The following is a 57,671-nucleotide window of genomic DNA, read 5'->3' on the forward strand; positions in this document are numbered from 1 at the left end:
CCGTGCACGAGCACGCTCGTGTCGCAGTCGGCGAAGGTGTCGACTTCGTGCAGCAGCGCCTGCATGCACTCCGAGTTGGCGATCATCGCGTCCGACTCGTGGGTCTTGGCGCTATGCGCGCGCAATTGCAGCACGAGCTTCATGACCATCCCGCGCAATTCGGCGCAGGTGAAGTCGAGCGGCAGGATGTGCGAATACTCGGACGGATACATCGCCGGATCGTGGTCGCGCGGCGCCGACCCAGACCACCGGGATGCCGTGCGCGGCCTGCCAGTCGCGCAGGATCAGCGCGCCGCTGTCGATCACCGAAACGCTGATGATGGCGAGCGACGGCCGCAGCGCGGTCCGTTCAGGCGAGATCGCGATATCGTCCGCGCGGATCACTTCGACGTCGAAGCTCGCCATGCAGCGCGCAACCCGGTCGACGATATCGGCCTTGCCTTCCCAGACGTAGATATCGAGTTCCTCGATTTTGGTGGTGGTTCTCATCTTGTCCTGGTTACGCTAGTTGACCAGTTGCGAGACGCCGCATGTCAGCGACATGTTGTGGACTGTGGCGGTGCTGACTTGTACGCCCAACAGCGAGAGTGTCGGGACGAGGACTGTATCGAGCAGGGAGAAGACGGGTTGAAGCAAGGGCGTCAAGGCGTTCGCTCCGCCGGAAAGAATGGGTGAAAGGAGCGCGGACAGATCGACTAAATGGTTACGAAGCGAGACGTCCAATGCGCCGGGCAATGCCGCAAGCAATTGCGTGGTCAGAACGGGGGCGTCGCTGCCGATCGCGTTGGAATTGGCGCTCCCGGTCGCGTCGAAGCTGCCGGACGAGCCATCGAATACCAGCGGCGTGGTTGTGCCAGGGGCGAGTTGCAATGGACCGATGCCGTTCAGTACGACATTGGCCACCTGCACGTTTGCGCCGAGTATCGCCGTCGAAACCGATGCTTCATTGATCGATCCGCCACAGGACGAGTTTGCGCCGAGGCAGACCGATGCAATACCCGGCGCAACCTGAGTCGTGGCCGTGGTAGCTGCTTTGGTGCTTTCACAATCGACTGAACTGTTATGCCGAGCAAGCCCTGGACTGTCGAAGCGCCCAGCGCCACCATCAAATCCTCAATCTTGATATGCGCGGTCGCAAGACTTTGAATATCGCCCACGCTGAGCGACACGCTGGTGTTCAACAATCCGCCGAGGATCGCGTTGAGCAGCGCCGACTGCTGCGTGTTGATCGTCGCAATGCCGGTACCGAGGGAGAACGAATCTTTGTTGGATGCCTGCGCCGTCGCAGTCGCCGTTACGTTGCGTTTGCCCACGAGGAAGAAATAAGGCACGAAAGCGCGTCACGCAATCCGCGCATCAATGCGACGTTTTCCTACCAGCTGAACTGACGACGAAAAATGCCGCGTTCTGATTAGAGGTTCCACTATCAAACGGCGCGCGCACTTTCACGTATTCTGCGCTGACGTTGTTCGCCCCGCGCGTTTCAACCGATGCAGCCGAAGTGAAACCTGAGAGGCAGCACGAGGCATCGAGGCCGCCTATCGTCGGCGATGGCCCGAGATGCCAATAACGCCGCGCGACCATGATCGCGCCGATTTTCATCAAGGAGGAAGACATGACGCAATTCACTCAACGCGCCCGCGCAATTGTGGTCCGCACCGCCAAACATGCCGCCGTCGCCGGAGTGCTGCTCGCCAGCGCCGTCACCGCGATGGCGCAGGCCGACAGCGCGGTCGGCACCTGGCAAACCATCGACGATCATAGCGGCCAGCCCAAGGCGCTCGTTCAGATCAGCCAGGACGGCGCCGGCTCGCTCAACGGCAAGGTGATCAAGGGATTGGGCGCGAACGACCAGCCGGATCGCCGCTGCACGGCATGTACCGACGAGCGCAAGGATCAATTGATTCTCGGCATGACGATCATCAACGATATGAAAAAGGACGGCGACGGCTGGGATCACGGGCAGATTCTCGACCCGGAAAACGGCAAGGTCTACAAGTGCAAGATGCACCTGGAAGATGGCGGGAGCAAGCTGGTGGTGCGCGGCTATATCGGCGTATCGCTGCTTGGCCGCTCGCAGACGTGGGTACGTCAGCAATAGTCCGCGCGTAGATCAGGCATGAATGCCTGACGTGCCGGGATGGGTCACCAGCGGGCCGCCACTGCTGTCAGGAGAGAGTCAGAAGAACCGGCCGACGATCACTATCGTTCGGCCGTTTTTTTCGCTTGATGTGGTTCGATTCGTTCGCGTCGTCATGCAGCGTGCTTGAAGGGCGACACATACGCGAACGGCGAAGGCGGTACGGGTTTGGCCGATGCGCGGCTGTACGCCGCGGGTGCTGTGACCGGAGCCAAGCCTGCCTGTGCGCTCTTCTCTTCCAGGCTGACATGCGTACGCATGCGCGCTTCCATCAGGCTGCACAGTTCTTCGCTTGCGGCGCCGAACAACTGATCCGCCACACGCTTGAGCACGCCGGACTCGTACCATGCCTTGAAGCGGCGATGGCAGGTTTGATACGACGGGTATTTGCGCGGCATGGCCGACCAGGTCGCGCCGCTATACATCACCCACAGCACGCCGTTGAGCACCGAGCGCGTATTGGCCAACGGCCGGCCACGCAGTTCGGAGCGCGGACGCAATTCAGGGAGCAACGGTGAGACGCGTTGCCATTCTTCATCATTGATATCACGGTATGGATTCATGGTTTCTCCTTTGTCAGAACCATGACAAAGAAGATACCCAGTCGTCTTCGGACGGAATATAAGATCAGTCTGAATCTTGAAAATACGCCTTTAGACGCCGCCTCTTTGGCAAGCGGACCGTGATCCATCGCAAAAGCGCCGCCGCGAGGATGAGACGAACCCTCAGGTCAGCGACGTGTCGACGATCCGCCGCGGCGCGTCGAGATATTCCTTCGATTGCATTTCGACGATGCGCGACACCGTGCGCGTGAACTCGTTGGCCATCGGACCGTCGACGTACAGTTGTTCGGGTGGCACCGCCGCGGACACCAGCAGCTTGACCTTGTGGTCATAGAACACGTCGATCAGCCATGTGAAGCGGCGCGCTTCCGAAGCCATGCGCGCCGACATCTGCGGCACGCCGGACAGGATCACCGCGTGAAAACGGCTCGCCAGTTCCAGGTAGTCGTTCTGCGAGCGCGGACCGCCGCACAGGGTCGCGAAATCGAACCACACGACGCCGTCCGCCTTGCGCAGCGCCTTCAACTCGCGCTTCTCGATGTGCAGAATCGGGCTTTCGTCGGGCACCGCGGCCAGACGCGAGTACGCGCCGCGCAGGGCCTTATCCGCCGCCGCGCCGAGCGGCGAGTGATACACCTCGACCTGGGCCAGCGTACGCTGCCGGTAGTCGATGCCCGCATCGACGTTGACCACGTCAAGCTTCGCCTTGATGAGTTCGATGGCCGGCAGCATGCGGTCGCGATGCAGGCCGTCCGGATACAGCGTGTCCGGATCGTAATTGGACGTCATCACGAATTGCACGCCGTTCTCGAACAGCTTGTCGAGCAGACGGTACAGGATCATCGCGTCAGCGATATCCGACACGTGGAATTCGTCGAAACAGATCAGCCGGTAGCGCTTTGCGATACGGCGCGCGAGTTCGTCGAGCGGGTCGGCCTGGCCTTTCAGTTCTTCCAGTTCGCGATGCACTTCGCGCATGAATTCGTGGAAATGCAGCCGCGTTTTGCGCTGCACCGGCACGATCATGTAGAAGCTGTCCATCAGGAAGCTCTTGCCCCGCCCTACGCCGCCCCACATGTACACGCCGCGCGGCAGATCCGGGCGGATGATCAGTTTCTTGAACGCGTTCGAGCGGCGCGATTTGTACTCGACCCACTCTTCATAGCACCGCTGCAGACGGTCGACCGCCGCGCGTTGCGCCGGGTCCGATTGATAACCCCGCGTCTGCAGTTCTTTTTCGTAGTATTCGGTGACGTTCATCGTGTTGCTGCAAAAAGAAAGGCGGGAGGGAGTGAACCCGCCCGCCTTCGTGGTGATGCTGGAGTGCTGCGATCCGTCAGGCGTGCGCTGGTTACATGTTCAGCGCGCGCTTGTCGACGGCCAAGGCCGCTTCGCGCATGACTTCGGACAGCGACGGGTGCGGATGGCAAATACGGCCGATGTCTTCCGACGCAGCCTTGAATTCCATCGCCACCACGGCTTCCGCGATCAGGTCCGATGCGTTCGCCGAGATGATGTGCACGCCGAGCAGTTCGTCGGTCTTCGCGTCGGCGATCATCTTGACGAAACCATCCGCCTTGTTGATGCCCAGCGCGCGGCCGTTCGCCATGAACGGGAACTGGCCCGTCTTGACTTCGCGGCCTTCAGCCTTCAGTTGCTGCTCGGTCTTGCCGACCCACGCGATTTCCGGTTCGGTGTAGATCACCCACGGAATGCAGTTGTAGTCGATATGCGGCTTCTGACCGTCGATGATTTCGGCAACCAGCACGCCTTCATCTTCGGCCTTGTGCGCGAGCATCGGGCCGCGCACCACGTCGCCGATCGCGTACACGTTCGGCACCGCCGTCGCGCAGTGGCCGTCGACGTCGATGAAACCGCGGTCGTTGGCCTTCAGGCCGATCGCTTCGAGGCCGAGGTTGTCGGTGTTCGGCACGCGGCCGATCGACACGATCAGGCGGTCGGCTTCGAGCTTCTGCGCATTGCCGTCCTTGTCCGTGTAGTTCAGCGTGACGCTGTTGCCGGTCGTCGTCACTTCGCCGACCGTCACGCCCACGTGGATGTCCAGACCTTGCTTCCTGAACTGCTTGGCGGCTTCCTTCGCCAGCGCCTGATCGGCTGAGCCGAGGAATTCCGGCAGCGCTTCGAGCACGGTCACTTCCGCGCCCAGACGGCGCCACACCGAGCCCAGTTCCAGACCGATCACGCCTGCGCCGATCACGGCGAGTTTCTTCGGCACGGTGTCGAAGCTCAGTGCGCCTTCGTTGTCGGACACGATCTTGTTGTCGACCGGCACGTTCGGCAGGTGACGCGCCTTCGAGCCCGTCGCGATGATCACGTTCTTCGCCGTGACGACTTCGGTTTCACCTTCGCCGCTCACTTCGATCTGCACGCCGGCGCCCGTCTTGCCGGTGAACTTGCCGTGACCCTTGAGCCACGTGATCTTGTTCTTGCGGAACAGGAACTCGATGCCCTTGGTCATCTTTTCGACGATACCTTCCTTGCGGGCCACCATCTTCGAGATGTCGAGCTTCACGTCCGACACGTTGATACCGTGATCGGCGAGGTGGTGTTGCGCGTTTTCAAATTCTTCCGACGACGCGAGCAGCGCCTTCGACGGAATACAACCCACGTTCAGGCACGTGCCGCCGAGCTTCAGCGCGCCGGCCGGGTTCTTCCATTTTTCGATACATGCGACGGTCTTGCCGAGCTGCGCTGCGCGGATTGCGGCGATGTAGCCGCCAGGGCCGGCGCCGATCACGACGACGTCAAATTCTTTGGACATGACAATCCTTTTTTTATGACGGAACGGCGCGCAGCCACGCTTCGTGGCACGCGTCGTTCCTGTACTGCGGAATGCTGGAGACGTACTACCTGAATCGCGACAGACGCCGTGATTACAAGTCGAGCAGCAGGCGAGCCGGGTCTTCCAGCGCGTCCTTCATCGCGACCAGCGACAGCACCGCCTCGCGACCGTCGATGATCCGATGGTCGTACGACAGCGCCAGGTAGTTCATCGGGCGGATCACGATCTGGCCGTTTTCGACCACAGCGCGTTCCTTGGTGGCGTGCACGCCCAGAATGGCGGATTGCGGCGGGTTGATGATCGGGGTCGACAGCATCGAGCCGAACACACCACCGTTCGAGATGGAGAACGTGCCGCCGGTCATTTCTTCGATCGACAGCTTGCCGTCCTTCGCCTTCTGGCCGAATTCGGCGATCTTCTTCTCGATTTCGGCGAGGCTCAGTTGATCCGCATTGCGCAGGATCGGCACCACCAGACCGCGCGGCGAACCGACAGCGATACCGATGTCGAAGTAGCCGTGATAGACGATGTCATTACCGTCGATCGACGCGTTCACGAGCGGGAACTTCTTCAGCGCGTGCACAGCCGCCTTGACGAAGAACGACATGAAGCCGAGCTTCACGCCGTGTTCCTTCTCGAACTTGTCCTTGTACTTGTTGCGCAGGTCCATCACCGGCGCCATGTTCACTTCGTTGAACGTGGTGAGGATGGCGTTGGTTTGTTGTGACTCGAGCAGACGCTCGGCGATACGCGCACGCAGACGCGACATCGGCACGCGTTGTTCCGGGCGGTCCTTCAGCCACTGCTCGGCCGATGCCGGCGCCTTGACGTCCGGCAGCGACGGCCTGGCAGCCTTCGGTGCGGCAGCCGGTGCCGGTGCAGCAGGTTTCGCAGCAGGAGCGCCGGCGGTCAGCACGTCGCCCTTAGTGATGCGGCCGTCGCGGCCCGAGCCGGCGACGTCGCCAGCGGACAGGCCCTTTTCGGCCATCAGCTTGCCGGCAGCCGGCGAAGCAGCAGTGTTCGCGCCCGTTGCGGATGCGGCTTGAGCGGCAGGAGCCGGCGCTGCAGCCGGTGCCGGTGCGGCAACAGGTGCCGGCTTCACTTCGGCTTCGACAGCAGCAGCGCCTGCCTTGCCTTCGGTGTCGATCTTCGCGATCACTTGATCGGCGACGACGGTGTCGCCGTCGTTCGCGATAACTTGCGCGAGCACGCCAGCGGCCGGTGCCGGCACTTCGAGCACGACCTTGTCGGTCTCGATTTCGATGAGAATTTCGTCTTGAGCAACAGCCTCGCCGGGCTTCTTCTTCCACTGCAGCATCGTGGCTTCCGAGACCGACTCGGAGAGCTGGGGAACCTTGACTTCAACAATAGCCATTATGAATATCCTGAATACGTATCGGGTGACGGCGCGGTTATCAACGACCGGACGACCGTCTGCGAACCTCGAATGCCGCTAATGAACCATCAAATTGCTCACTAGACGCGGCACGGGAAAGCGCAACGCGCTTTCCCGGTTCGGCTCTTGTGTTTATTTAGCGATCGACGAGCTCTTGAGACGGCCGAAAGCGCCTTCGACCAGCGCCTTTTGCTGCTCGTAGTGTTTCGCGTAGTAGCCGACTGCCGGCGAGGCCGAAGCCGGACGGCCGCTGTATGCCAGCTTCTGCCCGTCCTTCATGCCTTCCTTCAGGTGGTGCTCGATGTAGAACCACGGGCCCTGATTCTGCGGCTCGTCCTGCACCCAGACCACTTCGGTCGTGTTGTCGTACTTCTTCATTTCCGCTTCGAACTGCTTATGCGCGAACGGATAGAGCTGTTCGATACGGATGATCGCGACGTCGTTTGCCTTCGCTTCGCGGCGATGCGCGACGAGGTCGTAGTACACGCGGCCCGAGCAGGCCAGCACGCGCTTGACCTTCTTCGCGTCGATGGCTTCGTCCACTTCGCCGATGACCGGCTGGAACGAACCCTTCGCCAGCTCCGACAGATCCGACACGGCTTCCTTGTGACGCAGCAGCGACTTCGGCGTAGCGACGATCAGCGGCTTGCGGAACAGACGGATCATCTGACGGCGCAGCAGGTGGAAAATCTGCGCCGGCGTGGTCGGCTGAACGACCTGCATGTTGTGATCTGCGCACAGTTGCAGGAAACGCTCGATACGTGCCGACGAGTGCTCCGGACCCTGACCTTCGTAACCGTGCGGCAGCAGCATCGTGAGACCCGAGACGCGGCCCCACTTCACTTCGCCCGACGAGATGAACTGGTCGATCACGACTTGCGCGCCGTTCACGAAGTCGCCGAACTGCGCTTCCCACGCGACGAACGTATTCGGTTCAGCGGTCGAGTAACCGTATTCGAAGCCCAGCACCGCTTCTTCCGACAGCACCGAGTCGATCACCGTGAACTTCGCCTGACCTTCGGCGATGTTCTGCAGCGGCACGTAGGTGCCGTCGTTCCAGCGTTCGCGGTTCTGATCGTGCAGCACTGCGTGACGGTGCGTGAACGTGCCGCGGCCCGAATCCTGGCCGGTCAGGCGCACGGCATAGCCCGATGCGACCAGCGACGCGAATGCGAGGTGTTCGCCCATGCCCCAGTCGAGCTTCGCTTCGCCACGGCCCATCGCGCGACGGTCGTTGATGACGCGCTCGACCAGCGGGTGAACCTTGAAGTTTTCCGGGATCGTGGTGACGCGCTCTGCGAGGCGCTTCAGTTCCGCGAGCGGCACAGCCGTGTCGGCTGCGTCGGTCCACTTGCGGTTCAGGAACGGGACCCAGTCGACCGCGTACTTGCTCTTGTAGTTCGAGAGCACCGGATCGATCGTGTGATGGCCTTCGTCCATCGCCTTGCGGTACGCCTTGACGTACTCTTCCCCGTCTTGCGCCGTGATCACGCCTTGTTGCGCCAGCTTTTCAGCGTACAGCGCGCGCGTGCCCGGATGCTTCGCAATCGTCTTGTACATCAGCGGCTGCGTGACCGCCGGCGTGTCCTGCTCGTTGTGACCCAGCTTACGGAAGCAGACGATGTCGACGACGACGTCCTTATGGAACTGCATCCGGAAGTCGATCGCCAGCTGCGTAGCCAGCACGACCGCTTCGGGATCGTCGCCGTTCACGTGCAGCACCGGCGCTTCGATCATCTTGACGACGTCCGAGCAGTACAACGTGGAGCGCGAGTCGCGCGGGTCCGACGTCGTGAAACCGATCTGGTTGTTGATGACGATGTGCAGCGTGCCGTGCGTGCCGTAACCGCGCGTTTGCGCGAGGTTCAGCGTTTCCATCACGACGCCCTGGCCGGCGAAAGCCGCGTCGCCGTGGATCTGCACCGGCAGCACTTGCAGGCCGCTGTCGTCGCCGCGACGGTCCATCCGGGCCTTGGCCGAGCCTTCGACCACCGGGTTGACGATTTCGAGGTGCGACGGATTGAACGCGAGCGACAGGTGAACCGGGCCGCCTTCGGTCGAGACGTCCGACGAGAAACCCTTGTGGTACTTCACGTCGCCAGCCGGCAGGTCGTCGACGTGCTTGCCTTCGAATTCGGCGAACAGGTCCGCCGGCATCTTGCCGAGCGTATTGACCAGCACGTTCAGACGGCCACGGTGAGCCATACCGATGACGATTTCCTGCACGCCGTTGGCGCCGCCATGACGCACGACTTCGTCCATCGACGCGATGAAGCTTTCGCCGCCTTCGAGCGAGAAGCGTTTCTGGCCGACGTACTTGGTGTGCAGGAAGCGCTCGAGGCCTTCAGCGGCCGTCAGGCGATTCAGGATGTGCTTTTTCTTTTCATTGGAGAAATTCGGCGTCGAACGGATCGACTCGAGCTTCTCTTTCCACCAGCGCTTCTGTTCCGGATCGCTCAGGTACATGTACTCGGCGCCGATCGTGCCGCAGTACGTGTCACGCAACGCCTTGACGATCTCGCGCAGCGACGCGCGCTCGAACCCGAAATACAGATTCGTGGCGCTGAATTCCTGGTCCATGTCGGCTTCAGTGAAGTCGTAGAACGCAGGTTCAAGTTCGGGGATAGCGGGACGTTCGCGGCGCTTCAGAGGATCGAGATTGGCCCATTGCGAGCCGAGGAAGCGATATGCGCCGATGAGGGACTGCACATAAACCTGCTTGCGTGCGGTAGCGAGATCTTCGCCGCCGGCCGCCGTGCGCGGGATGAAGGCGTTGGCCTTGGCCCGTTGAGCAAACGATTCGACGATCGGGCCGTGGGCCACGTCGTTGACATTGCTGCCATCCGATGCAGGGACGTTCTGCAACGCATCGAAATAGCTGCGCCAGTTCTCGGGCACTGACGCCGGATTATCGAGATACGCTTCGTACATTTCTTCTACGTACGGAGCATTGCCGCCGAACAGATAAGAGTTCGACTGGAATTGCTTCATCATTTTTACGCTCACCTTTCTTCGAGTTTCTCGAGAAATAGCGGGTTACAGAACCTTCCGCGACACGGCCTGACCGTTTAGCGGATTGCGCGAATCAAGTCTTGCTTGGAAGGACCTAAAACTTTGCACCCGGGGAGCATATCACATAACGGATAGTCCAGATAGCAGACGGATTGTCGCTCGAGCCTTGCCAGGACGGGCTTTCTGGCTAGTTTCCAGTTCTTGCAACGGTCTTCTGCGGCAAATGGGGACAAACAGCCACAAACGGAAGATAAGCCGCGACCAACGGCGCATCAGTCATGTTGGGACGCAGAAACGGCAAAAGCCACCCGAAGGTGGTTTTTGCCGACATCGACCGCAAATCGCGGCGCGCTGCTACTTATCAGTCCACTGCGCCCTTACGGCTCGCGCTGCGGCGCTCGTGTTCCTTCAGGTGGCGCTTGCGCAGACGAATCGATTGCGGCGTGACTTCGACCAGCTCATCGTCGTCGATGAACTCGACCGCGTATTCCAGCGACATCTGGATCGGCGGCACGAGGCGCACCGCTTCGTCCGTACCCGACGAACGCACGTTGGTCAGCTGCTTGCCCTTGATCGGATTCACGACCAGGTCGTTGTCGCGGCTGTGAATGCCGATGATCATGCCTTCATACAGCGGCTCACCCGGCGACACGAACATACGGCCGCGATCCTGCAGCTTCCACAGCGCGTAGGCGACTGCCGCACCGTCGTCCTGCGAAATCAGCACGCCGTTGCGACGCTCGCCGACCGCGCCTTCCTTGACCGGTTGGTACGAGTCGAACGTGTGGCTCATCAGGCCCGTGCCGCGCGTCAGCGTGAGGAATTCCGACTGGAAACCGATCAGGCCACGTGCCGAAATACGATATTCGAGACGCGTACGGCCGCGGCCATCCGACGCCATGTCGAGCATTTCGCCCTTGCGGCGGCCCAACTCTTCCATCACGCCGCCCTGGTGGCCGTCTTCCATGTCGACGGTCAGGTTTTCGTACGGCTCGTGCCTCACGCCGTCGACTTCCTGCATCACCACGCGCGGACGCGACACGGCCAGCTCGTAACCTTCACGACGCATGTTTTCCACGAGAATGGTCAGGTGCAGCTCGCCGCGGCCCGCCACTTCGAACGTGGTTTCGTCGCCGGTTTCCTTCACGCGCAGCGCGACGTTGTGGTTCAGTTCCTTCATCAGGCGGTCGCGGATCTGACGGCTCGTGACGAACTTGCCTTCGCGGCCGGCCAGCGGCGACGAATTCACGAGGAAGTTCATGGTCAGCGTCGGTTCGTCGACGGTGATCATCGGCAGCGCTTCCGGTTGCTCCGGCGAGCAGATGGTCACGCCGATACCGATTTCTTCAATACCGTTGATCAGCACGATGTCGCCGGCTTCAGCCGATTCGACCTGCACGCGCTCGAGGCCCTTGAACGACAGCACCTGGTTGATCTTGCGGTTCAGGATTGCGCCGTCCGGGCCCAAACGGACGGCCACTTGCATGCCCGGCTTGATACGGCCACGCGTGATGCGGCCCACGCCGATACGGCCGACGTACGACGAGTAATCCAGCGACGTGATCTGCAGTTGCAGCGGGCCTTCCGGATCGGCCGGACGCACCGGCACGTGCTTCAGCACGGCTTCGAACAGGGGACGCATGTCGCCTTCGCGCACGTCCGGGGTCAAACCTGCGTAACCGTTCAGACCCGATGCGTAGACGATCGGGAAGTCGAGTTGCTCGTCGGTTGCGCCCAGCTTGTCGAACAGGTCGAATGTCTGGTTGATCACCCAGTCGATCCGCGCGCCCGGCCGGTCCACCTTGTTGATCACGACGATCGGCTTGAGGCCGAGCGCCAGCGCTTTCTTGGTCACGAAGCGCGTTTGCGGCATCGGGCCTTCGACCGCGTCCACCAGCAGCAGCACGGAGTCGACCATCGACAGCACGCGCTCCACTTCACCGCCGAAGTCGGCGTGGCCCGGGGTGTCGACAATGTTGATGTGCGTGCCTTCGTACTCGACCGCGCAGTTCTTGGAAAGAATCGTGATGCCACGTTCCTTTTCGATGTCGTTCGAGTCCATCACGCGCTCGGCGATCTGCTGGTTCTCACGGAACGTTGCGGTCTGGCGGAGGAGCTGGTCGACGAGCGTAGTCTTGCCGTGGTCGACGTGGGCAATGATGGCGATGTTGCGTAGGGCGCGGGTCATAGGAAACCTGGAGACAGTTGGGAGTGCGCCGGTTGCTTATATAAACCACGACAAGCCCAAAGCGCACTTTTGGGAACCCAACATTATAGCACGCGCCAATGAAGGTTTCTGGTATTCCCTGATGGACCTGGCGCCTTCCACGCGACGGTGCATCAGATTAGCACCCGCCACACGTCAGCCGAACCCTACGCAACCCCCACGCTTTATGCCTTGAGCGGCAAAAGTTCCTTGCCTAAGCTGTAATAACGCTTGCCGCGTCAATCAACCGGCCTCTATAATCCTGCCTAGTCAACCATTGCATTCGCACGAGAATCATGACGGAGCTGTCCCCTACCCCCACGCCAGACCTCTGCGAGTACCAGCTCGGCGAAAGCGTCGGCTATCTGATCTCGCGGGTGAAATCGACCCTGTCCAATCTGGTCACCCAACGCAGCATGGCCGAACTCGGCATCACCAGCCAGCAAGGCAGCATCCTGTTCATGGTGGCCAGCGGCAAATGTCTGCTGGCGGCCGAATTGGCGCGCGAATATGGCATCGACGCAAGCGCGGTCACGCGCCTGATCGACCGGTTGGAAAAGCGCGGATTGCTGACACGGGTGCGCAGCAACGAGGACCGGCGTGCCGTCCGGCTTGCGTTGACGCCGGAAGGTCACGCGATCGCGGCAAAAATGCCGGCGATTTTCAACGGCGTGCTGGACAGTCTGCTAGGCGGTTTCACCCCCGAAGAAGTGGGTTTCCTGAAGAGCATGCTGCGCCGTGTGCTCATCAATTCCGGCGAACAAACGGGGCTAACCCGTGATACAGCAAACAATTTTGACAGCAAGTCGTAATAAATTGCTTGCTGTGTCCATCATTACACTCACATTCAAAGAGTCGAGCGATGAAATCCCTTTCCCTGTCCGCGCCCGCGCTGTCGAGCCGGGCCGCTGTCGCCGCCGCGGTGACGGCGCTCGCCCTTACGGGGTGCGCGAACTACTTCGGTATGAAGAGCGACAAGCAGATCGCGTCGCCGGCTCAGTACGAGTCCACCCAGAGCCTGCCCGGCGAGAATGGCCAGTGGCCGTCGCTCGACTGGGCCAACCAGTTTGGCGACCCGCAGCTGCCCAAGCTGATCGCGGAAGCGCTCGACGGCAACCCGTCGATCGCTCAGGCGCAGGCGCGCCTCGCGAAGGCCTCCTCGTACATCGACAGCTCGCGCTCGGCGCTGTACCCGAAGGTCAACGGCAGCTATTCGTGGACCCGCGAGCTGTTCTCCGGCAACGCGCTCTACCCGCCTCCGTACGGCGGCGCCTGGTATAGCGAAAACAACGTGCTGGCCAGCGCGTCATGGGATCTGGACCTGTGGGGCAAGAATCGCCAGCGCCTGGGCCAGGCCGTATCGCAGGAAAAGGCCGCGGAGGCCGACATGCAGCAGGCGCGCGTGACGCTCGCCGCGTCGGTGGCGAGCACCTATAACCAGCTCGCGCAGCTGTATGCGTTCCGCGACATCGCGCAGCGTGAGATCGCCAACCGCCAGGACATCGGCCGGATTACCGACGGGCGTGTCATCGCCGGTCTCGACACCAACGTCGAGCGGCAAACCGCGAACGGCAACATCGCGACCAGCCAGTCGAATTTGACCGACCTCGACGGCCAGATCACGGCGGTGCGTTATCAGCTGGGCGCGCTGCTCGGCAAAGGCCCGGATCGCGGCCTGCAAATCGCCCAGCCGGTGCTGACCACCGGCAACGCCGTGGCGTTGCCGAACAACCTGCCGGCCGACCTCGTGGCGCGCCGCGCCGATATCGCCGCCGCGCGCTGGCAGGTCGAAGCGGCAATGCACGACGTGAAGGAAGCAAAAGCCGAATTCTTCCCGGACGTGAATCTCGCGGCCGGCTTCGGTTTCGACGCGTTCGGCTGGGGCCGCTTCCTGAAATCGGGCAGCCGTCAGATGCAATTCGGTCCCGCCATCCACCTGCCGATCTTCGACGCCGGCGCGCTGCGCTCGCAGTTGAAGGGCCGTTATGCCGATTTCGACCTCGACGTGGCGAACTACAACCAGACGCTGATAAGCGCGCTGTCGGACGTCGCCACGCAGGTGTCGTCGATCCGTTCGATCGACCAGCAATCGGGCGACGCCCAACGCGCGCTCGACGCGTCGACCAAGGCGTATCAGCTCGCCGTGATCCGTTATAAGGCCGGTTTGTCGCCGCAGTTGCAGGTACTGACCGCCGACCAGAACCGCCTTGCCGCCGAACAGACGGTGACGAGCCTGACGATGCGCCGCCGCGGCATGCAGATCGACCTCATCAAGGCGCTCGGCGGCGGTTTCGACGCGACGCAGACCGGCCTCGTGGTGCCGGCCGACGCCCCGGCCTCGGCGACGGCCGCGACCGCCGCCGCAAACTGAAGCCACATCGACGCGACGCATATTCGCCCGAACATCCGCATAAACGACGACGCTTGAGAGAACCTGGAGCACATCAATGAGCACCCCCCAGCAACCCGCGCCCCCCGCACAACCGGCGAACAACGGCAAACGCAAGCGCATGATGACGCTGCTCGTCAGCGTGATCCTGATCGCCGCGATCGCCTACGGCCTGTATTACTTCCTCGTCGCGCGCTTCCATGAGGACACCGACGACGCGTACGTGAACGGCAACGTCGTGCAGATCACGCCGCAAGTCACCGGTACGGTGGTCGCGGTGAACGCGGACGACACGCAAACCGTGAAGGCCGGCGACCCGCTCGTCGTGCTCGATCCGGCCGACGCGCGCGTCGCGCTCGAACAAGCCGAAGCGAATCTCGCGCAGACGGTGCGCCAGGTGCGCGGCCTGTTCGCCGACGACAATCAATACCAGGCGCAAGTCGCCGTGCGCCAGTCCGATCTGTCACGCGCCCAGGACGACCTGAAGCGCCGACTGACGGTCGCGCAAACGGGCGCCGTGTCGCAGGAAGAAATCTCGCACGCCCGCGACGCCGTGAAGAGCGCGCAGGCCGCCGTCGACGCCGCCCAGCAGCAACTGGCGTCGAACCGCGCGCTGACCGCCAACACGACGATCGCGAATCACCCGAACGTCCAGGCCGCCGCCGCGAAGGTCCGCGACGCGTACCTGAACAACGCGCGTAACAACCTGCCGGCGCCGGTCACGGGCTACGTCGCGAAACGCTCGGTGCAGGTCGGCCAGCGCGTCTCGCCGGGCACCCCGCTGATGGCGATCGTGCCGCTGGGCGGCGTGTGGGTCGACGCGAACTTCAAGGAAGTGCAGCTGAAGCATATGCGCATCGGTCAACCGGTCGACCTGACGGCCGACGTGTACGGCTCGTCGGTGGTGTACCACGGCAAGGTGGTCGGCTTCTCGGCCGGCACGGGTTCGGCCTTCTCGCTGCTGCCCGCGCAGAACGCGACCGGCAACTGGATCAAGGTGGTGCAGCGTCTGCCGGTGCGGATCGCGCTCGACCCGCAGGAACTCGAGAAGCACCCGCTGCGCATCGGCCTGTCGATGCAAGCCGACGTGACCATCAAGAACGATGAAGGCGGCCAGCTCGGCCAGGCGCCGAACACGGTTTATCAAACCAGCGTGTTCGAAAAGTACGGCGACGAAGCCGACGCGGAAATCGCCCGCATCATTTCGGAAAACGCGGGCCCGAACACCGGCTCGCAGAAGTCGGCCCAGACTGGCGCGAAGCCCGCTGCGAAGCTGATGTAAGCCTCGCCACGATTCATACAAGGCTTTTTTAATGGCTCAGGCTCAGGCGCAAGTCCCTCACCCGCCGCTCGAGGGCGCGCAACTGGTGATCGGCACCATCGCAGTGTCGCTCGCCGTGTTCATGAACGTGCTCGACACGTCGATTGCGAACGTGTCGATCCCGTCGATTTCGGGCGACCTCGGTGTGTCGTCCGATCAGGGTACGTGGGTGATCACGTCGTTCGCGGTCGCCAACGCGATTTCCGTGCCGCTAACCGGCTGGCTCACCGACCGCGTCGGCCAGGTGCGCCTGTTCATGGCGTCGATCGTGCTGTTCGTGATCTCGTCGTGGATGTGCGGCCTCGCGCCCACCCTGCCCTTTCTGCTCGCCTCGCGCGTACTGCAAGGCGCGGTGGCCGGCCCGATGATTCCGCTGTCGCAAACGCTGCTGCTCGCCAGCTATCCGCGCGCCAAGGCGCCCATGGCTCTGTCGATGTGGGCGATGACCACGCTGATTGCGCCGGTGGCCGGGCCGATTCTCGGCGGCTGGATCTCAGACAATATCTCGTGGCCATGGATTTTTTACGTCAACATTCCAGTCGGCGCGATTGCCGCGGTGGCGACATGGATGATCTTCCGCAACCGCGACTCGGTCGTCAAAAAGGCGCCGATCGACGGCGTCGGTCTCGGCCTGCTGATCGTCTGGGTCGGCTCGTTGCAGGTGATGCTCGATAAGGGCAAGGATCTCGACTGGTTCTCGTCGACCACCATCGTCGTTCTGGCGCTGGTCGCAGTGATTGCGCTCGCGTTCTTCATCGTATGGGAATTGACGGCCGAGCATCCGGTGGTCGACCTGTCGCTCTTCAGCCGGCGCAATTTCACAGGCGGCACGGTCGCGCTTTCGATCGGCTACGGACTCTATTTCGGCAATCTCGTGTTGTTGCCGCTGTGGCTGCAAACCGACATCGGCTACACCGCAACCGAAGCCGGTCTGGTGATGGCGCCGGTGGGCCTGTTCGCGGTACTGCTGTCGCCGATCACCGGCAAGGTGTTGCCGCGGACCGATCCGCGCTATATCGCGACCCTGTCGTTCCTCGTGTTCGCGCTGTGCTTCTGGATGCGCTCGCGTTATACGACCGGCGTCGATACCTATTCGCTGCTGCTGCCGACACTGATTCAAGGCATCGGCATGGCCGGGTTCTTTATCCCGCTGGTGTCGATCACGCTGTCGGGTTTGCCGGGCAACCGGATTCCGGCCGCGTCGGGTTTGTCGAACTTCGTGCGGATCATGTGCGGCGGGATCGGCACCTCGATCTTCCAGACCGCATGGGATCACCGGACCATCATGCATCACGCGCAGTTGTCGGAACAGGCGAATGCGTACAACCCCGTGTTCGATCAGTCGATCCGGCAGATGGGTGCGGCGGGGTTCAGTCAGCCGCAGGCATATGGACTCTTCAACACGATGGCCACACAGCAAGCCGCGCAGTTGGGCGTGAACGATCTGTTCTTTGTTTCCGCCGGCATCTTCGTCGCGTTGATTGCGCTGATCTGGATCACCAAGCCGGAACGCGCGGGTGGTGACGCCGGTGCCGCAGCCGCGGCGGCGCACTGAGTTTAGCGCCGATCCAAGGCACCAGGCTGCATGAAAAAGGCGGAACCGCTATCGAGCGGTTCCGCCTTTTTCGTTGCTGCGTGCCGGGCTGCGAACGCGGTTCAGCTCGCGGCTGTCACCACCAGCCGCTCCGGCGCAAGCACGCCCTCGCCCTGTTTCGCGACGCCAAGCAAGCGGCCTTCAGCGGCGTAGACGCGAACCCGTGGCGCGTTCAGCGCGTCCGCGCTGATGGTCAGTTCGGAGAGTTTCAAGCGCTGGCCATGCAGGAACCGCCGTGTCGCGTCTTCATTCAATTGCACGAGCGGGAACGTGGACAGCAACGCATCGACCGGTTGCAGCCACGCATCGCGCTGGCTTTGCGTCGCGTCGGACAGCGCGCCGAGCGTCACCGAATTTTCCAACGTCAGCGCGCCCACACCCGTGCGCCGCAACGCGACCAGATGCGCGCCGCAACCGAGCACTTCACCGATATCCTCGGCCAGCGTCCTTACGTACGTGCCTTTACTGCACGTCACGCGAAACGTGACGTCCGGCAGCGCGCAGGCGAGCAGCTCGAGCGCATGGATCGTCACCTGACGCCCTTCCCGCTCGACCGTCTGACCGGCGCGCGCGTATTCGTAGAGCGGCTTGCCGTCGCGTTTGAGCGCCGAATACATCGGCGGAACCTGAACGATGTCGCCGAGGAAAGTGTCCAGCGCGGCCTTTACAGCAGCCTCGTCGCACGTCACCTCGCGCGTGTCGAGCGCTTCGCCTTCGGCGTCGCCGGTGGTCGTGCGGATGCCGAGGCGCATGGTCGCCTCGTAGGTCTTGTCGGCTTCGAGCAGGTCCTGCGAGAACTTGGTGGCTTCGCCGAAACACAGCGGCAACAGACCGGTGGCCAGTGGATCGAGCGTGCCGGTATGGCCCGCCTTTTTCGCCAGATAGAGACGCTTCGCGCGAATCAGCGCGTCGTTGCTCGACAGGCCGAGCGGCTTGTCGAGCAGCAGCACGCCGTCGAGCGCGCGACGCGGCACGCGGGGGCGTTGAGGTGCGGTCATGTCAGAAAGACGAGAGCTTCAATGGGTACGAAAAACAGCGCGGCTGAGGACGCCAGGTCAGGACGCAAGCATGGACGCAATCAGCATGCGGATAAGGACGCGGACACAACCCGCGCGCTCAATCCTCCTTCGCGCGACTGGCATTCGCCTCGTCGATCAAACGCGACATTTCGACGGCGCGTTCGATGGTCTTGTCGTAGTGGAAATGCAGCGTCGGCACGGTATGGATATGCAGGCGCTTGAACAGCTGATTGTGCAGATGGCCGGCAGCATGCTGGAGCGCTTCCAGCGTCTGCTGCGGGTCGCCGGTCAGCGTCGTGAAGTAGACCTTCGCGTGCGCATAGTCCGGCGTCAGTTCGACGCTTTGAATCGTGACGAGACCGATGCGCGGGTCCTTGACCTCGCGCAGCAGCTCGGACAGATCGCGCTGGATCTGATCGGCGATCTGCACGTTGCGATTGGGAGAAGTACGTTTTTTAGGCATGGTGAATGGGTGATCCGTTCTGGCGGATAGCAAAGGTTGTTCGCGCGGGCCGCGGTTTTTTCCAGGCGGCGATGAAGCGGCTGGGACAACCGCCACGACCGCTGCGGGCGCGAAACGGCAGGGCCAAAAACAACGGGCGGAGCGGGCGTTGAAGCCCGCTCCGCCCCTTTAGCCGTGCCGCGTGAATTACAGCGTACGCGCGACTTCGGTAACCTCGAAGACTTCGAACTGATCGCCTTCGACGATATCGTTGAAGTTCTTGATCGACATACCGCACTCGAAGCCCTGACGGACTTCCTTCACGTCGTCCTTGAAGCGCTTGAGCGAATCGAGCTCGCCCGTAAAGATGACGACGTTGTTGCGCAGCACGCGCACCGACGACGAGCGCTTGACGAAACCGTCCGTGACCATACAGCCGGCCACCGCGCCGATCTTCGGTACCTTGAAGACCTGACGCACTTCGACCGTACCCGTCACGATCTCGCGCTTCTCCGGTGCCAGCATGCCCGACATCGCGGCCTTCACTTCATCCACTGCGTCATAGATGATGTTGTAGTAGCGAATATCGACGCCGTTGGCTTCCGCCAGCTTGCGAGCCTGTGCATCCGCACGGGTGTTGAAGCCGATGATGACCGCCTTCGAAGCCGTTGCCAGGTTGACGTCCGACTCGCTGATGCCACCCACGGCGCCGTGCACGATCTGCACGCGCACTTCGTCGGTGGACAGCTTGAGCAGCGACTGCACCAAAGCTTCCTGCGAACCTTGCACGTCGGCCTTGACGATGAGCGGCATGTACTGCACTTCGCCTTCGCCCATCTGCTCCAGCATGTTCTCGAGCTTCGCGGCCTGTTGCTTGGCCAGCTTGACGTCGCGGAACTTGCCTTGACGGAACAGCGCGACTTCACGCGCCTTGCGGTCGTCCGGCATGACGATCATTTCTTCGCCAGCCTGGGGCACTTCCGACAGACCCTGGATCTCGACCGGGATCGACGGGCCAGCGGACTTGGTCGGCTTGCCGGTTTCGTCGAGCATGGCTCGCACGCGACCGTAGGCGCTGCCTGCCAGCACCACGTCGCCGCGGTTCAGCGTACCGGACTGGACGAGGATCGTTGCAACCGGACCCTTACCCTTGTCGAGCTTCGCTTCGATGACGAGACCCTTGGCCGGTGCTTCGACCGGCGCCTTCAGTTCCAGCACTTCGGCTTGCAGCAGCACGTTTTCCAGCAGATCGTCGATACCCGCACCGGTCTTGGCCGACACCGGCACGAACGGCGAATCGCCACCGTATTCTTCCGGCACGACGCCTTCGGTGACCAGTTCCTGCTTGACGCGCTCCAGATTCGCTTCCGGCTTGTCGATCTTGTTGATCGCGACGACGAGCGGCACGCCGCCTGCCCTCGCGTGGGCGATCGCTTCCTTCGTTTGCGGCATCACGCCGTCGTCGGCTGCGACCACCAGAATCACGATGTCGGTTGCCTTCGCACCACGGGCACGCATGGCCGTAAAGGCTTCGTGACCTGGCGTGTCGAGGAACGTGACGACGCCGCGCGGCGTTTCGACGTGATAGGCGCCGATGTGCTGCGTAATCCCGCCTGCTTCACCCGCTGCAACCTTGGCGCGGCGGATGTAGTCGAGCAGCGACGTCTTGCCGTGGTCGACGTGGCCCATGACCGTAACGACCGGCGGACGCGGCAGTGCTTCCGCGTCGGAAACTTCGCCTTCGACCAGCATGGCTTCCGGATCGTCCAGCTTGGCCGCAACCGCGTGATGGCCCAGCTCCTCGACGATGATCATCGCCGTTTCCTGGTCCAGCATCTGGTTGATCGTGACCATCTGGCCGAGCTTCATCATCGACTTGATGACTTCCGATGCCTTCACCGCCATCTTGTGCGCCAGATCGGCGACCGTGATGGTTTCCGGCACGTGCACTTCACGCACGATCGGTTCGGTCGGCGCCTGGAACGTGGTGCTCTGATCCTGATGCTTGCCGCGACCCTTCGGGCCGCCGCGCCAGCCGCGATCGACACCGCCGCTCGTATCGCCGCGCGTCTTGATGCCGCGGCGCTTCGCTGCGTCGTCCTGCCAGCCGCCCTTGCCGGCGCCCGGCTTCTTCTTGTCGCCAGCCGACGGTGCGGCCGGAGCAGCCGGAGCTGCGGCAGCCGGCTTCTTGGCTGCCGGACGCGCCGGGGCTTCGCCTGCCGGACGCGCCGGCTTGTGCAGCGTGCCCTTGGCTTCCGCGGCCTTGGCCGGCTCAGCGGGCTTCGGTGCCGGTTCCGGCGCCTTGACCTGCGCCTTGCGCGGCGTGTTCATCATTTCGCGAATCGCACGCGCTTCGGCTTCCGCCGCCGCACGGCGCTTGCTGATTTCTTCCTGCTCGGCGCGCGTCTTTTCAGCGGCCTGACGCGCTGCGTCTTCCGCTTTCTTCGCTGCTTCGCGTTGAGCGGCGCGCTCTGCCGCGGCGCGCTCGTCGTCCTGCTCAGCCGCCGGCTCGGCGGCCTTGGCAGCGGCCGGCTCAGCCTTCGCGGCGGCCGGCTGGGCAGCGGCTTGCGGCGCTTGAGCCTTCTCGCGAGCAGCCGCTTCGGCCGCAGCCGCCGCGCGCTTCTTCGCCGCCTCTTCTTCCGCACGGCGGCGCTCGGCTTCGGCAGCCTGCTCGCGCGCCTGACGCTCGGCCTCTTCGCGTTCGAGTTGTTCCTGACGCGCCTTCAGCTCCTGAGCCTGCTTTTCGAGCAGCTCGGCTTCGTGACGAGCTTCCTCTTCACGACGCTGGAGTTCGAGGTCGTCCACGTCGGCTTCGGCCACATGATTCGATGCTTCCGCGCCTTCGGCGGCGGATTCGTCGCGGCGGACGAAGGTGCGCTTCTTGCGCACTTCGACCTGAATGGTGCGAGCTTTACCCGTCGCGTCGGACTGCTTGATCTCCGACGTATGCCGGCGCGTCAGCGTGATCTTGCGCTTGTCGGCATCGTTGGAGCCGTGCGACTTGCGCAAGTGGTCGAGCAGACGCGCCTTGTCCGCCTCGGACAGGTTGTCGTCTTCGCTCGCTTTCTGGACGCCCGCTGCCTGCAGCTGCTCGAGCAGCACGCCTGCAGGCATTTTCAGTTCCGCGGCAAATTGGGCTACGTTGTTACTCGCCATTCATTCCTCTTAATGCAAGGACCGATTCCTTGCGGTTAGCATCGGGTCATGCGGCCTGACGGCCGCGTTCAATTTAGTGCGCCATGGTCATTTCTCACTGGAACCAGTGTTCACGTGCTTTCATGATCAACGCCTTAGCGGCATCCTCTTCCATTCCGGTCATCTCGACCAGTTCATCCACAGCCAGCTCGGCGAGTTCGTCGCGCGTCTGGATCTGATGTTCGGCAAGCTTGGCGAGCAGGTCGGCGTCCATGCCTTCCAGGCTCTTCAGGTCGAGTGCCACATTTTCGACCTTTTCTTCATTCGCGATCGCCTGCGTCAGCAACGCGTCGCGCGAGCGATTACGCAGTTCATGAACGGTGTCTTCGTCGAATGCTTCGATTTCGAGCATCTCGTTGAGCGGCACATAAGCGATCTCTTCGAGGCTCGTGAAGCCTTCGTCGATCAGGATGTCGGCGACTTCCTCGTCGACATCGAGACGCGCCATGAACAGGTCGCGCAGTACGCCGCGTTCCTGATTCTGCTTCTGCGCAGATTCGTCCGGCGTCATGATGTTGATCTGCCAGCCGGTGAGTTCGCTGGCAAGACGCACGTTCTGGCCGCTGCGGCCGATCGCGACCGCCAGTTCGTTTTCGTCTACGACGACGTCCATCGAATGCTTTTCTTCGTCGACGACGATCGACTGGACGGCTGCCGGCGCGAGCGCGCCGATCACAAACTGGGCGGGATCTTCCGACCATAGCACGATGTCGACGTTTTCGCCACCGAGCTCGTTACGCACGGCCTGCACGCGCGAACCGCGAATGCCGACGCAAGTGCCGATCGGATCGATGCGCTTGTCGTAAGCGACCACGCCGATCTTGGCGCGCACGCCCGGATCGCGCGCCGCCGCCTTGATTTCCAGCAGGCCCTGTTCGATTTCCGGCACTTCCATTTCGAACAGCTTCATCAGGAATTCAGGCGCCGTACGCGACAGTTCGATCTGCGGACCACGCGCGGTGCGATCGACCTTGGCGATATAGGCGCGCACGCGGTCGCCCACGCGCAGGTTTTCCTTCGGAATCAGCTGGTCGCGGCGCAGCAGCGCTTCGACACGGCCGGTTTCGACGATGAAGTTACCCTTGTCCAGGCGCTTGACCGAGCCGGTCATGATGCTTTCGCCGCGCTCGAGGAAGTCGTTCAGGATCTGCTCGCGCTCGGCGTCACGCACCTTCTGCAGGATCACCTGCTTGGCGGCCTGCGCGCCGATGCGGCCGAATTCGATCGACGGCACCGGTTCCTCGATGAATTCGTCGAGCTGGATTTCGGGCTTCTGTTCACGTGCTTCGAACAGCAGAATTTCCTGATCCGGCTCCTGCAAACCGGCTTCGTCCGGCACCACGCGCCAACGGCGAAACGTTTCGTGTTCGCCGCTTTCACGGTCGATCTGGACGCGGATGTCCGCGTCTTCTTCGAAGAGTTTCTTGGAGGCCGAAGCGAGGGCCGCCTCGAGCGCGGCAAATACCACGTCTTTGTCGACGTTCTTCTCGCGTGCCAGCGCATCCACCAGCATCAACACTTCGCGACTCATTGTTTGCGGCTCCTAAAGTCAACTTTCGGAACGAGGCGTGCTTTATCCATGTCCGCGAGCGTGAAATCAAGCATCGCGGCGCCTTCCTTCCCTTCAAATTCCAGACCGATCGTCTCGCCTTGCGGGGCATGCAGAATGCCCCGGTACGATTTCCGTCCGTCCAATGGCTTTTTCAATGTGATAACCACTTCGCTGCCCGCGAAGCGTTCGAAATCCGCCAGTTTTTTCAGCGGGCGATCGAGACCCGGCGACGACACTTCAAGCCGCTCGTAATCGATATTTTCGACCGTCAGAACGTGCTGGAGCTGACGCGTGACTTTCTCGCAGTCTTCGATCGCGATGCCGGCCGGCTGGTCGATATAAATACACAACATGCCGCGCCCGGTGCGCTCGAGATCGACGAGCTCGTAGCCGAGTCCCACGACCGTGGTTTCAATCAGTTCCGTCAGTTGCACAGTGCCCTCTAAGATGTTCGCGCGGCGAGCGCCGCTTGTTTTGCAAACAATCCATGCGGGCCGCGCGCCAAGCCGGCGCACGTTCGTGCTACCCGAGATGCCGAACCACGATGAACTGAGCGGCAAAAAAAAATGGGCTAAACGCCCATCATCTTATTACCGGTGGTCGCACCTGAGCCGCACATGAAAAGCCGCACGCCCAGCGACTTCGCGATTGTAGCCATTTTTCGGGACAAACGCAAACCGCAGAACGCCGCGTGAAGCGCATTTCCGCTTGATTTTCATGGCAATCCTGCAACGCTATATCAACGATACGGCGACGGCTTCAGCCTTTTGCAAGCTGATTCGCACCATGCACCAACGGCGGCCAGCGAATCGGGCAAGAAACTCTGCCCCTACTTATGCGCACGCCACCGTTTTTATGCGCGACATAAAACCCGCAGTGCTTATCAATTGATTCTCACGGCAGCCTGACGCAATCGCCAAAGAACAAACGACCGCGCCGGCTGCCCTGCCAACTGCGACTACCGCTTAACGGCCCCGCGAGCGGCCGCGCGGCGCGCCGCCGCCACGATTGGCGCCGCCCGCGTTGGTGTTGCCGCCGCCAGCACGATTGGCGTTACCGCCGCGATTGCCGCCCGGCCCGCGGTTGCCGCCGCCCGGATTGGCGCTGTTGCCGCCGGCGCGCTTGCCGCCACCCGCGGCCCGATTGCCATTGCCCGACGGCGCACGATTGCCGTCGACGTCACGGCCGCCACGCGGGCCGCCCACGCCGCCGCCCGTCGGGCCGCTGAAGCCACCAGCGCCGCGGCCCGCACCGCGACTGCCGTAGCCGCCGCCGAAACCGGAGCCCGCGCCACCGCCACCGCCGCCACCGCCGCCGCCGAAGCCGCCGCCCGCCGCACCGCGCCGGCCCTGGCCACGAGGCTGCTGCTGGTCGAAACGGCCATGCGACATCAGCACCGGCTCGCGGCTGATGAAGCCCATCGACGTCTGCATCGGATCCGGCTGCTTGCGCTCGGGCGCGGCATTGCGGCCACCCCGTTCTTCAGTGGGCGCCTTCAGACCGACCGAGGCCATCAACGCGCGCACCTGATTGTCTTCGAGTTCTTCGTAGCGGCCGCGCTTCAAGCCCTTCGGCAGCGAAATCGGGCCGTGTCGCGTACGGATCAGACGGCTGACCATCAGGCCGGCCGCTTCGAACATGCGGCGCACTTCGCGGTTACGCCCTTCGGCGAGCGCGACGTGATACCAATGGTTGGTGCCCTCGCCACCACCGTCACGAATACGCAGGAAGTTCGCCGGGCCGTCTTCCAGCTCGACGCCGTGCAACAGCTTCTGACGCATCCCTTCAGCCAGCTCGCCGACCACGCGCACCGCATATTCACGCTCGACGCTATAACGCGGATGCATGAACCGGTTTGCCAGATCGCCCGAGGTGGTCAGCATCAGCAGACCTTCGGTGTTGAAGTCGAGGCGGCCGACCGCGAGCCACTTGGCGGTCTTCATGGGCGGCAGCTTGTCGAACACGGACGGACGGCCCTCCGGATCGGCGTGGCTGACGATTTCGCCCGTCGGTTTGTGATACAGCAGCACGCGCGGCGGCTTGTTGGCCAGCTTGCGCTTGACCGGCTTGCCGTTGATGCGGACCTGGTCGGTCGGCATGATGCGCTGGCCGATGTGCGCAGGTTCGCCGTTCACCGATACCCGGCCGGCCACGATCAGCTCTTCCATGTCGCGGCGCGAGCCCATGCCGGCTTCGGCCAGCACCTTGTGCAGCTTCGGCGCGTCGTCGTCCGGCGACAGCACGCGCTTGGGCGCAGCCGGCTTGCCACGGCGCAGCATCGGGGCGCGCACGCCGCCAGTGGCGTTGTTGTCCGCATCGAAAGCAGGCGACGTGACATACGAAAACAGATCGTCCTGACTGGCTTCAGTCGCCGCTGCCGGCGCCTCGCCGCCGCGGCGGTTCTGACGCTGACCGCCTTCGCGCGGCTGACGCTCGCGAGGTCCGCCTTCGCGAGGTCCGCCTTCGCGGGGCGCGCCGTCACGCTGACCGCCTTCGCGCTTCGCGCCGCCCGCGTTGCGGCGCGGCCCCTGGCCCTTGGCGCCCGCATCCTTGCGCGGCATACGCACTTGCGCGACGACTTCGCCGTCCGGCGGTGCCTCGGTGACGACCGGCGCGCCTTCGGCGCCCTTCGTCTTCGCTCCGGCGCGGCGCCGCGCAATCAGGCTGCGCGGCCCGCGACGCAGGCCACGGCGCGGACGGTCTTCACCGTCTGCTTCCGTGGTCTGCGCCGGGCGCTCGCCCTCGCCTGCTGACGCTTGCGTGGTGCGCGCTTCGTCAGCGCGCGCCGACGGCACGGCGCGCTCGGATTCGGACGAATCGGTGTCGTGGGTATGTGTCAAAACAACCTCAAAATGTCAGGTCGCGCGCGCCCGTTGCGGGCGCGGCAAAAAAGTTCGGTTACGTCAGGCGCTGCGCGACTCGGGTTCGTCGTCGGTCAGGACACCTGCGTCCTGTGCAGCATCGCGGCGATCCTCTGGATCGCCGTGCGCCGCCGTGGTCGGGTTCGGCTCGGTGGTGTGCTCCGTTTCGCGGAGTACGCCCGAGCCGTGCGCGGGTATTGCCGGATCGGCCTGGGAGACCGAATCGTGATTCAGTGCAGGCTCGGCGGCGCCGGCCTGCGGTTCAACGTGTGCAGCTTCAGCATGCTCTTGCGTGGCCGGAATGGCAGCGGCGTCCTGATGCGGCTCGGACGCCGGCGCGGCATCCGCAGCGCTATCGGCCGGCTCGCCACGCTGCGGCTGATCGTGCAGCGCTTGATGCTCTTTAGCAGGTTCCGCTCCCGCTTGTTCGACGTCGGCGCCATCGGCGTGACTCGCCGGGTCTGCGGATTCAGAGTCTGCGGATTCAGTATGCAGCGTCTTGCCCGCTGCTGCTTGTGGGGCGCTCTGTTCCGCGTCGCTCCCAGTCGCGCCGAAGGATTCAGCCGCAACCGGATCAGCTTCGACCGCGGCAGTTTCCGCATCCGCTTCGGGCTCAACCGCCTCGCCCGAGGCCAGCGCCTGCGCGGCTTCAGCGTCGGCGAACTCGATCGCGTGCTGCCCGAGCAGATCCGCATTCAGCTGCGCCGACGGATCGGCAAGCGGCGGCAATTCGTCGAGCGCCTTCAAACCCAGGTCGTCGAGAAACTGCCGCGTGGTCGCGTACAGCGCCGGACGGCCCGGAACATCACGATGGCCGATCACTTCGATCCAGCCCCGATCCTCGAGCTGCTTGACGACCTGCGTATTCACTGTGACGCCGCGAATCTCTTCGATATCGCCGCGTGTGACCGGTTGCCGATACGCGATGATCGCGAGCGTTTCGAGCACCGCGCGCGAATATTTCGGCGGTTTCTCGGGATGCAGACGATCCAGGTACGAACGCATCGCGGGCTTGCTTTGAAACCGCCAGCCCGAAGCCAGCCCGACCAACTCCACACCGCGCCCAGACCAATCCTGCTTGAGGTCTTCGAGCAAAGTCCGAACGGCATCTGCCGACACGCCGTCGGCAAAGAGCTTGCGCAGTTCGCCGAGCTTTAACGGCTCCTGCGCGCAGATCAAAGCAGTCTCGAGGACGATCTTCGCCTCTTGGGTATTCATGCAGCCAGGTCGACCTTATGAGTTAGGGTCAAAGAACCGGATCAAACAGACGATGTGGAACTGAAGACGCGCTCGCCCGATTCTGATCGGTCATATTGATGGGAGCACGCACCGGGGGGAGGCGAAACAGGCAATCGAGCCAAACCCAGCCGGACGGAGCAGCGAAATTCCTGAAAGGAACCGCGTGACTGAGCGCCATATTACGCAAAAACAATCGGTGCGTAAAGACGAAATCCCGAACGAAATCCGCCGCGCATTTTCCGCGGATGTTCTGGCCCATCTGCTTCAGAGCAAAAGCGTACGAAATTCGACCTGAAACCCTCCTCTCCGGCCGGCTTCGCCTCCGCCATCGTTCAATGTGCGCCGTGCTGCGCGAGAAACCGCTTCAGACGCTCGACGCCCGTGTCCAGCCGCGCCGTGTCGCAGGCATAGCACCAGCGCACGAAACCCTCGCCCTGCGGGCCGAACGCGCTGCCGGGCGCCACACCCAGCCCCACTTCGCGCACCAGCGCCTTGCACAACTCGAGACTGCGCGAGGCCCCCGGCATCGAAAAAAACAGATACATCGCACCCGGCGGTGTCTTCAGGTCGACGCCCGGCACCGCGGACAGCGCCCGCACCAGATGATCGCGCGACGCCGCAAGATCGCGCACCAGCTCCTGCGTGAAGCGCTCGCCCTGCTGGACGGCCGCGATGCCCGCCTGCTGCACGAAAGCGGGCGCGCACGAGGTGTTGTATTCGACCAGTTTGCCCAGATCGTCCATCAGCGCGGCCGGCGCGACGATCCAGCCGAGCCGCCAGCCAGTCATCAGCCATGCCTTCGAGAACGAGTTCACGCAGATCACGCGTTCGTCGCGCGCGGCCAGATCGAGAAAGGACGGCGCAGTGCGTGACCGGGCGCCGCCGGCGCCGATGCCGGCATCCTCGTAATAAAGACGCTCGTAGACTTCGTCCGCGACAATCCAGATGCCGTGGCGCCGGCAATGCGCCAGCACGGCGCGCTGCTCGTCGCGGCTCATCACCCAGCCGGTCGGATTGTTCGGCGAGTTGACGAGCAGCATCTTCGTGTCCGGCGTGAGGGCGGCCAGCAATTGCTCGAGCTCGAGCTGCCAGCCGTGTTCGCCATAACCGAGCGCCACCGTTTCGACATGCGCGCCGAGAATCTTCGGGATCTCGACCAGGTTGGGCCACAACGGCGTCACCGCGACGACACGGTCGCCCGCGCCCACCACCAGCTGCGCGGCCAGCATCAGCGCATTGACGCCCGCGCTCGTCACCGCGACGTTATCGGACGAAGTCGGACCGTGCAGTTCGCTGACGTAGTCAGCGAGCGCGGCGCGCAACGGCGCGATGCCCAGGTTGTGCGTATAGAAGGTCGCGCCGGCGGCCAACGCAGCGCTGGCGGCGTCGCGGATGAAAGCCGGCGTCACCCGGTCGGACTCGCCGAACCAGAACGGCAGCACGTCGGCGACGCCGAAACCGGCGTTGGCGACTTCGCGTATCTGCGAAGGACGCAGTGCGCGCACGGCTTCGCGCGCGTTAGGGATGGATGGCACAGGCAGATCCGATTCGCTCATCGAGGCTTCCACACGAATGACAGGTCAAGGTCGAGGTTCAGGAAAGGCGACAGTTTAGCGCGATGCCTGTTTGCGAGGCGGCGAAGCCACCGGGCGAGCAGCCGCGGCGGCGCCCCCACGAGACGCCAAACGCGCACTCGCACCCATTGCGCATCACCCGCGCACCAAAGGACTTCAGCCCAGATCCTCAGCCCGCGCCGGCAATTGCCGGATCAGGCCCCACACCGTCTCCGCCGCCGGCGACAGCGACCGGTCGCGCCGCCGCACCAGTTCGACCGTGCGTTCGGCGCGCGGCACCAACGGCCGCGCCACCAGCGAGGCGTCCGCCGGCAAAGGCAAAGCCAGCCACGGCAGCACGCTCACGCCCACGCCCGCCTCGACCAGCCCAAAAACGGTCGCCGAATGCCCCAGCTCCTGCACCACCGTGGCGCTGACGCCGTGCTCGTTCATCACCGCGTCGATGATCGGCCGGCTGCCGGACGCATAGTCGAGCATGACGAGCCGCTCGCCCTCGAGATCCGTCCACGCCACCTGTTTCTGAGCCGCCAGCGGATGATCGTCGCGCGACACGACGCAGAACGAATCTGTCATTAGCGATTCGCTGACGAGGTCGTCGGCGGAAAACGGGCCGATGATGACGCCGAAATCGACTTCGCCCGATTTGACCTTGCGCACCACGTCGCTTTGCACGTCGTCGCGCAAACCCAGCGCAATGTACGGGAATTGCCGGCCGCACGACGCCACCACGCCGGGCATCAACCGGCAGGCCACCGTCGGGCTGGCCGCGACCACCACGCGGCCACGCCGCTGCTCGCCGATTTCGCGAATCTCGCGCAGCGCGCCGTCCAGATCGGTCAACAGACGCGACACGCTCGACACCAGGTTGCCGCCGACGTCAGTGAGCTGCACCTCGCGCGTGGTGCGGTCGATCAGCTTGAGGCCGATTTCGCCCTCCAGTTCGCGCACGCAGCGGCTGACCGCCGATTGCGTCAGGCCGATCTCATCGCCCGCGCGGCTGAAGCTCTGCAAACGGGCCACCTCGATGAAAACCCTGAGCTGACGCAGCGTCACATTCATTTGCTGGCCTCATCAATAACGTCATTTGATGCGCATTGTATGGCGAAATGCCGCGCAGGCGCCGTGCCGGATTACCTCGCTGCAATGCAGCAATGAGGCGCAAACGCACGCTGGCCGGGCTTGATTGCACAAGATTGGTGATTGTCCCGATTTGCGAGATGGGTTTTTTAGATTCTTATACGCCCCTAGCTAGCGCCCGCGCTGGCCCGCTGTTACGGGGCTTTCAGGCAGTCGGACTCAACTTGGCACACTTCCTGCATTTACATGCACACAGGGTCGGCGCCATGACTTCTGACTGCATAGCAGACCGTGGCAAGCCCGACCCCCCCTTGGCACTCGCCCATCGAGTGCATGGAGAGTGCGCGGCGCGGGGCAGCGCACCGGAGTTAGCTTCGCTGAGGTGAAACATGATGCTGTTCGACGATTTGAGAGACAACGAGTGGGCGCTGGTCGAGGCGTTGTTCTGTGCGGAGCCAGCACGGAGTGAACGGCGCGGTCGGCCACGCGTGGAAGCACGCGCGGTTGTCAACGCTGTGCTTTGGGTGCTGTCGACGGGCGAAGGCTGGTCCAAGCTGCCCGGCCGGTATCCGTCGCCGCCGACTTGCCGCCGCCGCTTCGACGAGTGGCAAGCCGATGGTACGCTCGCCGAAATAGTTAAGCGACTCGGCACGAGCGGCCGCGAAATTTCGCTGCGTGGGCGCATTGGCGCGACCGCCGCGAAACCGCCGGCACCGCCGAGCCGCGACCGTCTGCGTGGCGCGTTCTGGACCAATCCGGAATCGTGGCGCGCGCCGGTCAAGATGGCCTGACGCGAATTGTTTTGCCTCCGGGCGCCTGCGGGCGCCCGGCGTGTATCCGGGGCCGCCCGCGCGTTCACGCGCTTGGCCGGCCTGTCATGGGCACCGCTCCACGGCGCGCCCATCCTGGTCGTCCGCTTCAGCTTCCCCGAGTTTGCCGTCGCGCGGTTTCAGATAGGTGAAGCCGCACGAATGTTGCCGGTGAAACATCCATTTACTATTACTTACAGCGTGCTTTCGCTACTCGGCATACCGTATGTGTATGCAAACAGGCCTTGAGTCGATCGGCTTGACGGGAGCTCAGCATGAAACCAATGTCACTGCTTCTGTGCGGCATTGTCGTTTCATCAATGGCCGCACCGGCGCTCGCACAGCAGCGCCCGCAAGGCGGGAACTCGCGGACGGATCACACGGCCTCGGTTGACGCCTGGCAACAAAGCGCAACGCGCAACCGCGACTTCACGCCGCCGGCGCCGCGAGGCGATTTGCGCGGCGATATCGCAAGCAATGTCCGCGCACGGCCCGAACCGCCACGGGAAGATCCGCCGCGCCGCCGCTAGGTGCGGGCGTCTCGTGCGCCATACGCCGAAAGTTACAGTGCGCTGTAGTGCGAATTAAGCGATTGGGGGAACCACCCGGCGCTGAACCAGTCTGATTTAACGCCATTAGCACAGCGTGGCAGTAGTAATTCCGGTACGCCCGTATCCTTGCGATACGGGCTTTTTTTTCGCCAATTGTTTCGCTCAAACAGGGAAGGCCCGGGCCGCGCCCGCGAATCAGCAGAAAATAAACTTGCCGCCGGCCGCGTCGTGCAGCCGGGGAAATAACGCCAGTCCGCCGAGGGCCCTAAGGCCTGACTTCGAGAGCGGCTGCAGGCCGCGTTTCGGCTGTGGCGACGACGTAGTCGTTCATTCGCTGCGCAGACCAGCTCAGCAGGCGCTCACTGTGCTCGAGTCGTGCGAACTCGGCTCTGCCCCGCTCGGTCAGCACGGCAATATCGACGGGAGCATGAAAACCCGGTGCAGGCGCGACCGTGCGCTGCCGGACAGTGTCCATCAGGCCCAGCGCCCGGAGATATTGAAATACACCCGGCCGTCTGGCCCATGGGACCTGGCGATATTGCGCTCGCCGCAGCGCTTCAAGTACCGCTTCGTTGGAATACGTGGTCATCTCACTTCTTTCTTAAAGTGCAGCTATGACACATCTTTGCCCAACACGTCACCGCGCCACCAGTGATGCGCATAGCACCGCCCGTGACTGAAAGCCGGCTGTACGTAGGCGATGCCGCCAGCTCCCGCCAGGTTCTGCTTGGTCTCGTTTTCAGGACCCCCGTCGCGACGCATGATAGCGTTCTGTCCACAAGCCGACGATGCAACCGCTGCGGCGCGATAGCAAGCTGGTGGATTGTCCCGAAAGTCATACGTTACCCCATTTAAATTGATTCTATTCACTTTATTAGCGCTTTTTTTTGCAGCAATCGTGCTATGGAAACGCGTCCGCCGACACCTTGCCGTTTGCACGGTTGCCCTGTTCTGGCTGCTCGCCGCCGGCTGGCTAACCGCCCCGTTGCTCGAACTGGCGCAGCCGCATCGGCAGACGAACGCACCCGCGACGTTCGCGCCGCGCACGGCGATCATCATGCTGGGCGGCGGCACCGAGTACGACGATGAAGACGAACTGGTTCCGCCGCGCGACGTGCTTGCGCGCATCGCGGTCAGCGCCGACAACTACGCCGCCTGCAAGCGCACCGCGGCGACGTGCGCGGTGATCGTGAGCGGCGGCAACCCACAGCGGCATCGCGCGACCGAAGCCGATACCTACCTGCCCTACCTGCTGCGCAAACAGGTGCCGCGCGCGGATATCGTGCTGGAAAATCGCAGCCGCACAACGTACGAAAATGCGCGCAACGTATCGGCTATCGTCGAACGCACACGCTACGATTCGTTGATACTCGTTACCTCCGCGTATCAGATGCCTCGCGCATTGCTCGACTTCCATCGCTTTGGGCTCGCACCGCAACCATTGATTTCCAGTGCGCGGCGCGCACATCTCGGTCTACTACCGTGTTATGACAATCTTGTGAGTGCGGAAATTGCACTGCACGAACTGGTTGGGATTGCACAGTTTCACGTCTACCGTGCAATCGGATGGTTCTGAATTACCGCTGTAATGAAAAGCGCTTTATTTAGCGATACGAAGATTTTTAAACACGAGCAAGACACAGCAGCATGCTATACGGAATCTCGCGCCCGGTATTGGCTGTGGGCGGACCGTGGGCGGTGCGTAACAAGATGTAACCAATTGTCAACGCCGTTACAAACGTCCGCTGGAGCGGATATTGCTGGCTAGAATGCATTGTCTTTCCGATTGGACAGGCAAATACTCGGGTCCACAACCACTCTACGGAGGTAACATGAAGAAAGTGTCCCTGGCGATCCTGGTTTCCCTCAGCGCCGTAACGGGCGCGGCTTATGCGCAGGACAACGGCGTCATGATGAGCACCGATCCGGCCAAGGCCGCTGACGTCGAACAGCGTGCGCAAGATTTGCAAAACCGGCAGCAAGCAATGGAAAGCGCGCCGGCCATGCCGGCTGCCAAACATCACAAAGCTGCCCCGCATCATAAGAAGGCGGCCAAGGCCGAGGCCGCGAGTTCGTAAGCGTAGCTGACAGTGTCACCCGCGGCCTCGCCGCGAAGGTGAAAAGCCGAATCCGGCGCCGCCGGCTTCGGCTTTTTTGTTGTCTAATGGACTCGAGAAGGACCTGAGAACGTGCGATGCGTGGCGCGCCGGCCTGGGCTTCGTTAAAGAAGTGCTACCGGGTTCCACACGCGCCTGCGCGCAGCGGACGGTATGCTAAAGTCGCGCACCGACCGGAAGCCCAGCCGGAATCCCCCTAACCCGTGCGCACCTTGGTGCGGAGGACAGCATGAGCAACATCCAGCTAGATATCGAATGGACTGAAGCAGCATCCCGCAAAATCGAAAAACTGATGCCGCGCGGCGGTCAGGAAGCGTTCCTCGCGCTGCCGCCCGTCGAGTGCCTGCCGATGGAAGGCGACGTGCTGTTTCTCGGCCCGGACGGCAAGCAGCAACCGTTCATCGTCGCGGAGCGCCAATATCATCACGATGGCGACGCCGACTGGACCATCATCCTGATTCTCGACGTCCCGCAAGCGACGCACTAAAAGCAAACGGCGAGCGAAGCACAAGCCCAATCGGGCCACGCGGCTCGCTCGCCGTTACCGGGCGGTTCACATCGCGCTGAACCGCCTTTCATCCGCTTTGCATTCCGCTTCGCGCCTCGCTTCACATCCCGCTTCACATCCCACTTCACATTCCGCTTCACATCCCGCTTCACATCCCGCTTCACATCCCGCTTCACATCCCGCTTCGCGTCCCGCTCTGCATCCCGCGCTCACCTCGCTACGCACTCGCTACGCGATCTTCGACACGACGCGAATTTCCGCATGCTCGACCCAATCCGCCACAGCTTTCCTGTAAGCCTGAATATGCGCGGATCTGGCATGCGCGGCCAACGCCTCCTGACTTTCCCAGCGCTCGACAAACACGAACCGGCGCGGCTCCTCCACGTCGCGATGCAAGTCGTATTGAAGCGCGCCCTGCTCCTTGCGGGTCGGCCCGACGATGCCTTCAAGCGCTTCACGCAATTGCTCTTCATAGCCCGGTTTTGCCACCGAGATTGCGACCACCGCGATTTCCGCCATGCTTGACTCCGTTTCACGAAAAGCAGCAGCATACCCGCCACCCGGCAAACGTGCAGGCGGCCAGGACCGGCCACCCGCCAAACGTCTGAGCACCGTCCTTGCCTGGAGTTTGGCGGGCATCCGCTTACCGCCCTGATACGCTCGGCTTTATAAGGTTCGGCTTTATACGTTCGGTTTTATACGTTCGGTTTTATACGTTCGGCTTCATAGGTTCGGCTTCATAGGTTCGGCTTCATCCGCGCAATTCATGGGCCAGTCTCAGAGGCTCAGATGCCCGAGGCAAACGTCGGCGAATCACACGCAGACGCCTGCGGCGCCGTGTCGAACTCGCGTTCCGGCGGCCGGTTTGCCGCGAATCCACCGTTGCCCGCGTCTGTGATAACCCGCACATTCATGCGAAGTGCGAGCTGTTAGACTGGTTTTGACTAATCCGCCGGAGTCCAGCATGGCTGGTATCGCTCTCCGCGTTCCCGAGCCTTGCCTGCCTCCCCCTGCCGGCGCTTGGGCTTTGCATCTATCGCGCGCACAATCCGTTTGTGCGCCCCGTCACCCGCCGCTTGCTGCGATGTCCTTATGCCCGCTCTCATGTCCGCCCTTATGCCAACCGTCAGCGAATTGACCCTGAGCGGCCTGCTCCCACATCTGGTCCGGGACGAGTCCGGCTGGACCGCGACGTGGCGCGCGCTGACCTTGCACAGCGTGTTCCAGCCGGTGCTGTCGGTGACGCATCAATGCGTGGTCGGCTATGAGGGGCTGCTGCGCGCGTTCGATCCGGTCGGCTTGCCAGTGTCGCCGGAGGTACTGTTTTCCGGCACCCGTTCGGCCGCCGATGCACGCGAGCTCGACCGCATCGCGCGCTGCCTGCACGTGGCGAATTTCATGGAGCAAGGCATCGAGACCGGCTGGCTCTTCCTGAATACGCGCCCGCAGGTATTCGAAACCGGCTGGCCGCAACGCGCCTTCATCGACGAGCTTTCGGCGCACTTCGGCCTGCCGCAGGAGCGCATCGTGATCGAAGTGCTCGAACAGCCGGCCGACGACGAATCCGCCGTCGCGAGCATGCTCGCCGCTTCGCAGCCGCGCGACTTCCTGATCGCGATCGACGACTTCGGCACCGGCTTCTCGAACTTCGACCGCGTGTGGCGCTTCCGTCCCGACATCGTCAAGCTCGACCGCTCGCTGGTGGCGCGTGCCGGCAAGCGCGAGGGCGACGGCTCGATGATCAGCCACCTGATCGCGATGCTGCATCAGTCCGGCACGCTGGTGCTGGCCGAAGGCGTCGAAACCGACGAAGAACTGATGATCCTGATGCAGGCCGACGTCGATTTCGTGCAGGGTTTCTGGCTCGGCCAGCCGCAGGGCTCGGTGCAGGCCGCGTGTGCGAAGGTGCCCGCGCTGATCGAGTCGATGTGGAGCAAGTTCGCCGACTACGAACGCGCGCATGCTGGCCACCAGCGGCTCGGCTTCGAAGGTTTCGCCGAAGCGGTGCTGGCCGCCGCCGACACGTTCAAAGCGACCGGCGATCTGCAGCAGGCGGCGCAAAACGTCTGGCATTTGCACGAGGCGCGCCGGGTGTTCGTCACCGACAGTCAGGGAGAACAGACTCAGCCGTCGGTGACAGCGGCGGCGGTGCCGTCGCCGCCGCCGCGGCTCGCGCCGCTCTACGCCAACACGCGCAGCAACTGGTCGCGGCGGGCCTATTTCAAGCACGCTTTGGCCGCTCCGGGGCGCGTCGCAATGATGGGTCCGCACTATTCGCTGGCCGACGGCGAAGACTGCTACACCGCGGCGATCGCGTTCGACTGCGACGGTACCCACGTGCTATGTGTCGACTTCGTGCCGACACCCTCGCCCGCCCGCACGCGTTCCACGGGCCGGGGCGGCAAGCGCTGAGCGTTCGCCGTTCGCCGTTCGCCGTTCGCCGTTCGCCGTTCGCCGTTCGCCGTTCGCCGTTCGCCGTTCGCCAGGCCGTTTTATGCCGGCATGACCGCCCGCGCCAGCGGATTTTCCAGTTCCTTCAGTCGACCACCCGGCCGCGGCCGGATTTGATCTCGCTGCGCTTCGCCTTGCCGTCGAGGCGGCGCAGATTCGACGCGCGCGTCGGCCGGGTCGCGACGCGCGGCTTGCGCGTCACGCTGACGCTTTCGATCAGTTCGTCGAGCCGCGCGAGTGCCGCCGAGCGGTTCATCTCCTGGGTGCGATGCTCCTGCGCCTTGATGATCACGACGCCGTCGCGCGTGAGCCGATGGTCGGACAGCGCAAGCAGGCGCATTTTCAGCACCTCGGGCAGCGACGAAGCCTGGACGTCGAAACGCAGATGGATGGCGCTCGACACCTTGTTGACGTTCTGACCGCCCGCCCCTTGCGCGCGCACTGCGGTCAACTCGATTTCATTCGGCGGGATCGGGTAACGGGAGGTCATGACGCAATAAAGGGCTAGGAAATGCAAGTGTACACAGGGCGCTGCCGACTACCGACTACCATCGGCGACCCAACCGCTATCGGCCGCGCCCGCCGATGCGAAAAACTATTTGCGTGCGAACAATCTATTCATCGATACTGCCATTTTCCGCTTACAGCGTAAATTCATATGAAGCTCCGCCCGGGTTTTGTACTGGAACTGGCCGTCAACTTCCTGCTGCCGTGGCTCGCTTACCGGTTCGCGCTGCCTCATCTGGGCGAAACGGGCGCGCTGATCGCGTCCGCCGTGCCGCCGATTATCTGGAGCCTGATCGAGCTCGCGCGATTGCGCCGCGTCGACGCGCTGAGCGTGATAGTCGTGGCGGGCATCGTGCTGTCGGTCGCGGCGATGGCGCTGGGCGGCAGTCCACGCATGCTGTTGCTGCGTGAATCGCTGGTGTCTGGCGCGGTGGGCGTGGTGTTTCTGCTGTCCTTGCCGATGCGCCGCCCGCTGATCTTCTATCTTGCGCGCGCCACCGTCGCCCGTGAAATGGAGGGCGGCGCCGCCCGCTTCGAGGCATTGTGGCGCGAGCGCCCTGCTCTCGCCGCTTCGCTGTGGCTGATGACGCTGGTCTGGGGCGTCGGCCTGACCAGCGAAACGGCGCTGCGTGCGTGGATGGCCCTCACGTGGCCGATCGAGCGTTTCCTGGTGGTCTCGCCGTTCATCGGCTACGGCATCTACGGCGGCCTGACGCTGTGGACGGTGTGGTATCGCAAGACCATGCGCAGCCGGGCGGAGGCGCACGTGCAGCCGGGCGGTATCGCGAACTGAGCGGCACGCCGCCTTTATCGTCCTTAACACTGTCCTCACTGCGCGCCGTCCTCACTGCGCGCGCCATCTCCCATCTATGCGCCGCGCCACGCCTCGGCTATTCGTGCGGCCAGTCCCGAGTCGCGCTGTGTGGGCGTCGCGATGGCCTGCGCCAGCACGGCACGCGCGCCGACCACTTCGACCCGCTCGCGCGCGCGGGTAATCGCCGTATAAACCAGTTCGCGCGACAACACCCGGCTGAACACCGACGGCAGCATCAACACCGCGTGTTCGAACTCCGAGCCCTGCGACTTGTGAACCGTCAGCGCGAAGGCGGTGTCGTGCGGCGGGAGCGCCGCCGGCGAGACGGCGCGCAGACCGCCGTCGCCGGTGCGGAAGTACACCCGCAATGCGCCGCCGGCGCCCGGCAACGCAATTCCGATATCGCCGTTGAACAAACCGAGCGCGTAGTCGTTGCGCGTCACCATCACCGGCCGGCCGGCGAACCACTGTGCGCCGACCGCCAATGTCACGCCCGCCGCGCGCCGCACCTGCGCGGCCATCGACGCATTCACCTGATCGACGCCACGCGGCCCCGAACGGGTCGCGCACAGAATGCGAAAACGGTTCAGCGCATCGAAGAGCGGCAGCGGATCCGGCGTACCGGCTGCAAGCGCCGCGGCAAGCGCACCGGCATACGGCGCAAAGCCCGCGGCAAGACGCGCGACGGTGCGCTCGGCCAGCGTCGCCTGGGTGTCTTCGTGCAGCGCCGCGGCGCAGGGTTCAGCAGGATCGACGCGCAACACGTCGAGCGCCGCCTCGGCGGAGCCGTTGCGGATCGCGAGCGATAAGCGCCCGATCGGCGATTCGAGACCGAATCGGTAGTTGCGTTCGAGCCAGACCACGCTGTCAGCAAGCGGGCTCTGCGCGGGCAATGCCGTTGCTGGCGCCGGCGCGGAAGCGCTTGCGAACAGATCGTCGGGCGGCCCGCCGAAGACGCCTGCTTCGTCCGCGTAGGCGAACAGGTTGGGCGATGACGCATCGAAGCCGTCCGGCGCGCCGGCATGCGCGAAGAGGTCGTCGGGTCCCGCATCGAAACCGTTCGGCGCCCCCGGCAATGCCTGCGCGAGCCGCGCCGCCTCGGTACCGAGCGCGTCGGCGATCCGCTGCAGCCCTGTGCGCGTGAAAGCCGGCCGCGCGCTGAGTTCCGCGAACACCGCGCCGGCCTCGACGGCCGCCAGCTGGTCCTTGTCGCCGAGCATCACGAGACGCGTGCGCGGCGCAATAGCATCGAGCAGATGCGCCGCCATCGCGACGTCGATCATCGACGCCTCGTCGATCACGACCACGTCGTAAGGCAGCGGATTGTCTCGGTGATGCCGGAAGCGCCCGCCCGGCCCGGAACCCAGCAGCCGATGCAAGGTGTACGAGGTCTGCGGCAGCCGCGCGGCGAGTTCCGGCGGCAAATCGCCGGCGCGCGCGAGCAAGGCTTCCTGCATCCGCTGGGCTGCCTTGCCGGTCGGCGCAGCCAGCGCAATGCGCAGATCTGCGCGTGCATCCAGCAGGCAGGCCAGCACGCCGACCACGGTAGTGGTCTTGCCGGTGCCAGGACCGCCGCTGACGATCGTGAGCCGTCCGGACAAAGCCATTACCGCGGCGACACGCTGCCAGTCGATCGCGTCGTCCCGCGGCGGGCCGAAGTAGCGCAGCAGCCGATCGCGCAGGGTTTGCGCGGTGGTGGCCGCTTGCGCCTCGTCAACACTCGTACCCGCCCCAGCATGAGCGACCAGCGAGCGCGCAAGCCGCCGCTCGTAATCGTAGTAGCGCGCGAGATAAAGCCGACCTTGTCCATCGATCACCAGGGGCCGCAATGCCGCCGCGCTTTGCGAACCGTCGCTGGCCATCCCGCTGGCAAAGAGCGCCGCGCGCACCTCGGCGCTCGAGGCCTCGAAACGCCGCGCGAGCACTGGAAGCGGCACGCAAACGTGCCCTTCGGCAGTCGCACGGCTCGCGGCAAAAGCCGCACGCGCGGCCCACTTCGCCGCCTCTGCGGACGCGCCGCTACGCCGCGCCAGCGCACCGATTCGGCGGGCGAACCCTTCGGCGAGCACGGTGCTGAAATCGGCCGGCGCGGACGCGTTCACCTCGATATCGTCGAGCGCCGGCGGCGCAAGCGGCGTCTGGTCGAATGTGCTCATGCCGCACCTCCGATCATCGCCGCGTCGAGCAACGCGACCAGTTCGAATGCGGGCCGGCGCATGTGCACGCCGGCTGGCCCGTCGGCGTCGCGCCACTCCGGACGCACCCCGCGCACGAACAGATACAGATAGCCGCCGATGTGCGTGTCGTACGCGTAGTCGCGCACCCGCGTATTCAGATAGCGATGCAGCGCGACCGTATAAAGCAGCGCCTGCAAGTGATACGCGTGGCTCGCCATGGCCGCTTCGAGCGGCGCCGCGGCGTAGTCGGCGGCGGTGTCGCCCAGATGGTTCGACTTCCAGTCGACGATCCAGAAGCGTCCGTCGTGCTCGACGATCATGTCGATAAATCCTTTGACGAAACCGCGCAACACGCCCGGCTCCAATGCGACGTCGGGATATCCGTGCTCGATCAGCAACGCGCGCAATGCGGGAAAATCGAGCGACGGCGCTGCAAACAGAAACTCGAGTTCGTTCAGACGCCGCCGCGGATTCAGTTTCGCGAGCGCCATGCCGGGCAGCAGCTCGGTCGACACCACATCGGCGATCAGCTTATGCATCATCGCGGGCAAGCGTGCCGCGAGTTCCGGCACGGCCGGCGCCGGACGCTCGCGCAACGCACCCCGGATCGCGTCCGGCCACGTGTGCGGCGCGGTGAAATCCGCGAGTTCGAACATCCGGTGCAGACAGTCGCCCGCCGCCGCGCCGCGCGGAAACGCAAGAATGTCGTCCGCTGCGTAGGACGGCGCTTGCGGCGCTGCCAGTGGCGCAGGCGCGAGCGCGTCGGCAATCTCATCGTGGTCGGGCCGCACCTCTTCGGCCGGCGCCTGCATGTCTTCGACTTTGCTGCCGGCGGCGATCAGGCCACTGAAGCTCGCCATGCGCCACTGATCGCGCAGCGGCCGGCGACTGACGCGCGCCTGCATCCGCGCGCCGCGGTCCTGCATGCTTTCCAGCGGCACGCGGCGCTCGACCCTGGGCAAGGCTTGCAGCGCAATCGGGCCGCCGGCCAGCGCCTGCCACCGGGCGGACAAGGCTGCTTCGTCGGGCGGATCGGCAAGCCAGTCGTCGAAGCTGTGCCCGCTGCCGCCCACCAGCCAGTTCAGCACGCTGCGCCGCGACTCCTTGGTGGAGCGCGACGACACGTACGTGCCGGCGACCAGGTAGCAGCGATACACCGCGCGTGTCAGCGCCACATAGACGAGCCGCGCCCGCTCGGCCGCCTGTTCGCGCGCCGCGTAACGGGACGCGCGCTCGGCTTCGTCATCATCGCAGCCGTAGTGCAGCACCGCGTCGCCCGTTTCGTCGTGATACTCGCGCGCATCGGGCAAACCCGACGACGGCGGATCGCGCAGCGCGCCGTCGTTCAGAAACGGACAGAACACGACCGCATATTCGAGCCCTTTCGATTTGTGGACGGTGACGATCTGCACGAGGTTGCGATCCGACTCGAGCCGCAATTGCGCGTCTTCACCGCCGCCTTGCTCGCGTTGCGCGGCCAGCCAGCGCAACGTGGGCGCGATGCCCGGCTGCGTGGCGGCGCGCGCCTGCACGAGTTCGGCCAGATGATTCACGTTCGTCAGACGCCGCTCGCCGTCGGGTCCGGCAACCAGCCGCTGCGCGACCCGCAACTCGCGCATCAGCGTGCGCCACATCACTGCGAAGCCGCGCTCATGCCACAACGTGCGATAGCGCGAAAAGCGCTCGACCCAGCCCATTGCGTCGGCGGCGTGCGCGGGATCGCCGGCCGGTGCGGGCGCGTCGGCAACCTGCTCCAGATGCCACAGCGCGGCGGCGTCGAGGCCCAGCCAATCGGTGGCGAGCGCAGCGCGCAAGCGGCGCAGATCGCCTGGCGTATCGACAGCGGCGAGCACGCGCTCGATCTGCTCGGCGTCGAGCGTGGCGAACACCGAGGCCTGCGCCAGTTCCACACTGCCCACGCCCCATGCCGCCAGCACGCGTTTGATCAGACTGCCCTGCTTATGCGTTTGCACCAGCACCGCAATGTTGCCCGGCGCGAGCGGCGCGCCGCCGATCGTCACCGTGTCTTCGCGCGCGCCGCGCAGGAGCCGCACGATCTCGGCGGCGCATGCTTCGCTCGCCGCGCGCTGGGCCTCGCGTTTGGTCAACGCGGCGTCGCCTTGCGGCAAGGTCCAGATCCGGAAGTCGCCCGCGTTCGCCTCGGGATCGGACAGCGGCGGCCGGCGCCGCTCGCCCGCACGCACCGGCTGATAGCCGAGCCCGTCGAGCACGAATGCCTGCGGGTTAGCTTCGAACAGACGATTACAGGCCTCGACGATGGGCGCGGTCGAGCGCTGATTGACGGCCAGCGTGTAGCACGCCGAAGCCGCCGCGCGCGCCGCCAGATAGGTATGCAGGTCCGCCGCGCGAAAGCTGTAGATCGCCTGCTTCGGATCGCCGACCAGGAACAGCGGCCCGGCCGGCGCGAAGATGCGGCTGAAGATCGCGAACTGCAGCGGATCGGTGTCCTGAAACTCGTCGATCAGCGCCGCCGGATAGCGCGTGCGCAAAGCATCGGCAAGCCACGGATGCGCGGCCAGCGCGCGATACAGATTGGACAGCAGATCGTCGAACGACACCACGCGGCGCGTGCGCTTGCGCGCCACCAGTTCGGCGGGCGCGTAGTCGAGCCAGACCTGCACGAGTTCGAGCCAGCGCGCGCGTTGCGCGGCTTCGGCCGCGGCCACCGCCGCCGCCAGTTCGTCGGCATGCACGAAGAACGGATGCTCGGGCGGTTCGAACTTGACCTTGGTGGCCTTCTTCAACGCCGAAGCCGTCAGCTTCAATGCGGCGCGCGGCGGCGGCGCATGGGGATCGCCCTGCGCGAAGTGGTCGGCCCATGCCTGGATCGCGGCGCTGACGGCTTCCGGCTTGTGCGAGGTCTTGCTCAGACGGTCCTGCGCCTCGGCCAGCAAACTGACGATCGCGTCGCGCTGCGCGTGCCAGACCTCGCTGGCGGCGTCGAAACCCGCTTGCGGATCGGCAGCGCTTCCGTCTGCATCGACACTGCCCCAGCGCAATTGCGCGAGCGGCTTTTTCAGACGCCGCGCCAGTTGTGCGTCGAACGATGCGGGGCCGGCGCGCCTCGCCACCAGCCATGCGGCAAACGCGGGATGCGCATGCGCCACCGGTTCCACTTGCTCGCGCCAGAAGTCGGCGGCCATTTCGAAACGCAGTGCGGCGTCGTCGGCTTCCATCTCGAACGCGAACGGCATGGCGGCGGCGAACGGCGCTTCCTGCAAGGCGCGCTGACAGAACGCGTGGATGGTGTGAATCGCGGCCTGGTCGAAGGTGCGCAGCGCGCGGCGCACCCTCTTCAAGGCGTCCTCGCGCTCGATACCCCGCTCCGGCGCCAGGGTCGTCTCAAAGAGACGCTGGATGAACGGATCGCCGCCGTCGTCGTCGGCTTCGATGGCCCGGTGCAGTTCCACGAGCCGGCCGCGAATCCGCTCGTGCAATTCGGCGGTCGCCGCCTTCGTGAAGGTAACGACGAGGATCTGATCGGCGTTGAAGTTCTTTTCGAGCAGCAGCCGCACGTACAGCGCGCAGATGTTCCAGGTCTTGCCGGTTCCCGCCGACGCCTCGATCTGGTTGACGCCGTCGAGCGAACAGGCGAAAACGTCGAGTTCCCCGGCGGCCAGCGCGTCGTTCCGAAGCGCGCCGCTCATGATGCGCTCCGCAGATGCTGGACGAGCGGCTTGAAGACGATCGACGCGAGGCGCCCGAACGGTTCGTCGAGCGTGAGCGGCGTGCCGCGCAGCGCGATGCGCAAGGCCGGGTCGTCGGATTCGCCCCGCACACGGTCGTTGATCCACACGCCCTGGGCGGCGGAGTCGCTCTCGCTGACCTTGGCCCAGGCGCTCTTCGGGAAAAAGCGCAGCGGCAACCTGCGTCCCGCTCTGAACAAGGCGGCAAGCGGCGCCAGTTGATCGAGCGGCGCGGCCACCGGCGTGAACTCGAAACGCTCGCCGCTGCCATGCCAGACCGTGCGGCGCGGGCCTGAAGGCAACGCCGCGCAATAGACCAGATGCGCGAGCCATGCGGACAGGTAGTCGCGCGCGGTGGGTTTGGCGTAGCGGAAAATCACTTGTCCTGTTTCGGTCAGCAAATTCAAGGTGCCGTGCAGTTGCAACGGGATTTCGGCGGCATTGCGAAGCGCCGCATCATGCGGGCCGAAGAGCGTGTCCGCCATGTCGGCGCTGTCGGCACTGTCGGCACTATCGGGCCAGCGCGGCGCGATATCGAGCACGAACGGCAAGCGTTCGACACCTGAGGCCACTTCGCGGCGCACGCTGTCCGCGAGCTGGCGCAGCGCGCCCAGTTCCCGTGAGCGCCACACAGCGCCGGTCGCGCCGCCCGGCAACTCGGGACTCGCTTCGGCGACGCGGCGCACGCGTTCGAACCTGCCGTCATCGTCTTCGAGATCGCTGTCGAGCAGCACCGGCAATAGACGCTCGGCCAATGCGTCACGGCCCGCATAGTCGAGTTCGAAAGGCTCGGTGTCGAGCAATTCGCCCTGCGCCTCCGACAACACGATACCCAGCCGGTCGCGCAGCAAGGCGCGCGCCGGATGACGCCAGAAACGCACGAATTCGTCGAAGGCAACCGGCGCGGCGTCTTCGGCCGGCAAGGGTCGATCGAAGAACGGCGCAGCCGGAGAAGCTTGCGGCGCGGCCAGCAAACTCGCCAGTTCCGCACGATCGGTGTCGTAGGTGAAGAGCCCGCGCTGCGACGAAAAATAGTCCGATGCGAAGGCCTGCAACGGATGATCGACGATAAACGCATGCCGCGCGGCTTCGATCTCCGCGGGGCTCGCGTCCTCACCCGCCGAGCCCGCCGATACCTGCGCGAGATGATCGAGCAATTCGTCGACCAGCGCGGCCGGCGGCAACGGCGCATTGTCGCGGATGCTGCGGCCCGTATAGGCGATGAACAGACGGTCGCGCGCGGCCAGCAAAAGATCGAGGAACAGGTTGCGCTCGTCGTCGCGGCGTTGCCGGTCGCCGGCTTTGCCGAAGGCGGCCATCAGGTCGAACTCGTCGGCGCGCGCGAGACTCGGCAGCACGCCGTCGTCCATGCCGAGCAGACAGACGATGCGATACGGCAAGCCACGCAAACTGGTCAGCGACGAGAACGTGACGCTGCCCCAAGGCACGCCGCCGCGCGCCGGGTCGTCGAGCGCCTCGGTGAGCGCGCCGCGCACCACGGCGGCCGGCAGCGCCACGTCTTGCGCGCCGGCCTCCATCGCGTCGCCCATCTTGTCGATCGCGTCGCGCACGGCGGCCAGCGAATCGGCGAACTCGACCCCGCCGTCGAAACACTGCGCGAGCGTTTCGAGCAGCAGTTGCGTCCATTCGGCAGGCGTTTGTTCGACCGCGCAACGCTGCGCGAAAGTGTCGATATCGTCGACGAAACGCGACAGCCGGCCAAGCAGTTCGGCGTCCGAGCCGTCCGCGCCTTCAACCGGCAGCCACGCGTCGACCGGCTCGCCGCCGTCAGGCATCGCGTAGCCGAGGTACAAACGCGTCAGCGCGTCGGCAAAAGTGTGGCGCGCGACCGGCACGTGTTCGCCGACCGGCTCGACCGGCGCAAGCCCGCGCCGCGCGCCGGCTGCCGCAAGCCATTCCTGCGCGGCTTCGAGCGCGCTTGCGTCGATCCCGTAACGGGCCGCGATGGCATCCACCCGCAGCCATTCGATCAGATCGGGCGCACCGACGCTGCGCTCCGGCAACGCCAGCCAGTCGAGCAGCAAGCGCGCCACCGGATTCGCCTGCGAAGGCGGCAGACCCGTGATCCGATACGGAATGCGGCGCGTATCGCCGGCCGGCGCGGTGCCGAACACCGCATCGATCAGCGGCCCGGCCGCCGCAAGATCGGACACGGCGACCAGCACGTCGGACGGCCGCAGGTCGTCGAACTCGTCGAACCAGCCGAGCAGGCGGTCATGCAGCACTTCCAGCTGCCGCGACAGGCTGTGACACACGTGCACTTCGATACCGCGCTCGACGGGCAGCTCGTCGGTGTCCGTTTCCGCTCGCAGATCGAGAATGCCGTTCTGCACGGCGGCGAGCCAGCTCGGCGCGGGGTTTGCGGTGAAGTCGCCGGTCTCGCCGGACGCGGCGCTCTCCGTCAACTCGTGCAGCATGTGCAGTTGCGCCTGGGTCTGGCGGCCCCACTCCGCCAGCAACGGATGGCCGACTTCCTGATAGTCGAGCTGACCGGCGGCGTCGAGCGCTTCGACTCGCCCCGCACTGACGACGTCGAACCAGAACTCGCGGCACGGGTTCATCACGTACAGACGCACATCGACCCAGCGCGACAGTTCGCGCAGCAACGCGACGTGCAGCGGCGGCATGGTCGGCAGCGCGAACACGCTGACGGCTTCGGGCCACTGCGCGTTTGAGATCGCTTCGAGATCGAGCGTGCCGATCTCGTCGAGAAAGCGATAGGCGGGCGGCAATGCGGCCGCGGGCGTTTGCGCGTCGCCCGCCACCTCGGCGAGCACCGCACGCCACAGCGCGGCTTGCCAGCGCTCGTCTTCGCGTGCCGCTTCGCTCGCGCCAATCAGACGCGGGCCGGTGTCGTCCGCGGCGCCGCTGGCGAAGATCGAACCGCCCTTCTGCCATTGCAGCAGCCACTCCGGGCGATAGGTCAGATAGTGGTCCAGCACGGTGGCCACGCGCCGCGCCAGTTCGTAGCGCATCGACGCATCGGCCGCATCGAGATACGTGCGAAGGCGCGGCGATGCGTTCCACGGCAGCGCGGCGTCTTCATCCCCCAGCAGCCGGTAGCAACGCCATACGAGCCGGTCCGGTGCGAACGGCGAATGCTTCGGCACCTCGATCACGCCGCCGATCTGCGTCCACAGCCATTGCGCGAGGTAACCAAAATTTACATTTGCGCAGATCCCCTGGCGAGCCGCGATATCGAGTTCGAGCCGGCGCCGCACCGCCGCGCTCGGAACGATGACGGGCTGCGCGGCCCAGGGATCGGACGGCGCTTGCGCCAGGTCGTCGAGCAACGCGCCGACAAGGGTTTCGTAGCGGTTCGAGTAGAAGAGCTGGAGCATGGAGTCGGGGTAAGCGCGCGGCGCGAACGGAACAGTCGGGCCGCAACAGACATTGAGGCGACAGCATAACAAACGCGCTACCAGGGCATAACCCGGCCAAACGGACGAGGTCGGAACGCCGACAAAATCAGTTAGACTCGACGGCAGTTTGGGTCTGTCCCTTCAACCGCTGTTTTCTCTGTGAATGGAATCCTGGCAGTCGATGCGCTATTCGGTCGAGATAAAAAAATTCCTCTATAGCCAGTACTTTTATGGCGGCCTGCGCATCGCAGTCGGCGTGTCGTTACCGGCTGTACTGTGCCTGATCGTATTTCACGATCGCGAGCTTGGCTTCACGATCGCGACCGGCGCGCTCGGCGCGTGCGTGGTCGATATGCCGGGACCGCTCAAGTACAAGCACAACGAAATGCTGGCGTGCAGCGTGATCGGCTTCCTGTCCGCACTCGCCACCGGCCTCGCCACGGTCAACTCGGTGGCGCTGTGGTGCACGGTCGTACCGCTGACTTTCGTGCTGTCGCTGATCGTCGTGTATGGCAACCGCTGGCCGCAGATCAGCTTCGCCACGCTGTTCATGATGATCATGACGCTCGAGGAGCATTTCACGCCGATGCAGGCGCTCGTCAATGCGTCGTGGATTCTGGCGGGCGGCCTCTGGTACACCTACTGGTCGACCCTCGTGAGCCGCTGGATGATGCATCGCATCGAACAGCAGGCGCTCGCCGAAAGCGTGTTTGCATGCGCGGACTATCTGCTCGCGCGCGCGGCGTTCTACGATCTCGATAACGATCTCGACGAGTGTTATCGCAATCTGGTCGACAAGCAGATCGCCGCGGTCGATCGCCAGGAGGCCGCGCGCGACATCGTGCTGCGCAACCTGCCGAAGCTGAAAACCGGCCGGCTCGAACCGCGCCGCGCGATGCTGTTCAATCTGTTCATCAACACCGTCGATCTGCATGAGCTGTTTGTCGGCACGCATACCGACTACCCGCTGGTGCGCAATACGTTCGGCGGTTCCGATCTGCTGGTGTTCTATCGCGATCTGATTCGCAAATCCGCGGCCGATCTCGAAGAAATCGGGCTCGCGGTGCTGCAAAACCAGGCACCGCGCACACGCGTGAATGTGAAAGCCGAATTGCGCGCCATCGAGTTCGAGATCGAACTGATGCGCAAGCAGGATCTGCCGTCCAGAAACCCCGAGGCCTACTCGGCGGTGTCGGCCACTTTCCGGCGCATCTGGAGCGCGACGCGGCTGATCGACAAGATGCGCAAGAGCCTGTCGAGCGACGCCCGCGTCACCGAAACCGAACTGCGCCTCGACCAGGCGCTTTCGCGCTTCGTATCGAGCCGCCGCGTGCCGTTCGGGCAGATATTCTCGAATCTGACGATGGCCTCGCCGAGCTTCCGTCACGCGCTGCGGGTGACGATTGCGGTGGCGGTCGGCTTCTGGCTCGGCCGCCTGCTGCCGCTCACCAATGCCTACTGGATCGTGATGACCACCGTCATCATTCTGAAGCCCGGCTATTCGCTGACCAAGCAGCGCAACGGGCAGCGGATCGTCGGCACGCTGATCGGCTGCGCGGCCAGCATCGGGCTGATGGTGTTCGTCAAGGAACCGCACATCCTGCTGGTGGTGATGTTTGCGTCGATGGTGATGAGCTACAGCCTGCTGCTGTTCAATTACACCGCGAGCGTAGTGTTCACGTCGTCGTATGTGTTGCTGATGTTCCATCTGCTCGCGCCGGGCAGCATGCGCATCATCGGCGAACGGGCCATCGATACGGTGGTGGGCTGCGCGATCGCGATTGCGGCGAGCCATCTGTTCCCGTACTGGGAATACCGGTTGATGGGCAAGCTCGTCAACAACATGATCAACGCGACCCGCCAGTATCTGGAAGCCAGCTGGTGGTGGAGCGGCAAACCAGCCGCTGCGGTTGCGGCGACCGTGACCGAAGCCGGCGCGCGTGCGCCGGCCGCGGCAATGGCGGACCCGGCGATCGGGTTCGGCACGCCGGCACTTGCGGTTGCCGGTGCGAATGCCGGTGCGAATGCTGGTGCGAATGCAGGTGCGGTTAGTGGCGCTGGTGATGGCGGAGGTACGAATCCGGGCGCCACTGCCGTCAGCGCCACCCCGGCCAAACCAGCCGCTGCCGCGTCTCCTGCCGCCGCAGCCGCCGCTACCGCACTCGATCGAGACTATCGCTACCGGCTCGCGCGCAAGAACGTTCACGTGGCGTTTGCCAATCTCGGCCAAGCGTTCCAGCGCATGATGCTGGAACCCAAGTCGGCGCAGAAGTTCGTGCCGGAACTGAACGGCTTGCTGGTGCGCAGCCACGTGCTCGCCTCACAGATCACGGTGGCGGCGCCCTTGCTGCGCACCTCGGCGCAACAACCGGAAGGCGTCTCGCTGCAGCCGCTGCAACGCGCGCTGAGCACCGTCCGCGATAATCTGACCGAAGCCGAGGCAGGCAACGCGCCGCCCGCCGATCAGGGCGAGCAGATCAGGCAGTTGACGCGTGAGCTGGATGCGATGGTGGTCGAAGCGGAGAAATCGCCGGGCTATTCGGCGGACGCCGTGCACGATCTTAAATTGCTGGCGCATCAATGCAAGCAGATGCTGGCGGCGTCCGCGCTGATTCGCAAGGATGCGAGCGTGATTCGCCTGCCGGAGGAGTGAAACCTCCGAATACCACGACGTGCCACGGCGAAACACGCCGCGGCACAATGCGCCGCCCTTCAGCGCGTTATTGCGAAGCGCCGCTCGCCGCTTTGGCTGCGGCCGCGGCCGCGCCAGACACAATCGAAGGCGCCGGCGCGTTCTGACGGTCGAAATCGCGCTTTTCGGTGATGGCGTTATAGAAGAGCGTGGCGATCACCAGCAACACCGCGACCACGATAAAAACAGCAATGCCGAGAGTCGGGTTCTTCTTGCGCAGTGGCTTGTTCATGAGGCGGGCTCGGTTCGCGAGTCAGTCGCGGATGATGTCTGGGAAGGCGGCATTCTACGCCCACTGAGCTTGCACAAGGCTTGCAGCCAGCACGCAAGCTCAGCAGACGTCTCCCAGGAATAGCGCTACCTACAAGTTTCCTGTTGCTCCGCTATAAATCATAGTAGGCGGGGGTCACGCTTTTTCGCACCGGCGCTTCACGCGCCCGGCCCGTGCATAACACCCGCTACGGAGGCGCACTGTGTTTGACCGGACTCTTGCTCGCACCTTGTTCCACGCTGCCGTGATAGCTGTGTTTATCTCTTGCTATCCTTGCCTGCAGCCGACGGCGAACGCCGCGGGCGCGGCTCCGATGCCTGCGAAAGAAAAGCGGGTTTCATCGGCCAACGCTTCAGCACCGGTCGACTTCCCGACCATCGTAGAGCGATACGGACCCGCTGTCGTGAATATCAGCGCGACTGCCCCGGAGCAGCAATCGTCGCTGACGGCCCTCCCGGCAATCGATGCTGACGATCCCCTTCTAGCGTTCGTCAAGCGCATGGTGCCGCGCTCGCAGACATCTCAGGACAGTTCGCCACGCGTCATCACCGGTACCGGCTCCGGTTTCATTGTTAGCCCCGACGGCCTCATTCTGACTACCGCTCATGTGGTGGATCAAGCCGCCGAACTAACGGTCAGACTGACCGATCGACGCGAATTCAAAGCGAAGGTCCTGGCGGTCGACACTCAGAGCGACGTCGCGGTGATTCAGGTCGATGCCACGAAGCTTCCGACCGTCAAACTTGGGGACTCATCGCGGGTACGCGTCGGTGAACCGGTTCTGACGATCGGGTCGCCCGACAGCTTCGAGAATACCGTTACCGCCGGCATTGTCAGCGCCACCTCCCGCACGCTCCCGGACGGAAGCAGTTTGCCGTTTTTTCAAACCGATGTCTCCGCCAACCCGGACAATTCGGGTGGCCCACTGTTCAACCGTGCAGGCGAGGTGATCGGCATCGACGTGCAGATTTATGCGGACTCGGACAGGACCCCCAGCCTGACCTTCGCCATCCCGATCAACCTGGCGGCCAAGGTGCGATCGCAGGTGCTAGCCCTGCGCGCGACATCTCCGGGCGGCCTTGGCGTGGAGGTACAGGACGTCGGTCCCGGGTTGGCGGTGGCCTTTGGCCTGCCGCGACCGGCAGGTGCGCTGGTCAATTCCGTCGCGCCCGGCACACCGGCCGCCTCGAGCGGCCTCAAGCCGGGTGACGTCATCATACAGATCGGCGACAAGACGATTGACCGCTCGGCCGAACTCGGCGAGGCTGCTGCTGATCTGCTGCCCGGGACGAAAACCACACTCAAGCTGATCCGCAATCGAAGACCGATGACGACGACGGTCATGGTCGGCGCGTCCGCGGAAAGCCCCCAGGCTCGGCAAAGCGAAGGTGGCGCAACGGATCGCCTGGGCTTGATCATGCATCCGCTGAGTCAGGACGAGCTGCACGCCCGCGACCTTGCCGTAGGTCTGATGGTGGACAGGGTCGAGGGGCCGGCGGCACGCGCTGGCATCCAGCCCGGCGATATCGTCCTTTCGCTCAACGGCACGCTGGTCGAAACGCTGGCGGAAGTGGCAGCGCTGGAAGCAAAGGCAGGCAAGGAGATAGCGGTGCTCATACAGCGCAACAACGCACGCAGCTTTGTTTCGGTCAAGCCTAGATGAAAAGCCCGGCGCGTTGAACAACAACTTCGGTACCCTTGGCTATGTGATTATCAGTATCCTCGCGCCAAGCCGGATTGCATCGGGATTGCATCGATTCTGATTTATCGCGCGAAGCGTTTCGATGATCTCGGAGCCAGCCGGTAGCCGTGAGCGAGAACCTGGTTTGGGCGTCCGGTAAAGCTCACGGTCGCCCGAATCTCTCAAAAGCAGACGTTGAAACAGGATGACCGCGGGCGGATCACGGGTGGCCGCTTGGGCCGACTTACCGCCCGCGATCAACACTACGCACTACTCAAGTAGACGCTTTGATCAACGGCAACCCTTAGTCCACGGCCGATAAACGACAGGAGGAGGCTCCATGAATGCAAACGCACCGACCGCATCCGCGCCGGTCCAGACTCCCATCCAGCATGTGTTCGTGCTGATGCTGGAGAACCGATCATTTGACCACCTGTTTGGACTGTCGGGCATACCCGGCATCGTCGCGGCCACGTCCGGGAATGCCAACACCTACGGCAGCACTGACTATCCGTTCGGCGGCGACGCGCCCGACCAGATGCCCACCGACCCCGGACATGAGTTCACGGACGTGGTCAAACAGCTTTGCGGTGCGGGCGTCCAGTTCCCGAAAGGGCAAGCTTACCCGCCGGTCAACAACTCCGGCTTCGCGTCGAACTACGCGACGACCCGGACCGAAGGCAATCCGCCACAGACCGCCGACGTGGGCAAGATTATGCTGGGTATCAACACCGCTACCCAGTCGCCCGGGCTGTACAAGTTGGCGACACAGTTCGTGCTGTGTGACGGCTGGCGCTCATCGCTGCCCGGCCCGACCTGGCCGAACCGGTATTTCGTGCACGGTGCGTCCTCGGCCGGCCTCGACCATTCGCCGACCTCTGCCGAAATGGGCGAATGGGAGGCCGTGGACGGCTTTGCCTACCCGAAAGGTTCGATCTTTGATGCGCTGGTCAAAGGCAACTACCGTCTCTACCAGGATGACTCGGGTTCGCTGTCGGGGCGCGTGCCGCAGGTCTCGTCCATCAAGGGCATCAGCTTCTTTGACGTCGACGACCTGTCGCACTTCGAGGCCGACCTCGCGGCAGGCTACACCGCCCGCTATACATTTATTGAGCCGAACTACGGTGACATCGTGCACGATACGTACGAGGGCGGAAGCTCGCAGCATCCAATGGACGGTCTAGCCGGCGGCGACCAGCTCGCCGCCCGCGTCTACAATGCGATCCGCAACTCGCCGCTGTGGGAGAGCAGCCTGCTCGTGATCCTCTATGACGAGCACGGCGGCTTCTACGACTCGGTCAAACCCGGCGCCGCGGTCCCGCCGAACGACGGCGCGGCCTCGACCCTGAACACGAATGGATTCCTGTTCGATGTCTACGGCGTGCGCGTCCCCGCGATCGTGGTGTCGCCCTGGGTGGCACAAGGCCAGGTCGACCACACGGTGTACGACCACGGCTCGGTGCTCGCAACCGTCGAGCACCTGTTCGGCCTCCCGGCGCTGACCGACCGCGACCGGAACGCCAGCAACCTGCTGTCCCTGCTCACAACGACCTGCCGCGCGGACTGCCCGCAAAGGATCTGACCATGGCCCAAGCACCCTCCCCAGACCCGCGTGACAATGAGCCTTTGCGCGACGGCACCAGTCTGATTGCCTTCCTGCATGTGCTGAGGAAAGCCCATATTGCCCTGGTTGGGCGCGATAAGGCACATCATCGCTTCCAACAGATGGCCACGCGTGGTGACGCCAAAAAATACGCCGAGGAACTGATGCCGCTGCTGCTGGCGGAACGCGACAAACACCGGCAGGCGCGGCGCAGTGGCCGGTTGGCGCCTCCGTGACGGCCTTGTCGAAAGGGATACGCCGACGTGGTGGCTCGTGCGTCGATGCCGAGCCCACATTCGGGTGGTCGTTGCAACACCATGAGCGCAACGAAGCGCAAGCCGAACAAGGCAACCGTGGCGCGCGAGGAGCGGGCGTCTAGCGGTGGGCCCAGTTGAGCGGCAGCTTTGAAGTGGCGTCAAACTGCCGAGATCAAACATGTTACCGAATAGGATGTGGGTCGATTTCTGCCCCTCGCATAACAGCGGCGTGCGGGCGAGGTCTGCGTCAGAACGTGTTCGGCCGTCCAACCACTCCGCCATCCGGGTCGCGTTCGGCAACATATGCTGATGATGCAGCAGCTCCTCCTCCTTGTATGACGGGGCTTTGGAGTCCAACCCACGCTGCACACAAAAGCAATCGCTCAAAAGCGGGATGTTCTTGCGATTCAATGGCCGGTCGCTGCCTTTCGGCGATCGGCGGCAGTCGACCCGGAGCGGTCAAATGACCAACCCCGACGAGCGACTCCTTTCCTCTTAACAGGAGTCGCTCGAGATATTACGTTCAGATTTCACGCCGACCTGACGCAGCGCGCTAATTACCGGTGTTAAGCGAGCCAATCCAGCGAACCTCCGATGCCTTCAGATGCGATCGCATGGCGGTTTGCGCCTCAAGCGCGTCGCGCGCAACAAGTGCCACGACGATCATTTCGTGCTCAAAGAGCGCCGCGCTCCAGGTTGATGCGTTCTCTGTCTGGCGTCTTAGCTTTTCGGCAATGGGTGCGTGGCGCTCGTCAAATAGCTCGCCAACCAAACGTGTAAGTACCGCATTCTGTGCAATCTCGGCGATACATAGATGGAATTGCCGATCTGCCTCCACGGGGGAGCCACCTTCCACAATCGCACGCCGCATATCTGCAACGATTCCTTGTAGACGTGATATGCCCTCGTCGGTCAGGCGCGCACACGCCAGCGATGCAACACAACCTTCGATTGCCGCGCGCGCCTGCATGATGTCACTAGAACTATCGCCGATTTTGTCGCGTAGCGCCTCCGAGATAGGGGTATCGGCGCAGACGAAAATGCCGGCGCCCATCCGGATTTCGACCACGCCTTGAATTTCGAGCGCGATCAGCGCCTCGCGCACTGAAGGTCGCGAGACATTCAACTGCTGAGCCAGGTCCCGTTCCGGGGGGAGTCGATCACCCGTCGACAGATTGTTCGCCGCAATATAGGCGCGAATCTGATCGCCGATCAGATGATAAAGCCGACGTGGTTGTACCGATTTGAGTTCCATTGTCTGAAATTTCCGAACATCTAATAAGTCTAAACTGGCCTGACCACAAAGAGGACGGTTTAGCCATTTGCAAGGGTTAATACCTATTAAATCGAGAGAATTCCGTGAATTTTCTCGGTATTTACCCTTGCATCGCGAAATTGGCTTGACCAATTATCGCCAAGAAAACTATTCTACGCTCGACAACGGCATCGGCCCCGCAGTTCTTCCGATCCTGCCAACTGTTTGAAATTTGCCTGGCTTGCGGTGGACTTCAGGTCCTCAGAAATCTTGTCTGCCCGTTCACGAGACCCCGCAAAAACAGCACCGGAGGCAGAGGATGTTCTCTCTCTGCCCAATCCCCGACGATGCGTCAACAAAGGTAATTTAGTCATGCTTACAGTTATTTGTGAAAAACCCGGAAGTCTCCGATCTGAGATGCGTTCGACTCCTGAACGTGCGCCGGGTGAGGTCTTGCTCAGAGTCAGGCGTGTTGGGGTATGTGGAACGGACATGCACATCTTCACGGGGAATCAGCCCTACCTCCAGTACCCTCGCGTGATGGGGCATGAACTGTCGGGGACAGTCGAGGCGGCCGACAAAGACTCGGGGCTGGATGTCGGTGATGCCGTGTACGTGATGCCGTATCTATCGTGCGGTAAATGTATTGCCTGCCGTAACGGTAAGACCAATTGCTGTGTGAACATCCAGGTCCTTGGCGTTCACCGGGACGGCGCAATGACAGAGTATCTGAGCGTGCCGGCTCAATTTGTGCGGAAAGCCGAGGGGGTTACGCTTGATCAGGCCGCCATGGTCGAATTTCTAGCGATCGGCGCGCATGCAGTACGACGCGCGGATGTCAGCGCCGGACAGCGCGTGCTGGTCGTCGGTGCCGGCCCTATCGGCATGGCCGCCATGATATTTGCCAAACTCCGCGGCGCAACGGTCACGGCCCTCGATTCAAGAGCAGATCGCCTGAGCTTCTGTTCCGGGAAGATAGAGGTGGCTGCGTCGGTTCGTCTTGGCGAAGGGGATGTCGAACACCTGAGCGAGCTCACAGGTGGCGAGTTCTTCGACGTGGTATTCGACGCTACTGGCAACGCGGACGCCATGCGCCGCGGTTTCGAGTTTATCGCGCACGGCGGAAAGTACGTCTTCATCTCCGTCGTAAAGGACGTCATATCGTTTTCGGACCCGGAGTTTCATAAGCGGGAGGCGACACTGCTGGGAAGCCGCAACGCGACACTGGAAGACTTCGACACCGTTCTTGACGCAATGCGTGCGAGGAAGATTCCTGATACGGCCTTAAATACTCATCGCTTGCAGTTGTCGTCCCTTCCTGCCGATTTTTCGAAGCTGCTCGACCCCTCAGCGGGTGTCGTCAAAGCGATTGTCGAATGCTGAAGAGCGGGATCACGGAATGACAATCACGACCTGTCCAATTCTTCAGTTTGGGACCAGCCGCTTCTTGCAAGCGCATGTTGACCTGTTTGTTTGTGAAGCGGCACGTCGTGATCCAAACGACGTATTGGGAAAGATCGCCGTGGTACAGACGACCACGAGCACGCAAAGTCGCGCGCGTATCGATGCGATTCGCGCAAACGGGCGATATCCCGTTCGCATCCGCGGCTTACATCGCAAAGAGACGGTTGACCTGACCATCGAATGCGACAGCGTCGCAGAAGCGCTGCATGCCGACGACGACTGGCACGCATTGCTCGAGCGCATCCGGAACCAAGTCGACGTGATCGTTTCGAATACGGCGGACAACGGCTACGCGTTGTTCTCTGAAGATACTTCCTCGGTGCTTGCCGCCGGCTCCGCGCCGCGCGGCTTCGCGGCGAAGCTGGTGGTTTTGTTATACGAACGTTATCGCGCAGGAGGCAAAGCGATCACCGTGCTGCCTTGTGAGCTTGTCTCGCGCAACGGTGATGTTTTGCGCAATCTGGTGATCTCGGTCGCGCGTGACTGGCAAATGGACCCGCACTTTCTTCACTATCTGGTACATGAATGCATCTGGGTCAATTCGCTGGTCGACCGGATCGTCTCGGAGGCTATTGAACCGGTCGGCGCAGTGGCTGAGCCTTACGCGCTGTGGGCCATCGAGCGCCAGGAGAACATGGTATTGCCCTGCCGGCATGAAAGCATTGTCGTTACCGACGATCTGGCCCATTTTGAACGATTGAAGCTCTTCCTGCTCAATCTCGGCCACACGATGCTTGCGGAGTCGTGGCTCAGTTCGCAGGCAGACGCAAGCATCACCGTCCTGGATGGCATGCGCAACGAGTCCTGGCGCGGCGCGCTCGAATCGACGTGGAAGGACGAAGTGCTGCCCGTTTTTGAGGCGCTGGGCCAGTACGAAATCGCCAGCAAATATCTCGATGACGTGCGCGATCGTTTTGAGAACCCGTTCCTCGCACACCGCCTTGCCGATATTGCGGGTAACCATAAAGAAAAGAAGCAGCGCCGACTCAAACCGGTCGTCGATCTCGCTGGTGAGCTAGGTGTCCGAATCGATCAAAAGCG

The 57,671-nt window shown here is 63.6% G+C and carries 41 protein-coding genes and 3 pseudogenes (2 of these 44 only partly in view); 18 read left to right on the forward strand and 26 right to left on the reverse strand.

Features of this window, described 5'->3' with window-relative positions; translation table 11 throughout:
* The 3 genes and pseudogenes from AC3WLT_RS09515 to AC3WLT_RS09525 all read right to left on the reverse strand — a co-directional run.
* A pseudogene (locus AC3WLT_RS09515) lies at window positions 1–489 on the reverse strand (sigma 54-interacting transcriptional regulator); it reaches 898 nt to the left of the window's first position.
* A 15-nt stretch (window positions 490–504) separates the two neighbouring features.
* Window positions 505–909, reverse strand: coding sequence for a hypothetical protein (locus AC3WLT_RS09520; protein ID WP_492591630.1), 405 nt, complete (start codon window positions 907–909; stop codon window positions 505–507).
* Window positions 885–1,331, reverse strand: coding sequence for a hypothetical protein (locus tag AC3WLT_RS09525; protein WP_492591631.1), 447 nt, complete (start codon window positions 1,329–1,331; stop codon window positions 885–887). The genes AC3WLT_RS09520 and AC3WLT_RS09525 overlap by 25 nt, the downstream gene beginning before the upstream one ends.
* A gap of 284 nt (window positions 1,332–1,615) precedes the next feature.
* On the opposite strand from AC3WLT_RS09525, the gene AC3WLT_RS09530 reads away from it, so the two are divergent.
* Entirely contained in the window at window positions 1,616–2,101 is a 486-nt protein-coding gene (locus AC3WLT_RS09530) for a DUF2147 domain-containing protein (protein ID WP_492591632.1), read from the forward strand.
* 152 nt (window positions 2,102–2,253) lie between these two features.
* On the opposite strand, the gene AC3WLT_RS09535 is transcribed toward AC3WLT_RS09530, so the two are convergent.
* The 6 genes from AC3WLT_RS09535 to typA form a co-directional block, all read right to left on the reverse strand.
* On the reverse strand, window positions 2,254–2,703 hold the full coding sequence (locus AC3WLT_RS09535; RefSeq protein ID WP_492591633.1) for a transposase: 450 nt from the start codon (window positions 2,701–2,703) through the stop codon (window positions 2,254–2,256).
* A 162-nt stretch (window positions 2,704–2,865) separates the two neighbouring features.
* Window positions 2,866–3,963, reverse strand: coding sequence for a cell division protein ZapE (zapE, locus tag AC3WLT_RS09540; protein WP_492591634.1), 1,098 nt, complete (start codon window positions 3,961–3,963; stop codon window positions 2,866–2,868).
* A 91-nt stretch (window positions 3,964–4,054) separates the two neighbouring features.
* Window positions 4,055–5,485 (reverse strand): dihydrolipoyl dehydrogenase, encoded by a 1,431-nt coding sequence (gene lpdA / locus AC3WLT_RS09545; protein WP_492591635.1) that lies wholly within the window; start codon window positions 5,483–5,485, stop codon window positions 4,055–4,057.
* Between the two features lie 112 nt (window positions 5,486–5,597).
* Window positions 5,598–6,881 carry a 2-oxoglutarate dehydrogenase complex dihydrolipoyllysine-residue succinyltransferase gene (odhB, locus tag AC3WLT_RS09550; protein ID WP_492591636.1) on the reverse strand — a complete coding sequence of 428 codons (1,284 nt, stop codon included), beginning with the start codon at window positions 6,879–6,881 and terminating at the stop codon, window positions 5,598–5,600.
* 153 nt (window positions 6,882–7,034) lie between these two features.
* On the reverse strand, window positions 7,035–9,896 hold the full coding sequence (locus tag AC3WLT_RS09555) for a 2-oxoglutarate dehydrogenase E1 component (RefSeq protein WP_492591637.1): 2,862 nt from the start codon (window positions 9,894–9,896) through the stop codon (window positions 7,035–7,037).
* Window positions 9,897–10,275: 379 nt separating this feature from the next.
* On the reverse strand, window positions 10,276–12,102 hold the full coding sequence (gene typA, locus AC3WLT_RS09560) for a translational GTPase TypA (protein ID WP_492591638.1): 1,827 nt from the start codon (window positions 12,100–12,102) through the stop codon (window positions 10,276–10,278).
* Window positions 12,103–12,416: 314 nt separating this feature from the next.
* On the opposite strand from typA, the gene AC3WLT_RS09565 reads away from it, so the two are divergent.
* The 4 genes and pseudogenes from AC3WLT_RS09565 to AC3WLT_RS09580 form a co-directional block, all read left to right on the forward strand.
* Window positions 12,417–12,932: a MarR family winged helix-turn-helix transcriptional regulator gene (locus tag AC3WLT_RS09565; RefSeq protein ID WP_492591639.1), complete on the forward strand. Its 516-nt coding sequence runs from the start codon at window positions 12,417–12,419 to the stop codon at window positions 12,930–12,932.
* A gap of 50 nt (window positions 12,933–12,982) precedes the next feature.
* On the forward strand, window positions 12,983–14,491 hold the full coding sequence (locus AC3WLT_RS09570) for an efflux transporter outer membrane subunit (RefSeq protein ID WP_492591640.1): 1,509 nt from the start codon (window positions 12,983–12,985) through the stop codon (window positions 14,489–14,491).
* A 76-nt stretch (window positions 14,492–14,567) separates the two neighbouring features.
* Window positions 14,568–15,791 carry an EmrA/EmrK family multidrug efflux transporter periplasmic adaptor subunit gene (locus AC3WLT_RS09575; protein ID WP_492591641.1) on the forward strand — a complete coding sequence of 408 codons (1,224 nt, stop codon included), beginning with the start codon at window positions 14,568–14,570 and terminating at the stop codon, window positions 15,789–15,791.
* A gap of 22 nt (window positions 15,792–15,813) precedes the next feature.
* Window positions 15,814–17,385, forward strand: a pseudogene (locus tag AC3WLT_RS09580) (DHA2 family efflux MFS transporter permease subunit); the annotation flags it as partial.
* 101 nt (window positions 17,386–17,486) lie between these two features.
* Here AC3WLT_RS09580 and truB read toward each other — a convergent pair.
* The 9 genes from truB to AC3WLT_RS09625 all read right to left on the reverse strand — a co-directional run bounded on the left by truB (window position 17,487) and on the right by AC3WLT_RS09625 (window position 30,365).
* Window positions 17,487–18,422 (reverse strand): tRNA pseudouridine(55) synthase TruB, encoded by a 936-nt coding sequence (gene truB / locus AC3WLT_RS09585; RefSeq protein ID WP_492591642.1) that lies wholly within the window; start codon window positions 18,420–18,422, stop codon window positions 17,487–17,489.
* 118 nt (window positions 18,423–18,540) lie between these two features.
* Window positions 18,541–18,906, reverse strand: a complete 366-nt coding sequence (gene rbfA / locus AC3WLT_RS09590) for a 30S ribosome-binding factor RbfA (protein ID WP_492591643.1) — start codon at window positions 18,904–18,906, stop codon at window positions 18,541–18,543.
* A gap of 186 nt (window positions 18,907–19,092) precedes the next feature.
* Entirely contained in the window at window positions 19,093–22,041 is a 2,949-nt protein-coding gene (gene infB / locus AC3WLT_RS09595; protein ID WP_492591644.1) for a translation initiation factor IF-2, read from the reverse strand.
* Between the two features lie 94 nt (window positions 22,042–22,135).
* Window positions 22,136–23,611 (reverse strand): transcription termination factor NusA, encoded by a 1,476-nt coding sequence (gene nusA, locus AC3WLT_RS09600; protein WP_492591645.1) that lies wholly within the window; start codon window positions 23,609–23,611, stop codon window positions 22,136–22,138.
* A complete protein-coding gene (gene rimP, locus AC3WLT_RS09605; RefSeq protein ID WP_007182297.1) occupies window positions 23,608–24,066 on the reverse strand; it encodes a ribosome maturation factor RimP in 459 nt (152 codons plus the stop codon). The genes nusA and rimP overlap by 4 nt, the downstream gene beginning before the upstream one ends.
* Window positions 24,067–24,597: 531 nt before the next feature.
* On the reverse strand, window positions 24,598–26,472 hold the full coding sequence (gene rluB, locus AC3WLT_RS09610) for a 23S rRNA pseudouridine(2605) synthase RluB (protein ID WP_492591646.1): 1,875 nt from the start codon (window positions 26,470–26,472) through the stop codon (window positions 24,598–24,600).
* A 63-nt stretch (window positions 26,473–26,535) separates the two neighbouring features.
* Window positions 26,536–27,711 carry an SMC-Scp complex subunit ScpB gene (gene scpB, locus AC3WLT_RS09615; protein WP_492591647.1) on the reverse strand — a complete coding sequence of 392 codons (1,176 nt, stop codon included), beginning with the start codon at window positions 27,709–27,711 and terminating at the stop codon, window positions 26,536–26,538.
* 353 nt (window positions 27,712–28,064) lie between these two features.
* Complete coding sequence (locus tag AC3WLT_RS09620) at window positions 28,065–29,288, reverse strand: pyridoxal phosphate-dependent aminotransferase (protein ID WP_492591648.1); 1,224 nt, start codon at window positions 29,286–29,288, stop codon at window positions 28,065–28,067.
* Window positions 29,289–29,462: 174 nt separating this feature from the next.
* Window positions 29,463–30,365: a LysR family transcriptional regulator gene (locus AC3WLT_RS09625; protein ID WP_492591649.1), complete on the reverse strand. Its 903-nt coding sequence runs from the start codon at window positions 30,363–30,365 to the stop codon at window positions 29,463–29,465.
* Window positions 30,366–30,775: 410 nt separating this feature from the next.
* Between AC3WLT_RS09625 and AC3WLT_RS09630 the strand changes: the two are divergent.
* Together AC3WLT_RS09630 and AC3WLT_RS09635 are read left to right on the forward strand one after the other, a co-directional pair.
* Window positions 30,776–31,171, forward strand: a pseudogene (locus tag AC3WLT_RS09630) (transposase); the annotation flags it as partial.
* 296 nt (window positions 31,172–31,467) lie between these two features.
* Window positions 31,468–31,722 (forward strand): hypothetical protein, encoded by a 255-nt coding sequence (locus tag AC3WLT_RS09635; RefSeq protein WP_492591650.1) that lies wholly within the window; start codon window positions 31,468–31,470, stop codon window positions 31,720–31,722.
* A 286-nt stretch (window positions 31,723–32,008) separates the two neighbouring features.
* Here the strand turns inward: AC3WLT_RS09635 and AC3WLT_RS09640 are convergent, their stop codons facing one another.
* The gene (locus AC3WLT_RS09640) at window positions 32,009–32,332 is read right to left on the reverse strand and encodes a hypothetical protein (protein ID WP_492591651.1); all 324 of its coding nucleotides are present in this window, start codon (window positions 32,330–32,332) and stop codon (window positions 32,009–32,011) included.
* A gap of 267 nt (window positions 32,333–32,599) precedes the next feature.
* Between AC3WLT_RS09640 and AC3WLT_RS09645 the strand changes: the two genes are divergently transcribed.
* The 3 genes from AC3WLT_RS09645 (at window position 32,600) to AC3WLT_RS09655 (ending at window position 34,347) form a co-directional block, all read left to right on the forward strand.
* Window positions 32,600–33,319 (forward strand): YdcF family protein, encoded by a 720-nt coding sequence (locus tag AC3WLT_RS09645; RefSeq protein ID WP_492591652.1) that lies wholly within the window; start codon window positions 32,600–32,602, stop codon window positions 33,317–33,319.
* A gap of 256 nt (window positions 33,320–33,575) precedes the next feature.
* Window positions 33,576–33,821, forward strand: a complete 246-nt coding sequence (locus tag AC3WLT_RS09650) for a hypothetical protein (protein ID WP_492591653.1) — start codon at window positions 33,576–33,578, stop codon at window positions 33,819–33,821.
* A 268-nt stretch (window positions 33,822–34,089) separates the two neighbouring features.
* A complete protein-coding gene (locus AC3WLT_RS09655) occupies window positions 34,090–34,347 on the forward strand; it encodes a hypothetical protein (RefSeq protein ID WP_007182306.1) in 258 nt (85 codons plus the stop codon).
* A gap of 249 nt (window positions 34,348–34,596) precedes the next feature.
* On the opposite strand, the gene AC3WLT_RS09660 is transcribed toward AC3WLT_RS09655, so the two are convergent.
* Complete coding sequence (locus tag AC3WLT_RS09660; protein ID WP_492591654.1) at window positions 34,597–34,887, reverse strand: putative quinol monooxygenase; 291 nt, start codon at window positions 34,885–34,887, stop codon at window positions 34,597–34,599.
* Window positions 34,888–35,484: 597 nt separating this feature from the next.
* Here AC3WLT_RS09660 and AC3WLT_RS09665 point away from each other — a divergent pair.
* The gene (locus AC3WLT_RS09665) at window positions 35,485–36,780 is read left to right on the forward strand and encodes a sensor domain-containing phosphodiesterase (protein ID WP_492591676.1); all 1,296 of its coding nucleotides are present in this window, start codon (window positions 35,485–35,487) and stop codon (window positions 36,778–36,780) included.
* A 124-nt stretch (window positions 36,781–36,904) separates the two neighbouring features.
* Here AC3WLT_RS09665 and arfB read toward each other — a convergent pair whose 3' ends face one another.
* Window positions 36,905–37,309 carry an alternative ribosome rescue aminoacyl-tRNA hydrolase ArfB gene (arfB, locus tag AC3WLT_RS09670; protein ID WP_492591655.1) on the reverse strand — a complete coding sequence of 135 codons (405 nt, stop codon included), beginning with the start codon at window positions 37,307–37,309 and terminating at the stop codon, window positions 36,905–36,907.
* A 168-nt stretch (window positions 37,310–37,477) separates the two neighbouring features.
* On the opposite strand from arfB, the gene AC3WLT_RS09675 reads away from it, so the two are divergent.
* On the forward strand, window positions 37,478–38,119 hold the full coding sequence (locus AC3WLT_RS09675; protein WP_492591656.1) for a VC0807 family protein: 642 nt from the start codon (window positions 37,478–37,480) through the stop codon (window positions 38,117–38,119).
* A 74-nt stretch (window positions 38,120–38,193) separates the two neighbouring features.
* Here AC3WLT_RS09675 and AC3WLT_RS09680 read toward each other — a convergent pair whose 3' ends face one another.
* Genes AC3WLT_RS09680 through recC form a run of 3 tightly spaced genes read right to left on the reverse strand, consistent with a single transcriptional unit; the run spans window position 38,194 to window position 47,386 of the window.
* Entirely contained in the window at window positions 38,194–40,296 is a 2,103-nt protein-coding gene (locus tag AC3WLT_RS09680; RefSeq protein WP_492591657.1) for an AAA family ATPase, read from the reverse strand.
* Window positions 40,293–43,985, reverse strand: a complete 3,693-nt coding sequence (recB, locus tag AC3WLT_RS09685) for an exodeoxyribonuclease V subunit beta (RefSeq protein ID WP_492591658.1) — start codon at window positions 43,983–43,985, stop codon at window positions 40,293–40,295. The genes AC3WLT_RS09680 and recB overlap by 4 nt, the downstream gene beginning before the upstream one ends.
* Window positions 43,982–47,386 carry an exodeoxyribonuclease V subunit gamma gene (gene recC / locus AC3WLT_RS09690; RefSeq protein ID WP_492591659.1) on the reverse strand — a complete coding sequence of 1,135 codons (3,405 nt, stop codon included), beginning with the start codon at window positions 47,384–47,386 and terminating at the stop codon, window positions 43,982–43,984. The genes recB and recC overlap by 4 nt, the downstream gene beginning before the upstream one ends.
* A gap of 202 nt (window positions 47,387–47,588) precedes the next feature.
* Between recC and AC3WLT_RS09695 the strand changes: the two genes are divergently transcribed.
* Window positions 47,589–50,060: an FUSC family protein gene (locus AC3WLT_RS09695; protein ID WP_492591677.1), complete on the forward strand. Its 2,472-nt coding sequence runs from the start codon at window positions 47,589–47,591 to the stop codon at window positions 50,058–50,060.
* A gap of 67 nt (window positions 50,061–50,127) precedes the next feature.
* Here AC3WLT_RS09695 and AC3WLT_RS09700 read toward each other — a convergent pair whose 3' ends face one another.
* On the reverse strand, window positions 50,128–50,331 hold the full coding sequence (locus AC3WLT_RS09700) for a hypothetical protein (RefSeq protein ID WP_492591660.1): 204 nt from the start codon (window positions 50,329–50,331) through the stop codon (window positions 50,128–50,130).
* A gap of 241 nt (window positions 50,332–50,572) precedes the next feature.
* Between AC3WLT_RS09700 and AC3WLT_RS09705 the strand changes: the two genes are divergently transcribed.
* The 3 genes from AC3WLT_RS09705 (at window position 50,573) to AC3WLT_RS09715 (ending at window position 53,890) form a co-directional block, all read left to right on the forward strand.
* Window positions 50,573–52,033, forward strand: coding sequence for a trypsin-like peptidase domain-containing protein (locus tag AC3WLT_RS09705; RefSeq protein ID WP_492591661.1), 1,461 nt, complete (start codon window positions 50,573–50,575; stop codon window positions 52,031–52,033).
* A gap of 358 nt (window positions 52,034–52,391) precedes the next feature.
* Window positions 52,392–53,633 carry an alkaline phosphatase family protein gene (locus AC3WLT_RS09710; RefSeq protein ID WP_492591662.1) on the forward strand — a complete coding sequence of 414 codons (1,242 nt, stop codon included), beginning with the start codon at window positions 52,392–52,394 and terminating at the stop codon, window positions 53,631–53,633.
* Window positions 53,634–53,635: 2 nt separating this feature from the next.
* Window positions 53,636–53,890: a hypothetical protein gene (locus tag AC3WLT_RS09715; protein WP_492591663.1), complete on the forward strand. Its 255-nt coding sequence runs from the start codon at window positions 53,636–53,638 to the stop codon at window positions 53,888–53,890.
* A 574-nt stretch (window positions 53,891–54,464) separates the two neighbouring features.
* Here AC3WLT_RS09715 and AC3WLT_RS09720 read toward each other — a convergent pair.
* Window positions 54,465–55,166 (reverse strand): FadR/GntR family transcriptional regulator, encoded by a 702-nt coding sequence (locus AC3WLT_RS09720; RefSeq protein WP_492591664.1) that lies wholly within the window; start codon window positions 55,164–55,166, stop codon window positions 54,465–54,467.
* 372 nt (window positions 55,167–55,538) lie between these two features.
* Between AC3WLT_RS09720 and AC3WLT_RS09725 the strand changes: the two genes are divergently transcribed.
* Together AC3WLT_RS09725 and AC3WLT_RS09730 are read left to right on the forward strand one after the other, a co-directional pair.
* A complete protein-coding gene (locus AC3WLT_RS09725) occupies window positions 55,539–56,549 on the forward strand; it encodes a zinc-binding alcohol dehydrogenase family protein (RefSeq protein WP_492591665.1) in 1,011 nt (336 codons plus the stop codon).
* Between the two features lie 16 nt (window positions 56,550–56,565).
* Window positions 56,566–57,671, forward strand: the 5' portion of a protein-coding gene (locus AC3WLT_RS09730) for a mannitol dehydrogenase family protein (protein ID WP_492591666.1). 28 nt of this gene lie beyond the right edge of the window; only the first 1,106 of its 1,134 coding nucleotides appear in the window; it begins with the start codon at window positions 56,566–56,568; its stop codon lies off the right edge, out of view.

It is taken from the genome of Paraburkholderia sp. FW306-2-2C-D06C (assembly GCF_058781505.1).

Excerpts from the sequence above, each read along its gene's own strand:
- AC3WLT_RS09700 (WP_492591660.1), bottom strand. The coding sequence starts at position 50,331 with ATGAACAAGCCACTGCGCAAGAAGAACCCGACTCTCGGCATTGCTGTT.
- infB (WP_492591644.1), bottom strand. The coding sequence starts at position 22,041 with ATGGCGAGTAACAACGTAGCCCAATTTGCCGCGGAACTGAAAATGCCT.
- rbfA (WP_492591643.1), bottom strand. The coding sequence starts at position 18,906 with ATGCCTAAAAAACGTACTTCTCCCAATCGCAACGTGCAGATCGCCGAT.
- truB (WP_492591642.1), bottom strand. The coding sequence starts at position 18,422 with ATGACCGCACCTCAACGCCCCCGCGTGCCGCGTCGCGCGCTCGACGGC.
- scpB (WP_492591647.1), bottom strand. The coding sequence starts at position 27,711 with ATGAATACCCAAGAGGCGAAGATCGTCCTCGAGACTGCTTTGATCTGC.
- AC3WLT_RS09655 (WP_007182306.1), top strand. The coding sequence starts at position 34,090 with ATGAGCAACATCCAGCTAGATATCGAATGGACTGAAGCAGCATCCCGC.
- odhB (WP_492591636.1), bottom strand. The coding sequence starts at position 6,881 with ATGGCTATTGTTGAAGTCAAGGTTCCCCAGCTCTCCGAGTCGGTCTCG.
- AC3WLT_RS09635 (WP_492591650.1), top strand. The coding sequence starts at position 31,468 with ATGAAACCAATGTCACTGCTTCTGTGCGGCATTGTCGTTTCATCAATG.
- AC3WLT_RS09650 (WP_492591653.1), top strand. The coding sequence starts at position 33,576 with ATGAAGAAAGTGTCCCTGGCGATCCTGGTTTCCCTCAGCGCCGTAACG.
- recC (WP_492591659.1), bottom strand. The coding sequence starts at position 47,386 with ATGCTCCAGCTCTTCTACTCGAACCGCTACGAAACCCTTGTCGGCGCG.
- AC3WLT_RS09675 (WP_492591656.1), top strand. The coding sequence starts at position 37,478 with ATGAAGCTCCGCCCGGGTTTTGTACTGGAACTGGCCGTCAACTTCCTG.
- AC3WLT_RS09660 (WP_492591654.1), bottom strand. The coding sequence starts at position 34,887 with ATGGCGGAAATCGCGGTGGTCGCAATCTCGGTGGCAAAACCGGGCTAT.
- zapE (WP_492591634.1), bottom strand. The coding sequence starts at position 3,963 with ATGAACGTCACCGAATACTACGAAAAAGAACTGCAGACGCGGGGTTAT.
- AC3WLT_RS09570 (WP_492591640.1), top strand. The coding sequence starts at position 12,983 with ATGAAATCCCTTTCCCTGTCCGCGCCCGCGCTGTCGAGCCGGGCCGCT.
- AC3WLT_RS09715 (WP_492591663.1), top strand. The coding sequence starts at position 53,636 with ATGGCCCAAGCACCCTCCCCAGACCCGCGTGACAATGAGCCTTTGCGC.
- AC3WLT_RS09665 (WP_492591676.1), top strand. The coding sequence starts at position 35,485 with ATGCCAACCGTCAGCGAATTGACCCTGAGCGGCCTGCTCCCACATCTG.
- AC3WLT_RS09680 (WP_492591657.1), bottom strand. The coding sequence starts at position 40,296 with ATGAGCACATTCGACCAGACGCCGCTTGCGCCGCCGGCGCTCGACGAT.
- AC3WLT_RS09530 (WP_492591632.1), top strand. The coding sequence starts at position 1,616 with ATGACGCAATTCACTCAACGCGCCCGCGCAATTGTGGTCCGCACCGCC.
- AC3WLT_RS09695 (WP_492591677.1), top strand. The coding sequence starts at position 47,589 with ATGCGCTATTCGGTCGAGATAAAAAAATTCCTCTATAGCCAGTACTTT.
- AC3WLT_RS09625 (WP_492591649.1), bottom strand. The coding sequence starts at position 30,365 with ATGAATGTGACGCTGCGTCAGCTCAGGGTTTTCATCGAGGTGGCCCGT.
- arfB (WP_492591655.1), bottom strand. The coding sequence starts at position 37,309 with ATGACCTCCCGTTACCCGATCCCGCCGAATGAAATCGAGTTGACCGCA.
- AC3WLT_RS09555 (WP_492591637.1), bottom strand. The coding sequence starts at position 9,896 with ATGATGAAGCAATTCCAGTCGAACTCTTATCTGTTCGGCGGCAATGCT.
- AC3WLT_RS09575 (WP_492591641.1), top strand. The coding sequence starts at position 14,568 with ATGAGCACCCCCCAGCAACCCGCGCCCCCCGCACAACCGGCGAACAAC.
- nusA (WP_492591645.1), bottom strand. The coding sequence starts at position 23,611 with ATGAGTCGCGAAGTGTTGATGCTGGTGGATGCGCTGGCACGCGAGAAG.
- AC3WLT_RS09565 (WP_492591639.1), top strand. The coding sequence starts at position 12,417 with ATGACGGAGCTGTCCCCTACCCCCACGCCAGACCTCTGCGAGTACCAG.
- AC3WLT_RS09720 (WP_492591664.1), bottom strand. The coding sequence starts at position 55,166 with ATGGAACTCAAATCGGTACAACCACGTCGGCTTTATCATCTGATCGGC.
- AC3WLT_RS09710 (WP_492591662.1), top strand. The coding sequence starts at position 52,392 with ATGAATGCAAACGCACCGACCGCATCCGCGCCGGTCCAGACTCCCATC.
- recB (WP_492591658.1), bottom strand. The coding sequence starts at position 43,985 with ATGAGCGGCGCGCTTCGGAACGACGCGCTGGCCGCCGGGGAACTCGAC.
- AC3WLT_RS09535 (WP_492591633.1), bottom strand. The coding sequence starts at position 2,703 with ATGAATCCATACCGTGATATCAATGATGAAGAATGGCAACGCGTCTCA.
- AC3WLT_RS09725 (WP_492591665.1), top strand. The coding sequence starts at position 55,539 with ATGCTTACAGTTATTTGTGAAAAACCCGGAAGTCTCCGATCTGAGATG.
- AC3WLT_RS09620 (WP_492591648.1), bottom strand. The coding sequence starts at position 29,288 with ATGAGCGAATCGGATCTGCCTGTGCCATCCATCCCTAACGCGCGCGAA.
- AC3WLT_RS09640 (WP_492591651.1), bottom strand. The coding sequence starts at position 32,332 with ATGACCACGTATTCCAACGAAGCGGTACTTGAAGCGCTGCGGCGAGCG.
- typA (WP_492591638.1), bottom strand. The coding sequence starts at position 12,102 with ATGACCCGCGCCCTACGCAACATCGCCATCATTGCCCACGTCGACCAC.
- lpdA (WP_492591635.1), bottom strand. The coding sequence starts at position 5,485 with ATGTCCAAAGAATTTGACGTCGTCGTGATCGGCGCCGGCCCTGGCGGC.